40 protein-coding genes and 1 pseudogene are annotated in these 43365 nt (G+C 66.1%); 19 read left to right on the top strand and 22 right to left on the bottom strand.

Going from position 1 to position 43365, the window contains the following annotated elements:
• A partial coding sequence (gloA, locus tag B2J89_RS10370; RefSeq protein ID WP_169169002.1) for a lactoylglutathione lyase occupies nt 1-365 on the bottom strand: 365 nt, incomplete at its 3' end.
• Nucleotides 362-913: a PaaI family thioesterase gene (locus B2J89_RS10365; protein ID WP_169169001.1), complete on the bottom strand. Its 552-nt coding sequence runs from the start codon at nt 911-913 to the stop codon at nt 362-364. The genes gloA and B2J89_RS10365, both read right to left, overlap by 4 nt.
• A gap of 72 nt (nt 914-985) precedes the next feature.
• Here B2J89_RS10365 and B2J89_RS10360 point away from each other — a divergent pair, with 72 nt between their 5' ends.
• From B2J89_RS10360 to B2J89_RS10345, 4 genes are read left to right on the top strand one after another with little or no spacing between them, the layout of a single operon-like run.
• A complete protein-coding gene (locus B2J89_RS10360; protein WP_169169000.1) occupies nt 986-1480 on the top strand; it encodes a MarR family winged helix-turn-helix transcriptional regulator in 495 nt (164 codons plus the stop codon).
• A complete protein-coding gene (locus B2J89_RS10355) occupies nt 1467-2717 on the top strand; it encodes an MFS transporter (protein WP_169168999.1) in 1251 nt (416 codons plus the stop codon). Before B2J89_RS10360 ends, B2J89_RS10355 begins: the two co-directional genes overlap by 14 nt.
• A 52-nt stretch (nt 2718-2769) precedes the next feature.
• Nucleotides 2770-3276 (top strand): MaoC family dehydratase, encoded by a 507-nt coding sequence (locus B2J89_RS10350; protein WP_169168998.1) that lies wholly within the window; start codon nt 2770-2772, stop codon nt 3274-3276.
• Nucleotides 3273-4679 carry an MATE family efflux transporter gene (locus tag B2J89_RS10345; RefSeq protein WP_169168997.1) on the top strand — a complete coding sequence of 469 codons (1407 nt, stop codon included), beginning with the start codon at nt 3273-3275 and terminating at the stop codon, nt 4677-4679. The genes B2J89_RS10350 and B2J89_RS10345 overlap by 4 nt, the downstream gene beginning before the upstream one ends.
• A 79-nt stretch (nt 4680-4758) precedes the next feature.
• Here B2J89_RS10345 and B2J89_RS10340 read toward each other — a convergent pair whose 3' ends face one another.
• From B2J89_RS10340 to B2J89_RS10320, 5 genes are all read right to left on the bottom strand, one after another.
• Complete coding sequence (locus B2J89_RS10340) at nt 4759-5556, bottom strand: SDR family NAD(P)-dependent oxidoreductase (protein WP_169168996.1); 798 nt, start codon at nt 5554-5556, stop codon at nt 4759-4761.
• A 485-nt stretch (nt 5557-6041) separates the two neighbouring features.
• Complete coding sequence (locus B2J89_RS10335) at nt 6042-6290, bottom strand: hypothetical protein (protein ID WP_169168995.1); 249 nt, start codon at nt 6288-6290, stop codon at nt 6042-6044.
• Nucleotides 6291-6442: 152 nt separating this feature from the next.
• Nucleotides 6443-6748, bottom strand: a complete 306-nt coding sequence (locus B2J89_RS10330; protein WP_169168994.1) for a hypothetical protein — start codon at nt 6746-6748, stop codon at nt 6443-6445.
• Nucleotides 6745-7380, bottom strand: coding sequence for a VC1465 family Xer recombination activation factor (locus B2J89_RS10325; RefSeq protein WP_169168993.1), 636 nt, complete (start codon nt 7378-7380; stop codon nt 6745-6747). Before B2J89_RS10325 ends, B2J89_RS10330 begins: the two co-directional genes overlap by 4 nt.
• Before the next feature lie 122 nt (nt 7381-7502).
• Entirely contained in the window at nt 7503-8453 is a 951-nt protein-coding gene (locus B2J89_RS10320; RefSeq protein ID WP_169168992.1) for a DNA-binding protein, read from the bottom strand.
• Between the two features lie 116 nt (nt 8454-8569).
• On the opposite strand from B2J89_RS10320, the gene B2J89_RS10315 reads away from it, so the two are divergent.
• Nucleotides 8570-9640, top strand: coding sequence for a tyrosine-type recombinase/integrase (locus tag B2J89_RS10315; protein ID WP_169168991.1), 1071 nt, complete (start codon nt 8570-8572; stop codon nt 9638-9640).
• 227 nt (nt 9641-9867) lie between these two features.
• Here the strand turns inward: B2J89_RS10315 and bioB are convergent, their stop codons facing one another.
• The 11 genes from bioB to scpA form a co-directional block, all read right to left on the bottom strand.
• Complete coding sequence (gene bioB, locus B2J89_RS10310; protein WP_169168990.1) at nt 9868-10926, bottom strand: biotin synthase BioB; 1059 nt, start codon at nt 10924-10926, stop codon at nt 9868-9870.
• Between the two features lie 513 nt (nt 10927-11439).
• A complete protein-coding gene (locus tag B2J89_RS10305) occupies nt 11440-11907 on the bottom strand; it encodes a VOC family protein (RefSeq protein ID WP_169168989.1) in 468 nt (155 codons plus the stop codon).
• Between the two features lie 114 nt (nt 11908-12021).
• Nucleotides 12022-12771, bottom strand: coding sequence for an enoyl-CoA hydratase (locus B2J89_RS10300; RefSeq protein WP_169168988.1), 750 nt, complete (start codon nt 12769-12771; stop codon nt 12022-12024).
• Entirely contained in the window at nt 12768-13937 is a 1170-nt protein-coding gene (locus tag B2J89_RS10295; protein WP_169168987.1) for a CaiB/BaiF CoA-transferase family protein, read from the bottom strand. Before B2J89_RS10295 ends, B2J89_RS10300 begins: the two co-directional genes overlap by 4 nt.
• Before the next feature lies 1 nt (nt 13938).
• Entirely contained in the window at nt 13939-14910 is a 972-nt protein-coding gene (locus B2J89_RS10290; RefSeq protein ID WP_169169006.1) for a tripartite tricarboxylate transporter substrate binding protein, read from the bottom strand.
• Nucleotides 14911-15025: 115 nt separating this feature from the next.
• Nucleotides 15026-15916 (bottom strand): LysR family transcriptional regulator, encoded by an 891-nt coding sequence (locus B2J89_RS10285; RefSeq protein ID WP_169168986.1) that lies wholly within the window; start codon nt 15914-15916, stop codon nt 15026-15028.
• 110 nt (nt 15917-16026) lie between these two features.
• Nucleotides 16027-18075: an acetyl/propionyl/methylcrotonyl-CoA carboxylase subunit alpha gene (locus B2J89_RS10280; protein ID WP_169168985.1), complete on the bottom strand. Its 2049-nt coding sequence runs from the start codon at nt 18073-18075 to the stop codon at nt 16027-16029.
• Nucleotides 18076-18093: 18 nt separating this feature from the next.
• A complete protein-coding gene (locus tag B2J89_RS22765; protein WP_169168984.1) occupies nt 18094-18306 on the bottom strand; it encodes a GDCCVxC domain-containing (seleno)protein in 213 nt (70 codons plus the stop codon).
• An 8-nt stretch (nt 18307-18314) separates the two neighbouring features.
• A complete protein-coding gene (locus tag B2J89_RS10270; protein ID WP_169168983.1) occupies nt 18315-19847 on the bottom strand; it encodes an acyl-CoA carboxylase subunit beta in 1533 nt (510 codons plus the stop codon).
• A gap of 46 nt (nt 19848-19893) precedes the next feature.
• Nucleotides 19894-20838, bottom strand: coding sequence for a methylmalonyl Co-A mutase-associated GTPase MeaB (meaB, locus tag B2J89_RS10265; protein WP_240964856.1), 945 nt, complete (start codon nt 20836-20838; stop codon nt 19894-19896).
• A gap of 89 nt (nt 20839-20927) precedes the next feature.
• A complete protein-coding gene (gene scpA, locus B2J89_RS10260; protein ID WP_169168982.1) occupies nt 20928-23090 on the bottom strand; it encodes a methylmalonyl-CoA mutase in 2163 nt (720 codons plus the stop codon).
• 128 nt (nt 23091-23218) lie between these two features.
• Between scpA and B2J89_RS10255 the strand changes: the two genes are divergently transcribed.
• Entirely contained in the window at nt 23219-23854 is a 636-nt protein-coding gene (locus B2J89_RS10255) for a GntR family transcriptional regulator (protein WP_169168981.1), read from the top strand.
• A gap of 27 nt (nt 23855-23881) precedes the next feature.
• Here B2J89_RS10255 and B2J89_RS10250 read toward each other — a convergent pair whose 3' ends face one another.
• Nucleotides 23882-24547 carry a c-type cytochrome gene (locus B2J89_RS10250; protein WP_169168980.1) on the bottom strand — a complete coding sequence of 222 codons (666 nt, stop codon included), beginning with the start codon at nt 24545-24547 and terminating at the stop codon, nt 23882-23884.
• Nucleotides 24548-24799: 252 nt separating this feature from the next.
• Here B2J89_RS10250 and B2J89_RS10245 point away from each other — a divergent pair, with 252 nt between their 5' ends.
• Entirely contained in the window at nt 24800-26647 is a 1848-nt protein-coding gene (locus B2J89_RS10245; protein ID WP_169168979.1) for a long-chain fatty acid--CoA ligase, read from the top strand.
• Nucleotides 26648-26655: 8 nt separating this feature from the next.
• Here B2J89_RS10245 and B2J89_RS10240 read toward each other — a convergent pair whose 3' ends face one another.
• Entirely contained in the window at nt 26656-27771 is a 1116-nt protein-coding gene (locus B2J89_RS10240) for a saccharopine dehydrogenase family protein (protein WP_169168978.1), read from the bottom strand.
• 148 nt (nt 27772-27919) lie between these two features.
• Between B2J89_RS10240 and B2J89_RS10235 the strand changes: the two genes are divergently transcribed.
• From B2J89_RS10235 to dusA, 4 genes are all read left to right on the top strand, one after another.
• Nucleotides 27920-28372: an Lrp/AsnC family transcriptional regulator gene (locus B2J89_RS10235; protein ID WP_169168977.1), complete on the top strand. Its 453-nt coding sequence runs from the start codon at nt 27920-27922 to the stop codon at nt 28370-28372.
• 153 nt (nt 28373-28525) lie between these two features.
• Nucleotides 28526-28828, top strand: coding sequence for a type II toxin-antitoxin system HigB family toxin (locus tag B2J89_RS10230; RefSeq protein ID WP_169168976.1), 303 nt, complete (start codon nt 28526-28528; stop codon nt 28826-28828).
• Nucleotides 28829-28851: 23 nt separating this feature from the next.
• Nucleotides 28852-29223 (top strand): type II toxin-antitoxin system HigA family antitoxin, encoded by a 372-nt coding sequence (locus B2J89_RS10225; protein ID WP_169168975.1) that lies wholly within the window; start codon nt 28852-28854, stop codon nt 29221-29223.
• Between the two features lie 117 nt (nt 29224-29340).
• Nucleotides 29341-30366, top strand: coding sequence for a tRNA dihydrouridine(20/20a) synthase DusA (dusA, locus tag B2J89_RS10220; protein ID WP_169168974.1), 1026 nt, complete (start codon nt 29341-29343; stop codon nt 30364-30366).
• A 13-nt stretch (nt 30367-30379) separates the two neighbouring features.
• On the opposite strand, the gene B2J89_RS10215 is transcribed toward dusA, so the two are convergent.
• Nucleotides 30380-33142 (bottom strand): EAL domain-containing protein, encoded by a 2763-nt coding sequence (locus tag B2J89_RS10215; protein ID WP_240964851.1) that lies wholly within the window; start codon nt 33140-33142, stop codon nt 30380-30382.
• Between the two features lie 174 nt (nt 33143-33316).
• Between B2J89_RS10215 and B2J89_RS10210 the strand changes: the two genes are divergently transcribed.
• The 3 genes from B2J89_RS10210 (at nt 33317) to B2J89_RS10200 (ending at nt 36639) form a co-directional block, all read left to right on the top strand.
• Nucleotides 33317-34387 (top strand): GTP pyrophosphokinase family protein, encoded by a 1071-nt coding sequence (locus B2J89_RS10210; RefSeq protein ID WP_169168973.1) that lies wholly within the window; start codon nt 33317-33319, stop codon nt 34385-34387.
• A 214-nt stretch (nt 34388-34601) separates the two neighbouring features.
• Nucleotides 34602-36020: a polyhydroxyalkanoate depolymerase gene (locus B2J89_RS10205; protein WP_169168972.1), complete on the top strand. Its 1419-nt coding sequence runs from the start codon at nt 34602-34604 to the stop codon at nt 36018-36020.
• Nucleotides 36021-36027: 7 nt separating this feature from the next.
• The gene (locus tag B2J89_RS10200; RefSeq protein ID WP_169168971.1) at nt 36028-36639 is read left to right on the top strand and encodes an RnfABCDGE type electron transport complex subunit B; all 612 of its coding nucleotides are present in this window, start codon (nt 36028-36030) and stop codon (nt 36637-36639) included.
• Between the two features lie 72 nt (nt 36640-36711).
• Here B2J89_RS10200 and B2J89_RS10195 read toward each other — a convergent pair whose 3' ends face one another.
• Complete coding sequence (locus B2J89_RS10195) at nt 36712-38226, bottom strand: methyl-accepting chemotaxis protein (RefSeq protein ID WP_169168970.1); 1515 nt, start codon at nt 38224-38226, stop codon at nt 36712-36714.
• Nucleotides 38227-38437: 211 nt separating this feature from the next.
• Between B2J89_RS10195 and dapC the strand changes: the two genes are divergently transcribed.
• The 5 genes and pseudogenes from dapC to B2J89_RS22760 form a co-directional block, all read left to right on the top strand.
• A complete protein-coding gene (dapC, locus tag B2J89_RS10190) occupies nt 38438-39643 on the top strand; it encodes a succinyldiaminopimelate transaminase (RefSeq protein WP_169168969.1) in 1206 nt (401 codons plus the stop codon).
• A gap of 4 nt (nt 39644-39647) precedes the next feature.
• The gene (gene dapD / locus B2J89_RS10185) at nt 39648-40472 is read left to right on the top strand and encodes a 2,3,4,5-tetrahydropyridine-2,6-dicarboxylate N-succinyltransferase (protein WP_169168968.1); all 825 of its coding nucleotides are present in this window, start codon (nt 39648-39650) and stop codon (nt 40470-40472) included.
• Nucleotides 40473-40526: 54 nt separating this feature from the next.
• Nucleotides 40527-41696, top strand: a complete 1170-nt coding sequence (locus tag B2J89_RS10180) for a PilT/PilU family type 4a pilus ATPase (protein WP_169168967.1) — start codon at nt 40527-40529, stop codon at nt 41694-41696.
• 13 nt (nt 41697-41709) lie between these two features.
• On the top strand, nt 41710-42894 hold the full coding sequence (dapE, locus tag B2J89_RS10175; protein WP_169168966.1) for a succinyl-diaminopimelate desuccinylase: 1185 nt from the start codon (nt 41710-41712) through the stop codon (nt 42892-42894).
• A pseudogene (locus B2J89_RS22760) lies at nt 42891-43365 on the top strand (50S ribosomal protein L3 N(5)-glutamine methyltransferase); the annotation flags it as partial. The gene dapE and the pseudogene B2J89_RS22760, both read left to right, overlap by 4 nt.

Below are 43365 nucleotides of genomic sequence, written 5' to 3'. Positions count from 1 at the left end.
ATCTTGTAGCCGTCGGGGTCGGTCACAAAGGCGATCACCGTGCTGCCGCCCTTGACCGGCCCGGCCTCGCGCGTGACGTTGCCGCCGGCGGCCTTGATCTTCTCGCAGGCCGTGTACGCGTCGGGCACGCCCAGGGCGATGTGGCCGTAGGCGTTGCCGTGGTCGTAGCTCTCGGTGCCCCAGTTATAGGTCAGTTCGATCTCGGCCTGGCCGGGGTTGCCACCGTCAAAGCCCAAAAACGCGAGCGAGTACTTGTACTCGGGGTTCTCCGACTGGCGCAGCAGCTGCATGCCCAGCACCTGGGTATAGAAATCGATCGAGCGTTGCAGGTTGCCGACGCGCAGCATGGTGTGAAGGAATTTCATGGCCTCGATTGTGCCGGCAGATCGAAGACCAGGCATGTGGTGGTGGCGTGGGCGTACAGCATGCCGTCGGGGCCGACCAGGCGCGCCTCGGCCGTGGCCAGCTGGCGCCCGCAGTGGGCCACGCGGCCCTCGGCGCGCACGCGCTGCACCTGGGGCGTGAGCGCCTTGACCAGGTTCACACCGAGTTCGGCCGTGGTGTAGCCGCGGCCCGCTGGCATGCAGGTGTGCACGGCGCAACCCAGGGCGGAGTCGAGCAGGGTGGCAAACCAGCTGCCATGCACCGTTCCCATGGGGTTGAGGTGCGCGGCGCCGGGCGTGCCCTGGAAGATGGCGCGGCCGTGTTCCACCTCCACGATCAGAAAGTCCAGTGTCTGGGCAATGGCGGCATAGGGCAGTTCGCCGCGCAGCATCGCCTGCATTTGCTCCAGGCCGCTCATGTGGGCAATCTGCTCGCGCCGGGCAACGCCTGGACCCGGGCCCAGGTCCAGGCGCGCGAGGATTTCGCGCTCCTGCGCGAGCCAATCTTTGAGGTGGTTGTGCTGGGTCATGGGGTTCCTGTGCTGGGGTTGGGGGTTGCATTTAATATTGCATATGCAAGTATTGCAGATACAATCAAATCCATGCAAGCCGATGCTCCCATACCCGCCACCGATCGTTCCGCCTCCCCGCCGATGCCGCAGGGCTGCACCAACTTCAAGCTGCGCCAGCTGATGCGCCGGGTGGCGCAACACTACGACGCCGAGATGGCGCAGTGCGGGCTTAAGACCACGCAGTACTCGCTGCTGTCGCACGTGCTCAAGCTCGGGCCCATCCGGCCCAGCGACCTGGCGGCAGCGATGAAGATGGACGCTTCCACGCTCACGCGCAACCTGCGTCCCCTGGTGGAGGCGGGTTGGGTGGTGCTGGAGGCCGGCGCCGATGCGCGCAGCCGCCTCGTGCACATCACCGATGCGGGCAGCGACAAGCGCGCCGAGGCCCAGCGCTGCTGGAAGGTGGCACAACGGGCGCTGAACGACACCCTGGGTGTGGAACGCGTGGCGGCGCTGCATGCGCTGGCCGATGAGTCCCTGGCGCTGCTGGCGCCCACAGCGGAGCAGGAACATGGCGAAGACTGAGCGTGTGGGCGGGGCCGCGAGGTCCTGGGCCGTCTGGCTTGTGCTGCTGGCGGCGGCCGGCGCGTTTGCGCTCACCATGGGCGTGCGGCAGACCATGGGCTTGTTCCTGTCGGCGTTGAACACCTCGACCGGGCTGGGCGTGGGCAGCATCAGCCTGGCCTTTGCGCTGGGCCAGCTTTGGTGGGGGTTGACGCAGCCTTTTGCCGGCGCGGTGGCCGACCGCATCGGCACTGGGCGCGTGATCCTCCTGGGCGTGGTGCTGGTGGCAGTGGGCACGTTCATCACACCGCTGATGACCACGACGGCGGGCCTCGTCCTTGCCATTGGCATCCTGGCCGCCGGGGGCGCGGGCATGGCAGGGCCGTCGGTGCTCATGGCGGCCAGCGCGCGGCTAGTGCCACCGCACAAGCGCGGCCTGGCCACCGGCATCGTCAATGCGGGCGGCTCCTTCGGCCAGTTTGCAATGGCGCCCATCGCCATCGGCCTGACGGCAGCCGTGGGCTGGGCCAGCGCAATGCAGTGGCTGGGCGTGCTCGTGCTTCTGGCGCTGCCGGCGGTTTTCATACTGCGCGGCAATGCAAATGCGCTGGCGGCTCAGGCTGCAGCCGCCTCGGGGCAGAAGGCGCTGAGCGCCCGACAGGCCATTGCCCATGCGCTGGCCACGCCCAGCTACCGCTATCTGGCGGCGGGTTTTCTGGTGTGCGGCTTCCATGTGGCGTTTCTGGCCACGCACCTGCCGGGGGTGATTGCCGCCTGCGGGCTGGCACCCGAATTCGGCGGGTGGTCGCTGGCGCTGATCGGGCTGTTCAATATCGTCGGCAGCCTGGCCATGGGCTGGGCGGTGGGGCGCTGGCGCATGAAATCCCTGCTGTCGCTGCTGTACGCCACGCGCGCCATCGCCGTGCTGGCGTTTCTGCTCGCGCCCAAGACCGGGCCGGTGGTGCTGGTGTTTGCCGCCGTGATGGGCGTGACCTTCCTGTCCACCGTGCCGCCAACGGTGGGCCTGGTCGCCAAGATGTTTGGCACGGCCAACATGGCCATGCTGTTTGGCATCGTGATGCTGGCCCACCAGGTGGGAGGATTTTTTGGCGCTTACCTGGGCGGCAGCGTGTTCCAAGCCACGGGCAGCTACGACTGGGTCTGGTACATCGACATCGTGCTGGCCTTGGGCGCGGCGTTGGTCAACCTGCCGATCCGCGAAGCCCGCCTGGCGCGCCCCGCGCCTGCCGGGGCCTGAGCAAGGCGCTGCACCCATTTCGTCCTCCGTCCTTGTTGAAAGCGCTATTGCCATGACAGACCCGCTTGCTTCGCCCGCGCCCGCAGCATCCCGCCCACAGCAAAAGCCCGTCTACCTCGACGACCTCACCGTGGGCGACCAGTTCAAAAGTGGCGAACATGCCATGGACGCAGAACAGATCAAGGCCTTTGCCGCGCAGTTCGACCCGCAACCGTTCCACCTGGACGATGCGGCCGCGCGGGCCACGCTGTTTGGCGGCCTGGCCGCCAGCGGCTGGCACACGGCGGCCGTGACCATGCGCCTGCAGGTGACCAGCGGCCTGCCAATTGCGGGCGGCATCATCGGCGCGGGCGGCGAACTGAGCTGGCCCCAGGCCACACGCCCTACCGACGTACTGCATGTGGTGAGCGAGGTGGTGCAGATCCAGCCCTCCCGTTCCAAGCCGGACCGCGGCATGGTCACCGTGCGCAGCGAGACCCGTAACCAGCACGGCGAGGTGTTGCAGATATCCACCGTGCGCATCGTGGTCCCGCGCAAACCCCAGGGCACTGCCGCATGAGCACCGCACTCAACCCGCGCACCCGCATGCTGCTGGAGGCGCCGATTGCACCCACGCTGCTGCGGCTGGCCGCGCCCAATGTGCTCGTCATGCTGGCGCAGGCCGGGGTGGGTCTGATCGAGACCTACTTCGTCGGCAAGCTCGGCACCGATGCGCTGGCGGGCATGGCCCTGGTCTTTCCGGTCGTGATGCTGATGCAGATGACCTCGGCCGGCGCCATGGGCGGCGGCATTGCGTCCGCCATTGCGCGTGCCCTGGGCGCACGGCGGCGCGACGATGCCGATGCGCTGGTGCTGCACGCGCTGGCCATTGCGGCGGTGTTCGCGCTCGTTTTCACGGTGGCCGTGGTGGGGGGAGGGCGCTGGCTCTACACCCGCATGGGCGGCACGGGCGGGGCGCTCGATGCCGCGCTGGTCTATTCCAACTGGGTGTTTGCGGGCGCCTTTCTGGTCTGGCTGTTCAACACGCTCTCCGCCGTGATCCGGGGCACGGGCAATATGGCGGTGCCGGCCTATGTCACGGTGCTGGGTGCGTTCGTGCTGGTGCCGCTGTCGCCCCTGCTGATCTTTGGCTGGGGCCCGTTGCCTGGCCTGGGCATTGCGGGCGGCGCGATCGCGCTGATGGCGTATTACTTCCTTGGCAGCCTGGTGCTGGCGGGCTACCTGTGGTCTCCGCGCAGCCTGCTGCGGCCGTCGTTTGCGCAGATCCGCTTTCGCTGGGCTTTGTTCAAGGACATTCTGCGGGTCGGGCTGGTGGGCATGGTGTCCACGGTGGCCACCAATGTGACCATTGGCGTCACGACGGCCTTGGTGGGCGGCTTTGGCACGGCGGCCATTGCGGGCTATGGCACCGCATCGCGCCTTGAATACCTGCTGGTTCCGCTGGTGTTCGGCCTGGGCGCACCGCTGGTCGCGATGGTCGGCACCTGCATTGGCGCCGCCCAGCGCGAGCGCGCCCTGCGCGCCACCTGGATCGGCGCAGCCATGGCGTTCGCGATGGCGCAAGCCATCGGCCTGGGGGCCGCGGCTTTCCCGAATGCCTGGTTGTCGCTGTTCAACAGCGATCCGGCCATGCTCGAAGCCGGTGGCCAATACCTGCGCACGGTCGGGCCGACGTACGGCTTCTTCGGCCTGGGCCTGGTGCTGTACTTTGCCTCGCAAGGGGCAGGGCGCCTGCTCTGGCCCGTGCTGGGCAACACCGTGCGCCTGGCCGTGGCCGTGACCGGCGGGTGGCTGGCCCTGGGTTGGGGAGGGGGCTTGGCCGGAGTGTTTGCCGCGCAGGCTGTGGCGCTGGTGCTCTACGGGTTGGTCAATGCCTGGGCCATTGCGGGCGGCGCCTGGTTCGGCCCCGTGGGATGGCCGCGCAGCATGGCAGGCTTGCTCAAGCGTGCGCCGCAGCCATGATGGATTTTAAGAGCCAAAAGACGCTCTAGCGCCTATCCACCAAGCGCCAGAAGCTATCAATTCAATAGCTTGCGTTGGCTCAAACGGGTACGGTGTAGTTCAACGCCATGCGCCCGCCATCCACCGTGACGATCTCGCCGGTCACGTAGCTGGCGGCATCGCTGGCCAGCCAGGCCACCACATCGGCAATCTCGGCCGGTTCGCCTAGCCGTTTCATCGGCGTGCGGCTGAGGATCTTGTTTTTGGCGTCGTCGCTGGTCAGCACGGCCTTGGCAGCGAGTTCGGTGGCAATGGTGCCAGGCGCCACCGCATTCACGCGGATGTTCTTGTCGGCCAACGCCAATGCCATGGCGCGGGTGAGCTGGTTGACGCCGCCTTTGCTCACGTTGTAGCTGGCGATAGTAGGGATGGCCAGCACGCCATTGACGGAACTCATGTTGACGATGGCGCCCCCACCGGCCGCCGCCATGGCCCGCGCCACAGCCTGGCCCACAAGGAAGGCTCCCTTGAGATTGACGCGCAGCACGGCGTCAAAGTCCGCCTCGGTGACATCGAGAAAATCGGCCGCGCGGAAGATTCCTGCATTGTTCACCAGCACATCGATGCGCCCATAGGCTGCAAGGGTTTGGACCACCAGCGCATCCACTTGCGCCTTGTCGCCCACATCGCAGCGGACATACAGCGCACCCAGCTCCTGCGCGAGCGCCAGGCCGCGCACGCCGTCCACGTCGGCAATCACTAGCTTCGCGTCTTCAAGCGCAAACCGGCGCACGCAGGCCTCGCCAATGCCTTGCGCACCGCCTGTGATGATGCAAACGCGGCCCCCATGGCCAAAGTGGACGCTGGACGCTTGTGACAGTGCTGAAGGGGTAGTCATGCGCGCATGGTATCGCCAGTGTGGGCAATTTCTTCATTGCAGTGATGTTCGGAAGCTGCGCGCAGCCGGCAGTTCCAGACCCAGGTTGGCTAAAGCACTGCGCCAGCTGGACGCTCGCTCCGGGTCATGACGGCGCAGCCGCAGGCGTTGCTTCACTAGATACGATGTATAGGGCATTATCTTGACTCCGCCAGATAATAATCTTCATTCGCTTTTAAAAAAAGAGCGGCGTCAGGATTTAGTGCTGTCCACATAATCCACGCCCTGCAAAACACCCTGTTTATCAAGGCGCGAATACGATTCGTCGTTTGCAGCGGCAGCGCCTCGCGATGGACCGGGCGCAGGGGCGAGCGCAGCGGTCACCATGGGGGGCATACCCCCCATACCCCCAGCAGGGACGCGGGGACGGCGCAAAGGCCTGCTCTGGGCCAACCAGTAGCGATAGACCGCGTCAGGCGACGGAGGTGGGGGTGGCGTGCGTCGGCTCACGCTGCAGCCTTCAGGGCGACGCCAGCCAGGGCGGCGGACATGCCGAAGGTGGCGAGCCAGCGCTCGACAACGCGGGAATCCTCCGACGGATGGGCTTGTGCCACGCGATGGAGCAAAGCCGCGCCGGTCATGAGCTGCTGCAACAGCTGTGCATTCAGGCGAGCACCCGCAGTGGCCGCGATCGCCGCTTGCCATTCAGCCGCTGCTGCCGCTGTATCGATTCCCGTAGACTCTTGTTTAGCCATGGTCTCAGTTCCTTTTCAACTGGGTTGTGGTCAGGGGTGTCAGGCGGTTCAGACGCCTAGATGCCCCGCTTGGATAGCCCCGAAGGGCCAGGGAGGCCCCCAGCCGGGCCATATGGGCCAGCCAGGGGGGAACGGTGGAAGGGGGTAGGGCATCACCGCTTGCCCCCTTTCTTGAGCGCCTTCGAGGCCGCCCCGGCTTCGCGTTTGAGCCGGGCGTGGCGGGCCAGACGTGCACGCTCGGCCGAATCAGCCCCCTTTTGGTAGATCCGCTCTGCGGCCTTTTCCTCGGCAGCAGAGAGCATGCGCGAGTGCACCACGCCAGCGCCCTCGGTGACGTCGCTCCAGACGCGGGCGGCCAGATCCACCAGCAGCGACGAGGCCTGCGGCAAAGGCACGCCATCGGCCTCAGCGTTGCGGTACGAACGGGAGGCATCCCGCTGGTTGCTCGAGCGGCTCATGCGGCCCTCCGGGTGCTGCAATGGTTAGCGTCCGCTAACGAATAAGCCGTTTTTGCTACTGGTTTGATAGCGTAGAGCCCAGTGTTCGCGCCAAAAACGGTTTGCTGTGTCGGAAAGTGAACTATTAATAAATTAGGCACCGGCGCTTCGCGCCGGTCGCCCAAGGGCTCCCGGCCAGCTGCGCGGCCGGCCGCGGGCGCCACGCTGCGCATGGCGTCCGTGTCCCGCCGCTCAGCCACCAGTGCCATGAGGGCTTGTTCGAACTGGCCAGAGCGCTTAAACATGCTCCCAAAGCAATCAGCACGCCGCACAAGGAGCGACCACCAGGAGCTATCCGTGCCAACGAACGAGCGCCCCTCAGGCGACCAGAGCTTGCCGCCATGAAAACACCACCCAGCCCACGAAGGCCCAGGCAGGTCCATGCGGTTCAAGAGGCGCAGCAGCTTGTAGGCGGCAAACGGGATGTCATGCTTGCCGGACTGCCAGTTATGCAAAGTGCGCTCGGTGACGTGAAGAAGCTGCGCGCAGCCGGGCAGGTCCAGGCCCAGGCTGCGGTACATGGCCCGGAACCTTTGCGCAAGCTGAGCGCGGGTCTCCGGGTCATGGCGGCGCAGCCGCAGGCGTTGCTTCACTAGATACGATGTATATTATGTTAAATAAGAAATTTCATCCATGCACAAGCTGCCCGAATCGAGTGTCGCGATGTGATGCGATGTTCTGAGGCATTGCCCACCCTCTACCTCTTCTGACGTGCTCAGGGGCGACGTTTTACAAGTTTTCGACGTGGCGCAGGTGTTCGGTACAAGCGCCGCGGGGACGGTGCCTCTTTCGCTTTGAGCCCATCGCTCTGGAGCACAGCGAGAAGCCTTTGCCCATGCGCCAGTTCTCGCTGGGCGCTTGCGAGGTCCTGGTGCAACTGCTGAATTTTGTGTTCCTGCTCCAGCGCGTAGGCCTGGTGCGTGGACAGCGCGCTTTCCAGCTGCTGCTGTGCAACTGCCAGCTTGCGGCTTTCGTCCTGGGCCGACAACGTGGATTTGCGGGCTTCTTGCCGCGCGCGGTCTACCTCTTCGAGCCAGCGGCGCTCACTGGTGCGGTAGTGCGCTTCCTGCCGTGTGCGCTCGTCCAGTGCTTGGGCCTGGGCTGTGTCCAGGCGCGCTTGGAGTGCAGCGTATTGTTCTGCCTGCCGGGCTGCAGCCGAGCGTTGGGCAGAAATTTCAGCGTCGCGCAAGGCCAGGGCACGTTCGCCGGCTCTCCAGCGTTCATTGCTTTCGGCCAGTTGCTGTGAACACAGCTGCATGGCCGCCTCCGCGGCGTGCAGACGCTCATTCATCGCCAGTTCGCGCGCGTCCAGCTCTGCGCGGGCTGCCGCCAGCTGCTCGGCCGCTTCAGTGACAGCCGCTTGCTGCGCCTGCCAGGAGGCCGCGGCCCGGGTTTCAGCTTCACTGCAGGCAGCACTCCACAAGGCGGTGGCCGCCTGGGCCACCGCATGCGGCAAAGCACTCTCGACTCCTGCCCTACCGCCGCCCAGGCGCTGGCCGAGGTCCGAAAACCACTGCTCCAGCATCGGACTGACCGTGTTGGGAGAGCCCCGGCCTATGCGCTGGCGGATGCGCTCGATCGTGGGGCGCAGGCCATCGTGCAGCAGCGCATCTGCGGCCTCCGCAACATCTTCGTACTGGATTCCGCGTGAAATGCGGTGCTGCATGGCTTGACCTCTTTTAGAAAACGATAAGAGAGTTTTATCGTGATGTATTTTGCTATTATGTAATATATCTAACATCGTACATAACATTAAATATATTTTCAACGGTATCATGGGCCATGTTCACTCCGCTGCTCCAAAAAGTTCCTGCGTTGCTGCCTTCTGCGCTGAGTGACGTCACGCGCAATGCCGTACATGAGTTGATGCGCGAGGGAGAGTCGCTGAATACGCTGGCCAGCTACCGCGCCGCCCTGCGCTACTGGGCCGCCTGGTATGGGTTGAGATATGGCGTGCAGATCCAGCTGCCGCTGCCCACGGCCTGCGTACTGCAGTTTGTGGTGGACCACGCCCAGCGCGCCACGGCACAAGGCCTGGCATCCGAGCTCCCTGATTCGATTGACGACGCACTGGTCGCGGGCGGCTATAAAGGCAAGCCCGGGCCGATGGCACACAGCACGCTGGTGCACCGGATCGCGGTGATGTCCAAGGCCCACCAGTTGCGCGGCCTGTCCAATCCCTGCCACGACGTGCAGGTGCGTGAGCTGCTGTCGCGCACGCGCAAGGCCTACGCCAAGCGTGGCGCCCTGCCCCGCAAAAAAGCCGCCTTGACCAAAGACCCGCTGCAGGCCTTGCTCGAAACCTGTGACGACACCCTGCGTGGCAAGCGCGACCGCGCTTTGCTTCTTTTCGCCTGGGCCAGCGGTGGCAGGCGCCGCTCCGAGGTCGCCGGCGCCCAAATGGAGCAGTTGCGGCGCATCGGCCCCGCAGAATTTGTCTACACCCTCGCCCACTCCAAAACCAACCAGGCGGGGCGTGACCTGCCCGAAAACAACAAACCGGTTCTGGGGCCAGCCGGGGACGCATTGCAAGACTGGCTGCTCAGCAGCGGCATCGCGCAAGGCCCTATTTTTCGGCGCATCCTGAAAGGCGGGCACCTGGGCGGACCCATGTCGCCGGCCGCGGTGCGCACCATCGTGAAAGCACGTTGCGCTCTGGCGGGCGTGGAAGGTGATTTCTCTGCCCACTCGCTGCGCTCGGGTTTCGTCACCGAGGCAGGCCGGCAGAATGTTTCTTTGGCGGACACCATGGCCCTCACGGGGCACCACAGCATTCCCACGGTAATGGGCTACTTCCGGGCGGAGGCCACCATTTTGAACAAGGGCGCCCGTCTGCTGGACGGCTCAGAGTGAGCGAGCATGCCCTGCCATCGTGTCGCCATGGGAGCGGTGCCTGATGGCGCGGCGGCTGCGCAGGTTTTCCCTCTAGCCTGGAGCTGCTAGACCCACCCGCTTGTGGCGCGGATTTTTCACCTCGAATGGCCTGGCGCCTTACGGCACTCTGCGCGCATGCACTTCAGGTCCTGGCCGCACTGCTCCGGGCGCAAGCCCCGCGGCAGCCAGCCCTGCGCAGCAGGTGCTCAAACGGGCCCGTTTCCTTCGGACGCCACCGTCCGGTGGCTGCTCAACCCCAGTTTGCGCAACAACTGCACGTCGGCTTCGACGTCCGGGTTGCCCGTCACCAGCAGCTTGTCGCCGTAGAAGATGGAATTGGCGCCGGCCATGAAGCACAAGGCCTGCACGGCTTCGCCCAATTGCTGGCGGCCGGCCGACAGGCGCACACGCGCCGTCGGCATGGTGATGCGGGCCACTGCGATCACACGCACGAAGTCCAGCGGGTCCACCGGCTCGCTGTCGGCCAGTGGCGTGCCGGGCACGCGAACGAGGCTGTTGATGGGAACGGATTCCGGATAGGGACTGAGGTTGGCGAGTTGCGCAATCAATCCCGCCCGGTGCACCGGCGCCTCGCCCATGCCCACGATGCCGCCGCAGCACACGCTGATGCCCGCAGCGCGCACATTCTGCAGTGTGTCGAGGCGATCCTGGTAGGCGCGGGTGCTGACCACGTCGGTGTAGTACTCGGGTGCCGTGTCGAGGTTGTGGTTGTAGTAGTCCAGCCCTGCCCCTTTTAAGGCCTGGGCCTGGTGCGGCGCCAGCATGCCCAGCGTGGCACAGGTCTGCAAACCGAGGCCCTTCACGGCCGACACCAGCTCGGACATCTTTTCAATGTCGCGGTCCTTTGGGGCACGCCAGGCGGCGCCCATGCAAAAGCGGGTGGCACCGGCGTCTTTCGCGGCCTGCGCCGCACGCACCACCGCCTCCACGGCCATGAGCTTTTCGGCCTTCACGCCGGTATCGAAATCAGCGGCCTGCGGGCAGTAGCCACAGTTCTCTGGGCACCCCCCGGTCTTCACCGACAGCAAGGTGGCCAGCTCAATTTCGCCCGCGGGCCAGTGCGCACGGTGGACGCTCTGCGCCCGGAACAGCAACTCCATGAACGGCAGGTCCAGCAGTTCCTGCACTGCCTCCACCGACCAGGGGCCTTGCGCGGCGGCCGGCTCGGAGAGAGGGCGAAACAGGCGGACGGGGGACTGCTCTGGCGCAGGAATGCCTTGCGTCATGGCTTCGATCGATGGCATGGGAACCTCTGGTCTGTCAAAACAATGCCTCTATTGTGGGTCGGTTTGCTATCAAGAAAACGGGACGCCAAACCACCCGAGTCAAACGCAGCAAATTTTGAATGCGGATTCTTTCTCTGCAAATGAATGGTGATAGAAAATATTTGACGACCATAGGCAATCTTTAGCGACATTTAATTCCCCACCCGAAATGCTGCAGCATCAGACTCCATCTCACGTCAATATTCCGACTTCCCTGGGTTTATTTGGCGGCACTTAGCGTCTTTTGCCGAAAAATTCATCGAAAACGCAATGGTCGCCACAATTTCAGGGGAAAAGCCGGCATGACACGCTCAATAAATAGTCAGTAGAAGCGCGGCACTCCTGCCGGCAGCACAAAGAGGCCATACAGGTTTGGTAGGTTATGGCTTTGTCGCGGCACGGAACTAGAGGCTGCCACTCGACGGCCTACCGCACGCTGGCCGCATGGGCGGCTGCTTCGCACGTCTGCCAGCGGTGGCCTGCAGGTCTCGCTCAGCCAAGCGCCGCGATCACCTGCGGCGGGGCCTGTACCAGCTCGATCAGTACGCCTTCGCCCGCGATCGGGAAGGCCTCGTTGGCCTTGGGGTGCAAAAAAGTGATGTCATAGCCCGCGGCACCCTTGCGGATGCCGCCCGGCGCAAAGCGCACACCCTGGGCGGTGAGCCATTCCACGGCCTTGGGCAGATCGTCGATCCAAAGGCCCACATGGTTCAGCGGCGTGGCGTGCACGGCGGGCTTTTTTTCGGGGTCGATGGGTTGCATCAGATCCACTTCGACCTTGTACGGGCCCTGGCCGATCGCGCAGATGTCTTCGTCCACGTTCTCGCGCTCGCTCTGGAACGTGCCAGTGATTTCGAGACCCAGCATGTCCACCCACAGCGCCTGCAGGCGCTTCTTGTCAGGGCCGCCGATGGCGATCTGCTGGATGCCCAGCACTTTGAATGGCCGATTTTTCTTCACGATCTATCGCTTTCTTTGCGTTGACGACAGCCCGTATTGTGCTTTTTCTCCGCCAGCGGGGGCCGCGGTTTTGCCATCCCTGTGCCGTGCGAGGCGTCCCCCTGACCCGTTGGGTCAAGTCTTGAGAAATGACGCGACACCCGCCTTGAAGGCCGCGCTGCCATATACCGCTTCGACCAGGTCCTGGTCCGCCAGGCTCTGCTCCACCACGATGCGCCGGACGCTCTCCTTGACGGCTTGCTGCGTGACCCGCGACAAGCCCGCCAGCCGCAGCGCCAGCGCATGCGCCGAGGCCTCCAGCGCTTCTGGCGCGCAGGCACTGTAGACAAAGCCGCAGGCCGTCGCCTCTTGAACGTCCAGGTACTCGGCCAGCATCAGCATCCGCTTGACCCGGGGCGCGCCGAAAGCCGCCATCAGCCGGGCGATATTCCTGGACGACAGCGTGTTCGACAAGGTCTTCGCAATCGGGGCGCCAAAACGCGCGCCGTGGCTGCACACGCGAAAGTCGCACGCGGTGGCGATTGCCAGGCCGCCGCCCACCGCCCAGCCGTCGATGGCGGCAATGGTGGGCACGCGCACCCGCTCGATCGCGTCGATCACCGTCTCCACAAAGGCTTCGTACTGCACGCCTTCGCTTCCCTGGCTGAATTGCGCGAAATGCTCGATGTCGGTGCCCGAGATGAACGAGCGTCCGCCCGCGCCCCGAAAGACCAGGGCCTGGACCGCGGGGTTGGCCGCACACTCGTCCAACCACTGCAGCAGCCGCTCGTACATCGCCTGCGTCATGGCATTCTGGCGCTCGGGCCGCACGATCAGGATCTGGGCAATGCCTTCGGTGACCGACAGGCGCACGGTATCAGTCATGCCTTCAGTGCCTCCAGCTCGGCCAGGATTTCGCCGGTGTGCTCGCCCAGCAGCGGCGGGTGGCGCCGCACCTGCTGGGGCGTGCCCAGCATCTTGACTGGGAAGCCGATGTTCTTCACCTTGCCTTCGATCGGGTGGTCGATCTCCATGCACATGCGCCGGTGCGTTCCATGCTCGCCTTCGAAGGCTTCGGGGTAGGACAGGATGGGGCCCGCGGGAATGCCGGCTTCGAGCATGGTATCCACCCAGTCGGCGCTGTCTTTTTTCGCAAACTCCTGCTCGATTTCCTCGATCAGCGCTTCGCGGTTCTTCAGGCGCAGCGACACCGTTGCATAGCTCGGGTGTTGGAGCAGGTCCGGCCGCTCCAGCAAGGCGCACAGCTTGGCCCAGAGCTTCTGGTTGGTCGCGCCCATGACGAAGTAGCCATCGCGCGCCTTCACGGCCTGGTAGGGCGCGCTCATCTTGTTGCTGGTGCCCAGCGGTGCGGGCGGCACGCCCGTGCCCCAGTACTCGGACATGTCCCACACGGAAAACGCCATCGCCGAGTCAAACAGCGACGCATCAATGTGCTGGCCCTGGCCGGTTTTCTGGGCGCCGATGTAGGCGGACAGCAAACCATAGGTGGCGAACAGCGCGCAGCCAATGTCGGCCACCGGCACGCCGGCCTTGACGGGTTTCTCGCCCTTGTAGCCGGTCACGCTCATCACGCCGGACATGGCCTGCGCCATCAGGTCAAAACCGGGGCGGCTGGCCCAGGGGCCGCTTTGCCCAAAGCCCGAAATGCTGGCATAGACGATTTTCGGGTTGATCTTCTTGATGGTTTCGTAGTCGATGGCCAGGCGCTGAACCACGCCGGGGCGGTAGTTCTCGACGATCACATCGGCGGTCTTGGCCAGCTCGTAGAAGACCTGCTTGCCCTCGTTCGTCTTCAGGTCCACGGTCAGCGAACGCTTGTTACGGTTCATGTTGAGAAAGCCCATGCTGTCCGGGCCCTTCATCTTGAAGCCCATGGCCCCCCGCGTCTGGTCTCCCTCTGGCGGCTCCACCTTGATCACGTCGGCGCCCAGATCGGCCAGCAGCATGCAGGCGAAGGGCCCGGCCATGACCTGGCTGACGTCCAGCACCCGGATACCTTGCAGCGGCAAGGGCATTGGTGTGGCCCCCATCTCAGCTCTCCTCTGTGATCTTGGCGGCACGCACCACACCACCCCACTTCTTGTATTCAGCGGCCATGAACGCGGCAAACTTGTCGACCGAACCGCCTCCGTCTTCGACACCATAGCCGTCAAAGCGCGCAATGACGTCGGGCATGGCGAGCACCTTGTTGATGTCGGCATTGATCTGGCGGGCCACGTCCTTGGACATGTCCTTCGGGCCCACCACGCCATACCAGCTCGAGGCATCAAAGCCCTTGAAGCCCTGCTCATCCATGGTTGGCATGTCTGGAAAGCCCTTGGCGCGATTCACGCGGGTCTGCACTATGCCCGCCATCTTCTTGGCCTTGACTTGGGCGGTCGCGGCCGTCATGGTGTCGAAGCTGAAGTCGATCTGCCCGCCGATCAGGTCCGTTTGCATGGGACCAGACCCCTTGTAGGGAATGTGGATGCTTTGCACCCCGGCCGCCATGTTGAACATCTCGGCCGCCAAATGCTGCACCGAGCCCGTTCCCGAAGAACCAAAGCTGATTTTCCCGGGGTTTTTCTTGCACAGCTCCACCACGTCCTGGATCGACGCGTAATGGTTCTTGGCACTGGTCACCAGAATGTGCGGCGTCGCACCGATCATGGCAATCGGCGCAAAATCCTTGAGCGGATCGTAGGTGATGCTTTTGAAAATATGCGGTGCAATCCCGTGGGTATTCACGTGGGCCATCAGCAACGTGATGCCGTCCGTGAATTTGGTCTTGGCAAAATAATCGGCCGCCAATACACCCGTGGCGCCTGGCTTGTTTTCGACGATGACCGGGCGTCCCCACAATTCGGCGAGTTTCTGGCCCACGATGCGCGCAAACACATCGGTTCCGCCGCCAGGCGCCCAACCCACCAAAATCTTGACAGGGCCTTTGGGTAAATCGGCACCCAGGGCCCAGGGGGAAGCCAGCAGCGCGGCGCTGCCGGCCATAAATTCACGGCGTTTCATTTTTGTCTCCTTTGTGGTGGTTTCTCGCACGACTGTCGCCGACCCCCCGGGGTGCCGCAAGCATGTGGAACACATGCCTGATTTCGTATTCCGCGAAATCAAGAACGATGGGGCTTCAGTTTGCGGCCCCAAGGAGCTCTGCGACCACATTGCGCAGGGTCTGCTCCTGCGCCTGTCCTTCCACAAAGGACAGCACATACGAGCGGTGGTGCCAGTCACCGTCGATTTCTGCCGAGCCCAGCGCCTCTTCGGGGTGGAAGCTGCGCAGGATGTCGGGGGGCATCAGGCCAATGCCCAGGCCATGGCGCACGAGGGCCAGCATGGTGTCAAAACCGCTGACGGTGAAGTTGTTGCGAAACAGCCGGCCCCGGCTTCTGTGCGCCCGTTGCACGGCCGACAGAATGGCCGAGCCTTTGCCCAAACTCACAATGGGCCTGTTCAAAATGTCATCGATGCCGACGGGTTCCGCCGGGAACTGAAAATGCCTGCGGCTGTACACCAGCACCAACCTGTCGTGCTGGTAATCGAATTTTTCCAGATCGAGGAAGCCGCTGGTTTTCTCGTAAATCCCCACATCGATCACTTTGTCCCGCAATAACTGCTGGATGACCTGGCTGTTTTCTTCCAGAATCTTTACCGTGATCTGCGGGTATTTCTCCTGGATGCGGAAGATATCCTGGGCCAGCGACTGGATGACCACCGATTTGGGTGCGCCAATAATGATGCGCCCATCGCGGCCATGTCCCAGGGCCTGCGCATCGCCTTCCAGGCGGCCGATGAGGTTGTCGATCTGCTTGATGTGCGCCAGCAGCTTGTCGCCCGATTCCGTGACTTTGACGCCGTGGGGCAAGCGCTTGAACAGCTTCGTTCCCAACTGCTGCTCCAGGTCCGTCAGGCGCTTGGAAGCCGCCGCCACAGCCAGGATGAGCTTGTCGGCGGCGCGGGAAATACTGCCCTCTTCCGCAATGGCCAGCACCAGCTGGACGGTGGTCGTATCAATTTTCATGTTCACTCGCAGCGTGCATCCGGATTGGCAGGTAAAAAAGCCCGCCTGCGGGTGCGCAGGCGGGCTTTGGGGTGGGCGGGCACATCAAGCGCACGGGCCCGTGCGGCAGATCACACAAACTCCAGAATCACCTGGTCCACGCTCAGCGATTCGCCCTTGCCGGCAGTGATCTTGCCGACCACGCCGTCTTGGGCCGCAAACAGGATGTTCTCCATCTTCATGGCTTCGATGACGGCGAGCTTTTCGCCGGCCTGCACCTTCTGGCCTTCTTGCACCGCCACGTCGACCAGCAGGCCCGGCATCGGCGAGAGCAGGAACTTGGACAGGTCGGGCGGGGCCTTGTAGGGCATGAGCCGGTACAGCTGCGCGCCCAGCGGCGAGAGAACCAGCGCGTCGATCTGCGTGCCGTTGTGCGCAATGCGCAGCGCCAGCGGGTTCTTGGCCGTGCCGCGCTCGACCTGCGCGGTGAAGCCCTTGCCGTTGCACTGGCCCTGCACGCGGATCTGGCCTAGGGTGGCGGTGCTGCTGATTTGATAGCTACGACCGCTTACCAGTACAGCACTGGAGCCCGATTTGTCTTCAAAATCGGTGACCGAGACCGGATGGTGCTGGTTCTGCCCTTCCGCACCCAGCGTGACCACCACAAACTCTTCGCCGACCTTGACGTTGTGGCCCTCCAGCTGCCCGCTGATGCCCGAAGCGCGCGCGCGGTAGCGGCGGTTCATGTAGGCGGCCAGGGCGACGAGGAACAGCGGGTCGTCGTGCGGCACGTCCTCGGCAGCAAAACCGTGGGCGTAATTCTCGGCAATGAAGCCGGTGTTGAAGTCGCCGGAGACGAACTTGGGGTGCGCGAGCAAGGCCGCCTGGAACGGGATGTTGCTGCTGATGCCGCGGATGACGAAGCCGTTGAGCGCGGCGCGCATCTTGGCGATCGCATGGCTGCGGTCGGTGCCGTGCACGATCAGCTTGGCGATCATGGAGTCGTAGTACATCGGGATCTCGCCGCCCTCGTACACGCCGGTGTCCACGCGCACGCCCAGGCGCTTGCCGGTGTCGGCCTGGAACATCGTTTCTTCGGGCGGCTGAAAGCGCACCAGGCGGCCCGTGGAGGGCAGGAAGTTGCGGAACGGGTCTTCGGCGTTGATGCGGCACTCGATGGCCCAGCCATCGCGCTTGACGTCGGCCTGCTTCAGGGGCAGCTCCTCGCCGGCCGCGACGCGGATCATCAGCTCGACCAGGTCCAGGCCCGTGATGCACTCGGTCACCGGGTGCTCGACCTGCAGGCGGGTGTTCATTTCGAGGAAGTAGAACGACTGGTCCTTGCCGACCACGAACTCCACAGTGCCGGCGGACTGGTACTTCACGGCCTTCGCCAGGGCCACGGCCTGCTCGCCCATGGCGCGGCGGGTGTCGTCGCTGATGAAGGGCGATGGCGCCTCTTCGATCACTTTCTGGTGGCGCCGCTGGATCGAGCACTCGCGCTCGTTCAGGTAGATCACGTTGCCGTGGCTGTCGCCGAGCACCTGGATCTCGATGTGGCGCGGCTCCTCGACGAACTTCTCGATGAACACGCGGTCGTCGCCAAAGCTGTTACGCGCTTCGTTGCGGCAGCTGGTGAAGCCGTCGAACGCTTCCTTGTCGTTGTGCGCCACGCGCAGGCCCTTTCCGCCACCACCCGCGCTTGCCTTGATCATCACGGGGTAGCCGATGGAGGCCGCAATTTCGACCGCCTGCTTGGGGCTGTCGATGGCGTCGTTGTAGCCCGAAATGGTGTTGACCTGGGCCTGCTTGGCCAGCTTCTTGGACGCGATCTTGTCGCCCATGGCGGCAATGCTGTAGTGCTTGGGACCGATGAAGGCGATGCCTTCTTCTTCGACACGCCTGGCAAACGCCTCGTTCTCGCTCAGGAAGCCGTAGCCGGGGTGGATGGCCTGCGCACCCGTCTGCTTGCAGGCGGCAATGATCTTGTCGGCCAGCAGGTAGCTCTCGCGGCTGGGCGCAGCGCCGATGTGCACGGCCTCGTCAGCCAACTGCACATGGCGCGCGTCCTTGTCGGCGTCGGAGTAGACGGCGACGGTGGCGATACCCATTCTTTTGGCGGTGGCGATGACGCGGCAGGCGATCTCGCCGCGGTTCGCGATCAGAATTTTCTTGAACATGACAGGAGTTCTTTCATCTCAGCCACAGCAATGGCTGCCGGCTTGAACGGGGGGGCATTTGACAGAGCCGTAGCTGCAAAAAACACAGCAATCACCGGGTTGGGGTTTCAAGACGACATGGCAATGCGTGCATTCATAGAAGAACTGGCAAGCATCGGTCGGCATCGTCTCCTCCTTGGCGTGGCCACATTGAGGGCAGGTGATGACGCTTTGCAGCACGGGCGTTTTCATGGTCGACCTTACAAGGGAATGTTTCCGTGCTTGCGCCATGGATTTTCCAGCTTCTTGTCACGCAGCATGACCAGCGAGCGGCAGATGCGCTTGCGCGTCTCGTGCGGCAGGATCACATCGTCGATGAAGCCGCGCGCGCCGGCCACGAAGGGGTTGGCGAAGCGCTCCTTGTATTCGGCCTCGCGGGCCGCGAGCTTGACCGGGTCGTTCTTGTCCTCGCGGAAGATGATTTCCACCGCGCCCTTGGCGCCCATCACGGCGATTTCGGCGTTCGGCCAGGCCAGGTTGACGTCGCCGCGCAGGTGCTTGGAGCTCATCACGTCGTAGGCGCCGCCATAGGCCTTGCGCGTGATGACGGTGATCTTGGGCACGGTGCACTCGGCATACGCGTACAGCAGCTTGGCGCCGTGGCGGATGATGCCGCCGTACTCCTGGCTGGTGCCGGGCATGAAGCCGGGCACGTCGACGAAGGTGACGACAGGGATGTTGAAGGCATCGCAAAAGCGCACGAAACGCGCGGCCTTGATGCTGCTCTTGATGTCGAGGCAGCCGGCCAGCACCAGCGGCTGGTTGGCGACGATGCCCACGGTCTGGCCTTCCATGCGCGCCAGGCCGATGACGATGTTCTTCGCGTAATCGGGCTGCAGCTCGAAGAAGTCGCCGTCGTCCACGGTCTTGAGGATCAGCTCCTTCATGTCGTAGGGCTGGTTGGCGCTGGCCGGCACCAGGGTGTCCAGGCTCAGGTCGGCGCGGTCGGCCGGATCGCCGCTGGGGCGCACGGGCGGCTTTTCGCGATTGTTCAGCGGCAGGTAGTTGTAGAGGCGGCGCAGCATCATCAGCGCCTCGACGTCGTTGTCGAACGCCAGGTCGGCCACGCCGCTCTTGGTGGTGTGGGTGATCGCGCCGCCCAGCTCCTCGGCTGTCACCTCTTCGTGCGTCACGGTTTTGACCACGTCGGGGCCGGTGACGAACATGTAGCTGCTGTCCTTGACCATGAAGATGAAGTCGGTCATGGCGGGCGAATACACGGCGCCGCCGGCGCACGGCCCCATGATCAGGCTGATCTGCGGCACCACGCCGCTGGCCATCACGTTGCGCTGGAACACGTCGGCATAGCCGCCCAGGGACGCCACGCCTTCCTGGATGCGCGCGCCGCCCGAGTCGTTGAGGCCGATCACCGGCGCGCCCACTTTCATCGCCTGGTCCATGACCTTGCAGATCTTCTCGGCGTGCGTTTCGGACAGGGCGCCGCCGAACACCGTGAAGTCCTGGCTGAAGACGAACACCAGGCGGCCGTTGATCATGCCGTAGCCCGTGACCACGCCGTCGCCGGGGATCTTGTTGTCTTCCATGCCGAAGTCGGTGCAGCGGTGCTCGACGAACATGTCCCACTCTTCAAAGGTGCCGTCGTCGAGCAGCAGCTCGATGCGCTCGCGTGCCGTGAGCTTGCCTTTGGCGTGCTGGGCGTCAATGCGCTTTTGTCCGCCGCCCAGGCGCGCCAGCGCGCGTTTCTTCTCCAGTTGCTCGAGGATGCTTTGCATGGTCGGTCCTTGTTGAATTCACTCTGTTTTTTATAGCTTTCAGCGCTTATCCAGTATGGGCTGAGAGCAGATTTCTTGCTGCAGTGGAGGCCGCCACACGCCCCGCCGACACCTCGGCCAGCAGCTGTGGCAGCAGTGCCTGCACCTTGGGGTCGTGGTGAAAAGCCTGCTTGAGCCCGGCCTCGATGCGCTGCCACATCCAGGCCAGGTTTTGGCGCTGGCGGCGCTGCTCGCGGCGGCCGTTGGCCGTTTGCAGCGCGTTGAACTCGGTCACCGCCGCCCAGAACCCGTCAATGCCGGCGCCCTCCAGCGCACTGATCTGCAGCACCTGGGGCTGCCAGAAATGGGCGTCGTGGCGTTCGTTGCCCGCGCTGCCATGCAGGCCCAAGAGGCGCAGCGACGAGGTGATCTGCGCCTGCGCGCGCGTGGCGGCGTTCTTGTCGAGGTCGGCCTTGTTGATGGCCACCAGGTCGGCGATCTCCATCACGCCCTTCTTGATGGCCTGCAGCTCGTCGCCCGCGTTGGGCAACTGCAGCAGCACGAACATGTCGGTCATGCCCCACACCGTCGTCTCGGACTGGCCCACGCCCACGGTCTCGACGATGACCACGTCGTAGCCCGCGGCTTCGCAGACCAGCATGGCCTCGCGGGTCTTTTCGGCCACGCCGCCGAGCGTGCCGCTCGAGGGGCTCGGGCGGATGTAGGCCGCTTCGTGCACCGAGAGATGCTCCATGCGCGTCTTGTCGCCCAGGATGGAGCCGCCCGAGACGCTGCTTGACGGATCGATCGCCAGCACCGCCACGCGGTGGCCCTGTCCGATCAGGTACAGGCCGAGCGTTTCGATGAAGGTGGATTTGCCGACGCCCGGCACGCCGCTGATGCCCAAGCGCAGGGCCTTGCCGGTGTGCGGCAGCAGCTGCGTGAGCAGCGCGTCGCCCTGCGCGCGGTGGTCGGCGCGCGTCGACTCGAGCAGCGTGATGGCCTTGGCCATGGCGCGGCGCTGTTGCGCCGGGTTGGCGTGCAGCAGCGCGTGCTGCAGCGCGTCCACAGGCGAAGGCGCTGCCGTGTGCACCGCCGCGCTCACGCCGCCAGGGCCTTGCGGATCTGTTCCAGCACGTCCTTGGCGCTGGCTGGAATCGGCGTGCCGGGGCCGTAAATGCCCTTGACGCCCGCGTCGTACAGGTGCGCGTAGTCCTGCGCCGGGATCACGCCGCCGACGAACACGATGATGTCGTCGGCGCCCTGGTCCTTGAGCGACTGGATGATCGCGGGCACCAGTGTCTTGTGGCCGGCAGCCAGCGTGCTCACGCCCACGGCGTGCACGTCGTTCTCGATGGCCTGGCGCGCGCACTCTTCGGGCGTCTGGAACAGCGGGCCCATGTCCACGTCGAAGCCCAGGTCGGCAAAGGCCGTGGCCACCACCTTGGCGCCGCGGTCGTGACCGTCCTGGCCCAACTTGGCGATCATCACGCGCGGGCGGCGGCCCTCGTGCTCGGCGAAGGCGTTGATCTCTTGCTTGAGCTTGTCCCAGCCTTCGGCCGAGTCGTAGGCGGCTGCGTACACACCGGTCACCTTTTGCGTATCGGCGCGGTGGCGCCCAAAGACTTTTTCGAGCGCATCGGACACCTCGCCCACCGTGGCGCGCAGGCGCACGGCGTTGATGGCCAGCTCCAACAGGTTGCCTTCGCCGCTCTCTGCTGCAGAAGTGAGAGCATCCAGCGCTTGCTGCATCTGGGTTTGGTTGCGTTTTGCCCGGATATTCTGCAGGCGCTCAATCTGCCCGTCGCGCACTTTGACGTTGTCGATCTGCAGGATGTCGACCGCGTCTTCCTTGGCCAGTTTGTACTTGTTGACGCCGACGATCACGTCCTTGCCGCTGTCGATGCGCGCCTGCTTCTCGGCGGCGGCGGCCTCGATCTTGAGCTTGGCCCAGCCGCTGTCCACGGCAGCGGTCATGCCGCCCATGGCTTCGACCTCTTCGATGATCTTCCAGGCAGCATCGGCCATGTCCTGGGTCAGCTTTTCCATCATGTAGCTGCCGGCCCAGGGGTCGACCACGTTGGTGATGTGCGTTTCTTCCTGGATGATGAGCTGCGTGTTGCGCGCGATGCGCGAGCTGAACTCGGTGGGCAGCGCGATGGCTTCGTCGAGCGCGTTGGTGTGCAGGCTCTGCGTGCCGCCAAACACAGCCGCCATGGCCTCGATGGTGGTGCGCACGATGTTGTTGTACGGGTCCTGCTCGGTCAGGCTCCAGCCGCTGGTCTGGCAGTGCGTGCGCAGCATCAGGCTCTTGGGGTTCTTGGCGCCGGTCTCCTTCATGATGCGGCACCACAGCAGACGGGCCGCGCGCATCTTGGCCACTTCCAGGTAGAAGTTCATGCCGATGGCCCAGAAGAACGACAAGCGGCCGGCGAACTCGTCCACGTCCAGGCCCGAGGTGATGGCCGTTTTCACGTATTCCTTGCCGTCGGCCAGCGTGAAGGCCAGTTCGAGCGCCTGGTTGGCGCCTGCTTCCTGCATGTGGTAACCCGAGATCGAGATCGAGTTGAACTTGGGCATGTTCCGGGCCGTGTAGCCGATGATGTCGCCAATGATGCGCATCGAGGGCTTGGGCGGGTAGATGTAGGTGTTGCGCACCATGAACTCTTTCAGAATGTCGTTCTGAATAGTTCCGGAGAGCTTGTCCTGGCTCACGCCCTGCTCTTCCGCCGCCACCACGTAGCCCGCCAGCACCGGCAGCACGGCGCCGTTCATGGTCATGGAGACGCTCACCTTGTCCAGCGGAATCTGGTCGAACAGGATCTTCATGTCCTCGACCGAGTCGATCGCCACGCCGGCCTTGCCCACGTCGCCCGTGACGCGCGGGTGGTCGGAGTCGTAGCCGCGGTGCGTCGCCAGGTCGAACGCCACCGACACGCCCTGCCCGCCGGCGGCCAGCGCCTTGCGGTAGAACGCATTCGATTCCTCGGCCGTCGAAAACCCCGCGTACTGGCGGATGGTCCACGGGCGCACCGCGTACATGGTGGCCTGCGGGCCGCGCACGTAGGGCTCGAAACCGGGCAGCGTGTCGGCGTAGGGTAAATCCGCCGTGTCGGCCGCCGTGTACAAGGGCTTGACGACGATGCCGTCGGGCGTGTTCCAGTTCAGGGCCTGCACATCACCGCCAGGGGCGGACTTGGCGGCGGCGCGCTGCCAGTCTTCGAGGGTCGATGGTTTGAAGTTCGGTTCGGTAGGGCTGGTCATGGCGGTGTCGCAGGGTTCGCAATCGGGGACGTGCCGGCGCGTAAAGCTTCGCCTGCAAGCACGATGGGCCGGAGTCTAACCCATCTGTAATTATTAATTTATAGTTTTTTTCGGGTACATTTCGGCCCATGTCTGCCCTTACCCTCACCCCCCGCGCGCTCTATGAAGAGGTGGCGGAGCAGCTGCGCCAGCGCATCTTCCGCCGCGAGCTGGAGCCTGGCAGCTGGATCGATGAACTCAAGATCGCCGAGGAATTCGGCATCAGCCGCACACCCCTGCGCGAAGCCCTGAAGGTGCTCGCCGCCGAAGGCCTGGTCACGATGAAAGTGCGCCGCGGCGCCTATGTCACCGAGATGTCGGAGAAAGACCTGCGCGACGTCTACCACCTGCTCAGTCTGCTCGAGAGCGACGCGGCCGGCGTGGTGGCGTCTACGGCCACCCCGGCGCAACGCCAGCAACTGCAAGACCTGCACACCGAGCTGGAGGCTGCCGCCGGCGAACGCGAGCGCTTCTTTGCCGTGAACGAGCGCTTTCACATGCTGCTGCTGGAACTGGCCGACAACCGCTGGCGCAGCCAGATGGTGGCCGACCTGCGCAAGGTCATGAAGCTCAACCGCCACAACTCGCTGCTCAAGCAGGGGCGCATCGAAGACTCGCTGCAGGAGCACCGCGCCATCCTGGCGGCCCTGCTGGCGCGCGACGCAGCGGCCACCGTGACCGCGATGCAGGCGCACTTCGCGCACGGGCTCGAGGCAGCGGCCTGAACGTCCTGCGGCCCTGCGCCGAGCGGCTTAAGGCATCGACGCCACGAACGCGACCACCGCGTCGATGTCGGCATCGCTCATCAGGCGCGTGTTGGACGCCATGATGGAATCCGCCCGCACGCCCGTGCCGTCGCGGTAACGCCTGAGCGTGGTGCTTAGGTAGCCACTCTGCTGCCCGGCGATGCGGGCGATGGTTGCGTTGCCCCGCCCGTCGGCGCCGTGGCAGCGAAAGCAGGTCTGCTGGAAATACGCCTGGCCCTTGGCGGCCAGCGCGGCGCTGGTCGTCGGCTTGTGCAGCACCGGCTGGGCGGTATAGAACAGCACCATGCCGACCTTCTCGTCGCTGTCCATCGCCTTGATCAAGCCCTCCATGAACGCGTTGCGGCGCCGGCCATCGGCGAACTGGCGCAGCTGCTCGAGCAGGTAAGCCGGGTTCTGGCCCGCCAGGTTGGGGATATCGGGCTTGGCACTGTTGCCGCCTTCGCCATGGCAGTTGGCACAGACGGCGGCGACCTTGCGTCCGACCTTGAACAGCGCGTCGGACAGGCGCGGGTCGGCTTCGGCTTCGCGCAGGCGCGCACTGAGGTCTACCGCGGCGGTGGCCCGCGCCTTGGCCGGCTGGGCCTGGACCGGCAGGGACAGGGGTACGGCGAGCAGTGCGCCCCACAAAACGGCATGGATGCGCTTTGCCATGGCAAAAACCATTTCATAAAAATGGGAATTTTAGGTGACCCCCTGGCCGGGAGCGCGCTGGCGCCTTTGCGCCTGGTCAAAGGAACGCCACGCCACGTCCCCGGCGACCTGCCCCGCGGCAGCGCCGTCGCGCAAAGGCAGATGCGGGCGGCCGCGGCATGGGGCCGGTCCGGGCGTGGACAGCGCTGGGTATGATTCCAAGGGTTTCCCCCAAGATCTGCCCCTGGCGCTCCGTTCGCCCTGACCGACCTGATGACCATTGCCTTTGCCGACATCGCCAGCGTCCAGACGCTGCCCCAACTGCTCGCCTACCGCGCAGCCCGCACCCCCGACGGTGAGGCCTACCGCGCGTTCGACGCCGCCGCGCAGGCCTGGGTCGGCCTGAGCTGGGCGCAGGCCGCGCAGCGCGTGGCGCAGTGGACCCGCGCGTTCGCGGCCATGCAGTTGCCCGCTGGCGCACGCGTGGCCATCTTGCTGCCCAATGGCCTGGAGGCCCTGTGCGCCGACCAGGCCACGCTGGCCGCCGCCTGCGTGCCGGTGCCGCTGCACGCCATCGACAATCCCGGCAGCATTGCCTACATCCTGGCCGACAGCGAGGCCTCCATGCTCTTCGTGGACCAGGCTGCACAGTGGGAGGCGATCCGCGCGACCGGCGTGCCGCTTCCGGCCCTGCGCGCCGTGGTGGTGGTGGCGGATGCGCACACGCCCCTGGAGTCCGCAGAAGCATCCGCCGATGCACCGGCGCTGGGTTCGCTCGCACAGTGGCTGGCGGGCGCCTCGGCGGGCAGTGCGCCGGCGGCGCCACCGGGGCCGGAGGACCTTGCGGCCATCGTCTACACCTCGGGCACGACGGGCAAGCCCAAGGGCGTGATGCTGACGCACGCCAATGTGCTCAGCGACGTGAAAGCCGTGCTCGAGCGCATTGCGCCCACCCCCGACGACGTGTTTCTGTCGTTCCTGCCGCTTTCGCACACCTTTGAGCGCACGGGAGGCTACTACCTGCCGATGGCGGCGGGCAGCTGCGTGGCCTATGCGCGGTCGGTGGGGCAACTGGCCGAGGATCTGCAGACCGTGCGCCCCACCGTGCTGGTGTCCGTGCCCCGCATCTATGAGCGCATGCACGCCAAGCTGCTGGAAACGCTGTCGCCCTCGCCGTGGAAGATGCAGCTGTTCGAGGCCGCGCAGGACCAGGGCTGGCGCCGCTTTTGCGCGGCGCAGGGCCTGCCGGTGCCCGCGCGCAGCCGCGCCGGCGGCTGGATGGCCGCCCTGCCCTGGCCGCTGCTGCATGCGCTGGTGGCCCAACCCGTTCTGGCCCGGTTCGGCGGCCGGGTGCGCGTGGCCGTGAGCGGCGGCGCACCGCTGTCGCCCACCATTGCGCACTGTTTTCTGGGCCTGGGCCTGCCGCTGGTGCAGGGCTATGGCATGACCGAAACATCGCCGGTGGTGTCGGTCAATGGCCTGGACGACAACGACCCGACCACCGTGGGCCGCGCGCTGCCTGGCGTGGAGGTGCGCATCGGCAACCACCGCGAACTGCAGGTACGTGGCCCCGTCGTGATGCGCGGCTACTGGAGGCGTCCCGAGGACACAGCGCGCGTCCTGGGTGCCGACGGCTGGCTCGGCACGGGCGACCAGGCCGAGATCGTGCAAGGCCGCATCCGCATCCTGGGCCGCATCAAGGAAATCATCGTCACCTCCACCGGCGAGAAGGTGCCCCCGGGCGACCTGGAGTTGGCGCTGCTGGCCGACCCGCTGCTCGAGCAGGCGTTCGTCGTCGGTGAGAACCGGCCGTTCATCGCCTGCGTGGCCGTGCTGGCGCGCGACGAATGGCAACGCCTGGCCGTCGACCTGGGGCTCGACGCGCACGACCCGGCGAGCCTGAACAGCCCCGCCGTACAGCGGGCCGTGCTCGCGCGCATCGAAAAGAACACGTCCGGTTTTCCGCGCTACGCCGTGCCGCGCGCGGTGCACCTCACGCTCACGCCGTGGACGGTGGAAAACACCTTCATGACGCCGACGCTCAAACTCAAGCGCACCAACCTGGCCGCGCATTTCGCGGACGCCATCGAGGCCATGTACACCAGGCCGGGCGGGCGCTGAGCGCGCCCTCAGGCGGGCTGGGCCGCCTCTGCCGCGCCCTGCGCCTGGGGCGCATACGCCGTGCCAAAGCGGTTGCCCAGAAAGTCCGCCAGCGCCACCTGCTCCTGGCCGATGAATCCCGCCTGCGGCAGGCGGCCGTGCACCACCAGGTCCAGGGCCGCGCAAATGCCGGCCGCCGTGGTGCGCTGGATGGCACTGAGGGCCATGCCGTCGACCTGGGTGCCGACGATGTGGGCCGAATAGGCATGCTCCACCAGGCGCCCGCCGCTGAGGCCCGAAGCGCTGGCAAACACCACGACCACGTCCTGCTCGGTGGTGGGGATGGCGGCTTCCAAAATGTCCTTGAGCAGGTCGCGCCGTTCGCGCAGGCGCAGGTCGTTGAGCAGCAGCCGGAGGATCGCGCAGTGGCCAGGGTAGCGGATTGACTTGTAGTCGACCTGGCGCGCCCGGCCGGCCAGCGTCTCGGTCAGCGTGCCCAGCCCGCCCGAGGTGTTGAAGGCCTCGTACTCGACCCCGTCGAGGGCAAAGGTTTCCAGGCCGCCGAGTGCCGGCACGAAGGTCGGCGCGCCGCCCACGATCGCCTCGCAGGGGTTGCAGTATTCGTTGATCAGGCCCTCGGTGCTCCACGTCAGGTTGTAGCGCAGGGCGCCCTGCGGGTAGCGCGGCAGCGCGCCCACGCGCATTCGCAGATCGTGCAGCGCGTCGAAGCGGCGCGCGAGGTCGTGGCCGACGATGCCGATGAAGCCCGGCGCCAGGCCGCACTGCGGCATCAGCACACTGCGCGCCGTGCGGCCGAGCGCGCGGATGGCCTGCGTGCTGGCCACGTCCTCGGTCAGGTCGAAATAGTGCACTCCCGCGTGCGCGCACAGCGTGGCCACGCCCACCGCGCGGTGGAAGGGCAGCGCGTTGAGCACGGCAAAGCAGCCCTGGATGGCGGCCTGCACGCTGGCGTCGTCGTGCACCACGGCCGTGGCCAGACCGAGGGGGCGCAGCGCTGCCAGGCTGGCGGCGTCGCGGTCGGCCACCAGAAGGTCATAGTCGCCCGTGCGCTGCAGCAGCAGGGCCATCGCGTGGCCGATGCGGCCGGCGCCCAGAATCGCAATGGTGGGTCGGGTGGTGGTCATGGCGGTCTCCTTCGGTCGTCCTGGCGGAGCCCGGCAACAAGCCGGTGCGTGCTCCTATGCTAGGCGGCTGTGCTGTCAATGTGTAGCGGACAAAACGTCGATTCCACGGGATATATTCGCCATTTCGACGAAACCAAGGGTCCTTGCCATGGAACCACCCCTCGACCGCACCGACCAGCAACTGCTGAGCCTGTTGCAGGCCAACGCGCGCGAGAGCACCGCCACGCTGGCCCGGCGACTGGGCTTGGCGCGCACCACCGTCGTCGCGCGCATTGCGCGGCTGGAGCGCGAGGGCGTGGTCGCTGGCTACGGCGTGCGCCTGGGCCGGCGCATGGACAGCGCCACCGTGCGCGCCTGGTGCAGCCTCAGCGTGCTGCCCCAAACGGCGCCGACCGTGCTGCGCGCCCTGGCCGAGATGCCCGAGGTCGAGGAAGTCTCGGCCGTGAGCGGGCAGTTCGACTACCTGGTCTTCTTGCGCTGCGCGACGCACGAACAGCTTGATGCCCTGCTCGACCGCATTGGCCAGGTCGACGGTGTGCACCAGACCCAGACCAGCATCGTGCTCAGCCGCAAGATCGACCGGCGCAGCCTGTCGGGCTGAAAACCACCTATTTTGATAGCTGTCAGCGCAATACCAGAAAGCGCTGGAGGCCAATATGACCGTTTATGAACGCACGCGGTGCAGCAGCCCTGTCCTGGTGGGAAGCAGACGCCCCATTGCCCTGATCCCAATTTGGGACTAAACTCTTCCTCCATGCGAGTGATTGCCGTCTCCGCGCTGCGCGACTGCTGGGCGCAGCACCCCGATGCCGAGCAACCGCTCAAGGCCTGGTATGCCGAAGCGACCAAGGCCCTGTGGGAACAGCCCGCCCACATCAAGGCCCAGTACCGCAACGCCAGCTTTGTGGGCAACAACCGCGTGGTCTTCAACATCAAGGGCAACGACTACCGGCTGGTGGTGGCCATTGCATACCGGCTGCAGGTGGCCTACATCAAGTTTGTCGGCACGCACAGGGAATACGACGCCATAGACGCCGTCACCGTCGAAATGGGCTGACAGCCCTTAGAGAGGTACAGACCATGGAAATCCGCCCTATCCACACCGAAGCAGACTACAAGGCCACGCTCAAGGAAGTGTCGGCATTGGTGGATCTCGACCCCGCCAGTGGCACACCCGAAGGCGATCGGCTCGACGTGCTGTCCACCCTGGTGCAAGCCTGGGAGACGCGCCACCTGCCCATCGAAGCGCCCGACCCCATCGAGGCCATCAAATTCCGCATGGAGCAGGAAGGCCTGGAAGCCAAGGACCTGGAGCCCTACATCGGCCAGCGCAACCGCGTGTACGAAGTGCTCAACCGCAAGCGCGCGCTCTCGGTGGGCATGATTCGCAGGCTGCACCAGGGTCTGGGCATTCCCGCCGAGGTGCTGATTGCCGAACCACGGCAGGCCTGAGTCCCCTGACAACTCATTTTTGATAGCTGCCAGCGCAATGCCATCAAGCGCTGGAGGCCGATGGGGCTAAAAACCCAGGCCGCCTGTCGCTTTGGGGTGCAGTGGGATAATCGCCCCATGTCCGACGCCGCTTCCGCGCCCACCTCCCTCCCGATCCCCCCGCACAGCCCCTGGCGCATGTCCGTTGCGCCGATGATGGACTGGACCGACAAGCACTGCCGCTACCTGCACCGGCTGCTGAGCCGCCGCACCCTGCTCTACACCGAGATGGTGAACAGCGGCGCCATCGTCTATGGCGACGCCGCACGGCACCTGCGCTTCAACGCCGAAGAGCACCCGGTGGCCCTGCAGCTTGGGGGCAGCGAGCCGGCCGATCTGGCGCGCAGCGCGAAGCTGGGCGAACAGTGGGGCTACAGCGAAATCAACCTCAACTGCGGCTGCCCCAGCGAGCGCGTGCAGCGCGGCGCGTTTGGCGCCTGCCTGATGAATGAGCCACAGCTGGTGGCCGACTGCGTCAAGGCGATGGCCGACGCGGTGGCGGTGCCCGTCACCGTCAAGCACCGCATCGGCATCGACAAGAGCGAAAGCTACGGCTTTGTGCGCGATTTCATCGGCACCGTGGCCGAGGCGGGCTGCAACACCTTCATCGTGCACGCGCGCAACGCCTGGCTCAAGGGCCTGTCGCCCAAGGAGAACCGCGAAATTCCGCCGCTGCGCTACGGTGTGGTGGCGCAGCTGAAACAAGACTTTCCGCACCTGACCATCGCCATCAACGGCGGCCTGTCCACCGACGCCGCCGTGCTCGGGCAGCTGGCCCAGGTCGATGGCGTGATGGTGGGCCGCGAGGCCTACCACAACCCGTGGTGGCTGGCGCGCTGGGACGAGGTGTTCTACGGCGATGCGCCGAGCCAGCTGACGCGCGAGGGCATCGAGGCCACCATGGTCGATTACATGGCACGCGAGGCCGCGGCCCACGGCACCCCCTGGGCGACCATCGCGCGCCACATGCTCGGACTGCGCCATGGCCTGCCGGGCGCGCGCCGTTGGCGCCAGGTCTGGAGCGACCACCGCCTCAAGGCCCTGCCGCCGCACGAGGTCATGGCGCTGGCCCACGCCGGGCCGCCCCCTTCGCTGGCGGCGTGAACAGCGCTCCGGGTCAGTCGCTGGCGCCGAGCCGGCGCTGCAGCCACGGCTGCAGCGGGCCCGGGCGCTCGAACCAATAGCCCTGGAGGAATTCGCAGCCGTTGGCGGTCAGGAAGTCGGCCTGCGCACGCGTCTCCACCCCTTCGGCCACCACGCGCAGCTTCAGGTGGCGGGCCACCGACAAAATGCTCTGCACGATGGCCGTGCCGTTCGGGTCGTCCGGCGTGTCCTGCACAAAGCCCTTGTCGATCTTGAGCTCGAACAGCGGCAGCTTCTTCAGGTAGGCCAGGCTGGAGTAGCCGGTGCCAAAGTCGTCGATGGAAAAGCGGATGCCCAGTTGCACCAGTTCGGCCATGCGCGCGCTGGTGTCCTGCCAGTTGTCGATGAACAGGCTTTCGGTCACTTCCAGGATCAGCTGCGAGGCCGGTGCACCGGTGCGCGCGATCATGCCGCGGACGCGCTCGACAAAGTCGTCCTGGCGGAACTGGCGCGTGCTCACGTTGACCGACAGCAGCAAGGTGCTGCCCACCGCGTGCAGCTGTGCTAGCGCCTCGCAGGCCTGCAGCAGCACCCAGTCGCCCAAACGCAGGATGAGGCCCGATTCCTCCGCCACGGCGATGAAACGGTCGGGCGGCACGCTGCCGCGCTGTGGATGGTTCCAGCGCAGCAACAGCTCGCCGCCGACGACGCGGCCGCTGGCATCGACCTGGGACTGCACATGCACCACCAGCTCATTGCGCGCCATCGCGCTCTTGAGGTCCTGCTCGAGTGCAAGGCTTTCCTGCGCATTCAGCAGCATGGCGGGCTCGTAAAAGGCAATGCGGTTGCGGCCATGCGCCTTGGCCCGGTACATGGCGGTGTCGGCCTCGCGCAGCAGGTCCTCGACCCCTGCACAGTTCCTTGGAAACAGCGTGATGCCGATGCTGGCGCTGCTGTCGTAGACGTGGCCGTTGACGCGGTGCGGTGCTTCCAGCACGGCGCGCACCCGCTCGGCCATCTGCTGCGCGGCGGCCGTGCCGGCCGCCAGGTCTGGCGCCAACCGCGACACCAGCACCACGAACTCATCGCCCCCCAGGCGCGCCACCGTGGCATCGGCGCCCTGCAGACGCTGCAGGCGCTGGGCCACCTGCACCAGCAGCACATCGCCCACCGAATGCCCACGGGCGTCGTTGATCTGCTTGAAATTGTCCAGGTCCACGAACAGCAGCGCCCCAACCTCGCCCGAGGCCTGGTGCGCCGCCAGCGCAGCGTGCGTGCGGTCGAGCAGCAGGCGACGGTTGGGCAAGCCCGTCAGCGCGTCGTAGTAGGCCAGCCGGTGGGTGTGGGCCTGGGCCTGCTTGCGCTCGGTGATATCGCGCGACAGCGCAATGAAACGCGGCGCCAGCGAGCCCGTTCCGCCCTCCTTGCGCGCCACTGAAAGCTCGAACCAGTGGGACTCCCCGGCCAGCTCCAGTTCGTATTCCTGCCCGCGCGAGAGCCCGTGGGCATGGGCCTGCTGCAGCGCCGCCATGCAGCTTGCCGCCGCGCCGGGCGTGAGGATCTCCGTGAACCGCTTGCCCAGCAGGGCCTCGGGCGGTGCCACCAGCAGGTCCGTGCGTGCCGAGCGGACATGGTGGATGACCCCTTGCAGGTCCACCTCGAACAATAGATCGGGGACGGCGCTCAGGGTGCTTTCCAGGTCGTCGCGCGTGCTGCGCAGCTCCTGGGTCATGCCGCGCGCCAGTGCCAGCGCGCGCTCACGCCCGGTCGCCAGCAGCCAGGCGAGCCAGCCCAGCACCAGGCTGCCACCTACGCCCATGGTGGCGAACCACGCGTCCGCGGGCGGGTGGTAGTGCTCGAAACCGGCCAACGGGTGCATGCGCAGCGTCCAGTGGCGGCCCCCGAGCGCTATGCGGCGCGTGGCCTGCAGGTCGCTATCCGCGTCCGAGACGGCCGTTGCGGTGCTGTAGAGCAGCGCCTGCGGCGCCGCGGTGTCGCCGTCGTAGATCTCCAGGCCGATGTCGGTGTCCAGCTCCCGGGCCAATCCCTGCAGCACGCTGCGCATCCGAAACTGCGCCGCCACCCAGCCCACCAGGCTGTCGCGCCGCCCCTGCAGCGAGTCCGGTGGCTCCTGTTTGCCATAGAGAGGCAGGTACATGACGAGCGCTGGGGCCCGCCCGCGGCCTTCGTTCTGCACCAGGTCGAGCTTGCCCGTCAGGGCCAGTTGGCCGCTGTCGCGCGCCAGTTCCAGCGCCGCGCGGGACCCGGGCACCGTGGCCGCGTCAAACCCCAGCGCCTTCAGGTTGTCGCCCGCAAAGGGCTCGATGTGCGTGATCGCCGCATAGTGGGCGCGCGGCCCCTGCGGCCAGATGCTGTAGGCCGCAAACCCCTTTTTTCGCATGGCTTCGGCGTGCAACGGCACGTCGGTGCTCTTCACCCACAGCAACAGCGAGACCCCCTGCAGGCCGGGCCTTTTCTCCTCCAACTGGAGGGCGTCGATGTAGGCGCGGAATTCATCGCGCTCGATGCTTTCCGAGCCGTCGAAATACCCCTTGACCCCGCGCAGCACCAGCTCATAGGCATCCATGCGGTCCTTGAGGTTGTAGGCGATGCGATCGGCCGCCATCTCGAAGGCATGCCTTTGCTTCTCGGCTTCCTGCGTTTCACGCGCATGCGAGTACAGGTAGACGAGCCCCAGCATCACCAGCACCAGCAGCGGCGCAAACAGCATCGGCAGATGCCAGCGCAGGACGCTGCCCTGTGCGCGCTCGCGGGAAGGCAATGGCGGTAGATGCATCAAGGTGGACAAAATCCTGGTGGCGGGTCGGGTCGGCTTTCGGAGCGAAATGCCGGCGCAAGAACGCGCCCATTATCTGTGCACATTCTTGACCCAAGTCAAGACAGCGCTCTGGCACGCTGCGCGCGCAAGGCGCCGCCCTCGTGCGCGCGGTTTGCGCGAAAATCGCACGCCATGCCTTCTCTTGATTTCGACCTGGAAAAATCGCGCTTTCACGCGTTCTATGGGCAGAACCTGCCGTTGCTGAAAAACGCGCTGGAATCGTTTATCGCATTGCTGACGGACCTGGTGGCGCCGTCGGCCGCCATGGACGTGACCAAGATCGAAGGCCGCATCAAGGACGCCGACGAATGCGTGCGCAAGTTCTCGCGCAAGTACCGTGCGGCGCTCGAAGACAGCGGCACGCCCTACGAGATCCGGCCCTACATTACCGACCTGATCGGCCTGCGCGTGGTCTGCCTGTATGAGGACGAGCTCGAGAAGGTGGCGTACGCCGTGAAATCGCAGTTCGAAGTGATCGAGGTCACCGACAAGGTCAGCGCTGTTGAGGGCACCGAAAGTGCCTTTGGCTACAAGGGCCTGCACCTGGACCTGCGCCTGGACGCGGCGCACCGGGCGCTGCCCAGCCACGCGCTGCTGGCGCCGTTCGCGTTCGAGTTGCAGATCCGCACCATCATCCAGGACTCCTGGAGCGTGCTGGACCACAAAATCAAGTACAAGAAAGCAATTCCCGGCCCGCTCAAGCGCCGCATCAACGTGCTGGCGGCGCTGTTCGAGCTGGCCGACCGCGAATTCCGGCATATCCGCGACGCCACCGAGGCAGAACTGCGCCTGGCCCCCGACGAAACCGTGGCGCAGGACAGCCCCCATGCGACAAGCACTCCGCCCGGAGGCCAGGATTCCGCCCCCGGCAGCGGGCTCAATGCCTTCACCTTCCTGAAGATCGCCACCCACTTCTTCAAGGACTTCGAATTCGAGCCGCACAAGGTCGACATGTTCGTCGACGACATCCACACCTGGTCGCCCGACATCACGCGCGCGCGCTTCAACAGCCTGCTGCGCCAGACCATCGGCATCGTCAAGCGCTACAAGCAACACCACGAAGAGCAGCACCCTTCGTCCCAGCTCAACCCCTACACCGTGATCCGCCACTGCCTGTACCTCGGCAACAAGGAGGTCTACGCGCGCGCGCTGCGCAAAGCCTCGCGTGACGCGTTCGACGCCTGGCTGGCCACGGCCGACTGAAGAGTCGTCGGCGCATTTATCTCATGAAAATGGGCTTTTTCCCAATCCACACAAGCGCTGACCGCTATGGATTTTGATGGAGCCTCGTTAGGCACGCAGGGGCGCCATGGACCGCTTGACCGTGTCGCAGAGGTGACTCCGTCTGGGTGATTTCACGCCACCCCGGCTCAACCAAACACTGTTATATTGCACTGCAACAATCCCAAATTCCGCCATGCTCTACGCCCTTTATGAAACCCAGCGCTCCTTCATGGAGCCCTTTGCCGACTTTGCGCTGGCCACGGCCAAGTTCTACAGCAGCCCCACGGCCCTGCTCGGCAAAAGCCCGATGGCGCAGCGCATTGCAGCGGGCTACGAGCTGGCCTACCGCCTGGCCAAGGACTACGAAAAGCCGGCCTTCGGCATCCCTACGGTGGAAGTCGACGGTGTCGGCGTGGCCATCCACGAGCGCGTGGAAGTGGACAAGCCTTTTTGCGAGCTACGCCGCTTCAAGCGCTTCTCGGACGACCCGGCCACCCTGACCAAGCTCAAGGGCCAGCCCGTGGTGCTGGTGGTGGCGCCGCTGTCGGGCCACTACGCCACGCTGCTGCGCGACACGGTGCGCACCATGCTCAAGGACCACAAGGTCTACATCACCGACTGGAAGAACGCGCGCCTGGTCCCGCTGTCCGAGGGTGCCTTCCACCTCGACGACTACGTCAACTACGTGCAGGAATTCATCCGCCACCTGCAGGGCGCCTATGGCAACTGCCACGTGGTCAGCGTGTGCCAGCCCACGGTGCCGGTGATGGCTGCGGTGTCGCTGATGGCCAGCCGCGGCGAGCCCACGCCGCTGTCCATGACCATGATGGGTGGCCCGATCGACGCGCGCCGCTCGCCCACCGAGGTGAACGACCTGGCCGTCAACCGCAGCTACGAGTGGTTTGAAAACAATGTGATCTATCCCGTGCCCCGCAAGTTTGCGGGCGCGGGCCGGCGCGTCTACCCCGGCTTTCTGCAGTACTCGGGTTTCGTGGCCATGAACCCCGATCGCCACGCCACCAGCCACTACGACTATTTCAAGAACCTGGTCAAGGGCGACGATGCCAGCGCCGAAGCGCACCGCCGCTTCTACGACGAATACAACGCCGTGCTCGACATGGATGCGGACTATTACCTGGAAACCATCCACACGGTGTTCCAGGAGTACAAGCTCGTCAACGGCACCTGGGACGTGCGCTCGCCCGACGGCGAGTTCGAGCGCGTGCGCCCCCAGGACATCCGCACCACCGCACTGTTCACGGTCGAGGGAGAACTCGACGACATCTCAGGCTCGGGCCAGACCCACGCGGCCCATGGCCTGTGCACGGGGCTGGACAGCACCCAGATGCGCCACCTCGAGGCCAAGGGCGCAGGCCACTACGGCATCTTCAGCGGCCGGCGCTGGCGCGAGGTGGTGTACCCCCAGGTCCGCCAGTTCATCCTCGACCACGCCACCCCACGGCAGCCCGCGGCAAGCAGCACCGCTCCCACCGGCGCGGCCGAGCCGGCGCCGGCCCAGGCAGAGACGGTGCAAACCCCTTTGCTGGCCGGCGTAACCGCCGCGCCGCCCGCGCTGCCGCAGCGCGGGCCCCGCATGGCGCGCAAGGGCTGAAAACGCGGTGCCAGCCGAGCCTTCCGCCCTGTCGGCCCTGGCCGCCCGCCTCGATGCGGCTTTGCCGCAGACGCAGTGCACGCGCTGCGGTTACCCCGATTGCGCCGGCTATGCCCAGGCCATCGCACGCGCAGAAGCCGGCATCGACCAATGCCCCCCCGGTGGCGCCGGGGGCATAGCCCGGCTGGCGGCCCTCACGGGCCAGGCGCTGCGGCCGCTCAATCCTGCGCATGGCAGCGAAGGCCCGCGCACCCTGGCCGTGATCGATGAGGACTGGTGCATCGGCTGCACGCTGTGCATCAAGGCCTGCCCCACCGATGCCATCGTCGGCGCCAACAAGCTCATGCACACCGTGATCGCCGCGCACTGCACGGGCTGCGAACTGTGCATTCCGGTGTGCCCTGTCGACTGCATTGCGCTCGACAACGCCAGCGGCGAGGCGACCGGCTGGGCCGCATGGTCGCCAGCGCAGGCCACGCATGCACGCCAGCGCTATGCACTGCGCCGGCAGCGGCTGGCCGGCGAGGGGCAGGCCCCTGACACGCCACCCGCGGTGGACGACAAGAAAGCCGCAATCGCAGCAGCGCTGGCGCGCGCGCGCGCACAGCGCGCGCACTGAACCCCTTCCCGCGCCGGGCTTCGCTTCCCTTCCCAAGAAGCCTCCCATGCACGAACGGGGGCGCCGCGGCGCTCAGCCGCCCGCAGCCAGCGTCTTGTACACACCGCAGCCCAGGTAGCACTGGTCCAGCTGCAGCACGTACGACATCTTGGTCTGTACCGTGTCGCTCGCGGGGTTGTGGATGTCGTATTCCACCCAGCCCGGCGCCCGTTCGGCCTGCGCGATGATGTCCTGCACCAGTTGCTCTCCTGCGATGCCCGGAATGTCCTGCACGCGCGTGCCGACCTTGGCCGGGTTGCCACCGAACGCGCGGTAGGTGCCGTCGCGGTCGAGTGCGAACACGTACATGTCGCGGTCGTGCCAAGGCTGGGCGGGGTCTGTCAGCGTGCGCAGGAACTGCCCGGGCGGCGTTCTGCCGTGCATCGCGGCGGCGCGCTCGACCAGCGCCACGGCTTCGTCGGCGGTGCCCTGCTGCAGCCGAAAACTGGACACTGCCCGGGACAGGGTCGAGGCCCGGTTCTCCAGCGCCACGGCCTGCCCCACCGCGTGCTCGACCATCCGCGCGTTGTGCTGCGTGATCTGGTCGAGCTGGCGCACGGCCGTGGTGATCTCCTGCAGGCCGTTGCTCTGCTCCGCACCGGACGTCGAAATTTCAGACATGTTGGCCGCCACGCTGCGGATCCCGCCCGCCATCGCGGCGATGCCCTCGCCGGCCGAGCGGATCAGCGCGGCACTGGCCTCCACCTGCGCCACCGAGGTGCCGATGAGTGTGCGGATCTCGCGCGCTGCCTCGGCCGAGCGGCCCGCCAGCGTGCGCACCTCCGCCGCCACCACCGCAAAGCCGCGGCCCTGTTCGCCCGCGCGCGCGGCCTCCACCGCAGCATTGAGCGCCAGGATGTTGGTCTGGAAGGCAATGGCGTCGATCACGCCAATGATCTCGCCCATGCGGCGCGCCCCCTGCTGGATGGCCTCGACCGACTGCACGGCATGCGCCATGGCCTGCACGCCCTCGTCGGCGGCCTGTCGCACCTGGCTGGCGCGCTGGTCGGCGGCGCGGGCGGTCTGGGCATTGGTGTGCACGGTGGCCGACAGCTGCTCGACGCTGGCCGCCGTTTGCTCCAGGTTGGCCGCTTGCTGCTCGGTGCGCTCCGCCAGCGCCCGGTTGTCCACTGCCAGGCTCTGCCCGGCATGCGCCACCAGCGCGGCATTGCTGCGGATGTCAGCCACCATGGCAGACAGTGTGAGCACCATGCGGTCGAGCAGCCGGGCCACTGCCGACAGCTCGTCGCGGCCCCGCACCGGCACGCGGGCACAGAGGTCGCCCTCCGTCGTCTGTTCCATGGCCGCGGCCAGATCGCCCAGATCGCCTGCGAGGCTCGCATACAAGGCGGCCACCGCGTACAGCCCGGCCACCGCGCAGCCCGCCAGCACGCCCCAAATCACCACATTCGAGGCGCCCAGGCCGGGCAAGGCCGCCACCGCCACCAGGGCCGCGCTCCACGCCGCTGCCAGCGTCAAGAGTTTGGCGGGCAGGCGCAGGCGGCGCATGCACCACACACCGGGTCGCAGGAAGGCTACATCAAACATGGGGCGCGTCTCCGTTTCATTGTTCTGGGGAATGCAGGCGCTCCCAGGGGCACCTCGACGGGCCCATGGTCGTTACATTTTCTTGCACTAAACTGACGGGCAGACAGACACACGGCGTCCAGCCACAACGGCGCCAGGGCTGGGTTTCGGGGCGGGAAGAAGCGCGCACGCTGCACTGGGCGCCCGGGCGCATCCCCGATAATGGCGCCCCATGAACCCCCTGCTCTCCCACCTGCAGCCCTACCCTTTTGAGCGGCTGCGACAGCTTTTCGTGGGCGTCAACCCGCCCGCCCATCTGAGCGCCATCAGCCTGGGCATGGGCGAGCCGCGCCACGCGACGCCGGCTTTCATCCAGGAAGCGCTGACCGCAGGCCTGGGCGGCCTCGCCAGCTACCCGGCCACGGCGGGCGAGCCGCGCCTGCGCGAAGCCTTCACCGGCTGGCTCGGCCGCCGCTACGGCCTGGCGCTCGATCCGGCCACGCAGGTGCTGCCCGTGAACGGTTCGCGCGAGGCGCTGTTTGCCTTTGCACAGACCGTGCTCGACCCCACGCAGGGCACGCCCGTGGTGGTCTGCCCGAACCCGTTCTACCAAATCTACGAAGGTGCGGCCCTGCTCGCGGGCGCCACGCCGTACTTCGCGCCCAGCGATCCCGAGCGCAACTTCGCGGTGGACTGGGACAGCGTGCCCGACTCCGTGTGGCAGCGCACGCAGCTGCTGTTTGTCTGTTCGCCGGGCAACCCCACCGGTGCCGTAATGCCCCTGGCCGAGTGGGAAAAGCTTTTTGCCCTGTCGGACCGCCACGGTTTCGTGATCGCCTCCGACGAGTGCTACAGCGAAATCTACTTCCGCGACGAGCCGCCGCTGGGCGGCCTCGAAGCCGCCGCCCGGCTGGGCCGCAGCGATTTCAAGAACCTGGTGTCGTTCACCAGCCTGTCCAAGCGCAGCAACGTGCCCGGCCTGCGCAGCGGCTTTGTCGCGGGCGACGCTGCGCTGATGAAGGCCTTCTTGCTCTACCGCACCTACCACGGCAGCGCCATGGGTCCGGCCGTGCAGGCCGCCAGCGTGGCGGCCTGGGGCGATGAGGCGCATGTGGCCGACAACCGCGCGCAGTACCGGCGCAAGTTCGCCGAAGTCACGCCCATCCTGGCACGCGTGATGGACGTGCGCCTGCCCGACGCAGGTTTCTACCTGTGGGGGCAGGTGCCGCAGCAGCTCGGCCTCAGCGACACCGAGTTCGCGCGCGGGTTGCTGGCTCAATACAATGTCACCGTGCTGCCCGGCAGCTATCTGGCGCGCGAGGTGGCCGGCGCCAACCCGGGTGCGCAGCGCGTGCGCATGGCCCTGGTGGCCGAAACCGAAGAATGCGTGCAGGCCGCGCAGCGCATTGCCCAATTCATCCAAACCCGTTCCACCTGATCACATGACCCACCACCTGCAAAGCACCATCGACGCCGCATGGGACAAGCGCGCCAGCCTCACGCCCAGCACCGCTCCCCAGGACGTGCTGGAGGCCGTTGAACACGTCATCGCCGAGCTCAACAGCGGCAAGCTGCGCGTGGCCACGCGCGAGGGCGTGGGCCAGTGGACGGTGCACCAGTGGGTCAAGAAGGCCGTGCTGCTGTCGTTCCGCCTCAAGGACAACGCCGTCATCAAGGCCGGCGAACTGGGCTTCTACGACAAGGTGCAGACCAAGTTCGCCCACCTCTCGGCCGAGGAAATGGCCGCCACCGGCGTGCGCGTGGTGCCGCCGGCCGTCGCGCGGCGCGGCAGCTACATCGCCAAGGGCGCCATCCTGATGCCGTCCTACGTCAACATCGGCGCCTATGTCGACGAGGGCACCATGGTCGACACCTGGGCCACCGTGGGCTCGTGCGCGCAGGTGGGCAAGAACGTGCACCTCTCGGGCGGCGTGGGCCTGGGCGGCGTGCTCGAACCCTTGCAGGCCAACCCGACCATCATCGAGGACAACTGCTTCATCGGCGCGCGCTCCGAGATCGTCGAGGGCGTGATCGTCGAAGAGAACTCCGTCATCAGCATGGGCGTGTACATCGGCCAGAGCACGCCCATCTACGACCGTGCCACGGGCGAGATCAGCTACGGCCGCGTGCCCTCGGGCTCGGTGGTCATCAGCGGCAGCCTGCCCAAGGACGGCGGCCGCTACAGCCTGTATGCCGCCATCATCGTCAAGCGCGTCGATGCGCAAACCCGCGCCAAGACCAGCCTCAACGACCTGCTGCGCGACTGACGCGCGGGTCCATCCGGCGCCGGAACGCACCCACCACCACGAGAGGGAGAACCCATGAGCACGATGGAGCGCATCCTGCGCCTGATGGCCGAGAAAAAGGCCTCGGACGTGTACCTGTCGGCCAACGCGCCCGCGCTGATCAAGATCAACGGCGAGTGCGTGCCGATCAACAACCAGATCCTGCCGCCCGACGCGCCCCGCAACCTGCTCTCCGAGATCGTGCCCCCCGACCGCCTCGAAGAGCTGCAGGAGACGGGCGAGCTCAACATGGGCGTGCCTCTCACCGGCGTGGGGCGTTTTCGCGTCAGCGCCATGCGCCAGCGCGGCAGCTATGCCGTGGTGGTCCGTTTCGTCACGCAGGACATTCCCGACCTCGACAAGCTGAACCTGCCGACCGTGCTGGCCGACCTGATCATGGAAAAGCGCGGCCTGATCCTGGTCGTCGGCGCCACCGGGTCGGGCAAGAGCACGACGCTGGCGGCCATGATCGACCGGCGCAACAGCCTGCAGACTGGCCACGTGCTCACCATCGAAGACCCAGTCGAATACCAGTTCCGCAACAAGAAATCGATCGTCAACCAGCGCGAAATCGGCAGCGACACGCAGTCGCTGCAGGTGGCGCTGAAGAACGCGCTGCGCCAGGCGCCCGACGTGATCCTGATCGGCGAAATCCGCGACCGCGAAACCATGTCGGCCGCCATCGCCTATGCCCAGTCGGGCCACCTGTGCCTGGCCACGCTGCACGCCAACAACAGCTACCAGGCGCTCAACCGCATCCTCAGCTTCTACCCCGTGGAAGTGCGCGCCACCATGCTGGGCGACCTGGCCTCGGCGCTCAAGGCCATCGTGTCGCAGCGCCTGGTGCGCACCGCCACGGGCGAGCGCGTGCCCGCCGCCGAGGTCATGCTCAACACCAAGCTGGTGGCGGACCTGATCGAGAAGGGCGACTTCTCGGGCGTCAAGGAGGCCATGGAGAAATCCATGGCCGAAGGCTCGCAGACGTTCGAGGAAGACCTGGCGCGCCTGGTCTTGAGCCAGCGCATCGACCGCAAGGAAGGGCTGGCCTACGCCGACTCGCCCACCAACCTGATGTGGCGCCTGCAGAACGACTTCTCGCTGGCCGCCAAGGCCGCCCAGGCCCACAAGGCGGCGCAGGACGCGCAAACTCACGACGAAGAGCCGTCGTTCACCGAAATCGTGCTCGACGTGAAGCCGAGCGCCTGATCCCCCCTGTCCCATGCCCCGCACCCTGACCCTGGCCGAACAGCTCATCTCCCGCCCCTCCGTCACCCCCGAGGACGGCGGCTGCCTGCCCCTGCTGGCCGAGCGCCTGCAACCGCTGGGCTTCGCCTGCGAAACCATGGACAGCGGACCGGCCGAGTTCCGGGTCCAGAACTTGTGGGCAAAACGGCCTTCAGCGCACAGCCAGTCAGCGCAGGCTGCTATCAAAACAGTGGTCTTTGCGGGCCACACCGACGTCGTGCCCACCGGGCCGCTCGCGCAGTGGAGCAGCGACCCGTTCACGCCCACGCACCGCGACGGCAAGCTCTATGGCCGCGGTGCCAGCGACATGAAGACCTCCATCGCCGCCTTCGTCGTGGCCCTGGAAGAGTTCCTCGCCGCCACGCCCGCGCCGCTGCTGGACATCGCCCTGCTGCTGACCAGCGACGAAGAGGGCCCGTCGGTCGACGGCACCAAGGTCGTGGTCGAGGCGCTGAAGGCGCGCGGCGAACGGCTGGACTACTGCATCGTCGGCGAGCCCACGGCCGTGCAGCGCACCGGCGACATGATCAAGAACGGCCGCCGCGGCACGCTCAGCGGCAAGCTCACGGTGCGCGGCGTCCAGGGCCACATCGCCTACCCGCAGCTGGCACGCAACCCCATCCACGAAGCCCTGCCGGCGCTGGCCGAGCTGGCCGCCACCGAGTGGGACCAGGGCAATGCCTTCTTTCCGCCCACCAGCTGGCAGATCAGCAACGTCCACGGCGGCACGGGCGCGAGCAACATCATTCCCGGCGAGGTCGTGGTCGACTTCAACTTCCGCTTCTGCACCGAGTCCAGCGCCGAGGGGCTCAAACAGCGCGTGCATGCCGTGCTCGACCGCCACGGGCTCGAATACGCACTGCGCTGGACGCTGGGCGGCCAGCCCTTCCTGACCCCACCGGGCGAGCTGGTCGCCGCCGTGCAGCAGGCGATTGCGGCCGAGACCGGCCTTGCCACCGAGCTGTCCACCACCGGCGGCACCAGCGACGGCCGCTTCATCGCCGCCATCTGCCCGCAGGTGATCGAATGCGGCCCGCCCAACGCGAGCATCCACAAGATCGACGAGCACATCACCGTGGCCGACATCGAGCCGCTCAAGAACATCTACCGGCGCACGCTCGAAAACCTGCACGCGCAGGCCTTGGCGGCGGTAGTATGAACGCACCCACCCCCGTGCCCAGCGCCCTGCCCGCGCTGCGCGGCGACACCATCGGCGCCCTCATCGCCAGCGGCGCGCAGCGGCTGCAGGCCGCGGGCGTGGCCTTTGGCCACGGCACCACCAACGCCCACGACGAAGCCGCCTGGCTGGTGCTCTGGCGCCTCGGACTGCCGCTCGACACGCCGCTGGGCGATGCACCTGATTCCAAGCAAAATCAGCCTGTAACTCCCGCCCAGAAAGCGTTGGTAGCTACACTTTTTGATGAACGCATCGGCACACGCAAGCCCGCGGCCTACCTCACGCGCGAGGCCTGGCTGCAGGGCGTACCGTTCTATGTGGACGAGCGCGCCATCGTGCCGCGCAGCTTCATTGCCGAATTGATCGCCGATGGCGGCTTTGACGAATGGCTGGGCGAACACACGCACCAGGTGCTCGACCTGTGCACCGGCAACGGCAGCCTGGCCGTGCTGG

The organism is Acidovorax sp. SRB_24 (genome assembly GCF_012931925.1).
This window is presented reverse-complemented; position numbering and strand designations above follow the sequence as displayed.

Bases quoted from the DNA above. Each gene is read 5' to 3' on its own strand.
- B2J89_RS10240 (WP_169168978.1), bottom strand. From the start codon at position 27,771: ATGACCACCACCCGACCCACCATTGCGATTCTGGGCGCCGGCCGCATC.
- dusA (WP_169168974.1), top strand. From the start codon at position 29,341: ATGTCCGACGCCGCTTCCGCGCCCACCTCCCTCCCGATCCCCCCGCAC.
- scpA (WP_169168982.1), bottom strand. From the start codon at position 23,090: ATGACCAGCCCTACCGAACCGAACTTCAAACCATCGACCCTCGAAGAC.
- dapC (WP_169168969.1), top strand. From the start codon at position 38,438: ATGAACCCCCTGCTCTCCCACCTGCAGCCCTACCCTTTTGAGCGGCTG.
- B2J89_RS10290 (WP_169169006.1), bottom strand. From the start codon at position 14,910: ATGAAACGCCGTGAATTTATGGCCGGCAGCGCCGCGCTGCTGGCTTCC.
- B2J89_RS10335 (WP_169168995.1), bottom strand. From the start codon at position 6,290: ATGGCTAAACAAGAGTCTACGGGAATCGATACAGCGGCAGCAGCGGCT.
- B2J89_RS10195 (WP_169168970.1), bottom strand. From the start codon at position 38,226: ATGTTTGATGTAGCCTTCCTGCGACCCGGTGTGTGGTGCATGCGCCGC.
- meaB (WP_240964856.1), bottom strand. From the start codon at position 20,838: ATGGCCAAGGCCATCACGCTGCTCGAGTCGACGCGCGCCGACCACCGC.
- B2J89_RS10330 (WP_169168994.1), bottom strand. From the start codon at position 6,748: ATGAGCCGCTCGAGCAACCAGCGGGATGCCTCCCGTTCGTACCGCAAC.
- B2J89_RS10315 (WP_169168991.1), top strand. From the start codon at position 8,570: ATGTTCACTCCGCTGCTCCAAAAAGTTCCTGCGTTGCTGCCTTCTGCG.
- bioB (WP_169168990.1), bottom strand. From the start codon at position 10,926: ATGCCATCGATCGAAGCCATGACGCAAGGCATTCCTGCGCCAGAGCAG.
- B2J89_RS10355 (WP_169168999.1), top strand. From the start codon at position 1,467: ATGGCGAAGACTGAGCGTGTGGGCGGGGCCGCGAGGTCCTGGGCCGTC.
- B2J89_RS10180 (WP_169168967.1), top strand. From the start codon at position 40,527: ATGAGCACGATGGAGCGCATCCTGCGCCTGATGGCCGAGAAAAAGGCC.
- B2J89_RS10255 (WP_169168981.1), top strand. From the start codon at position 23,219: ATGTCTGCCCTTACCCTCACCCCCCGCGCGCTCTATGAAGAGGTGGCG.
- B2J89_RS10300 (WP_169168988.1), bottom strand. From the start codon at position 12,771: ATGACTGATACCGTGCGCCTGTCGGTCACCGAAGGCATTGCCCAGATC.
- B2J89_RS10230 (WP_169168976.1), top strand. From the start codon at position 28,526: ATGCGAGTGATTGCCGTCTCCGCGCTGCGCGACTGCTGGGCGCAGCAC.
- B2J89_RS10360 (WP_169169000.1), top strand. From the start codon at position 986: ATGCAAGCCGATGCTCCCATACCCGCCACCGATCGTTCCGCCTCCCCG.
- B2J89_RS10340 (WP_169168996.1), bottom strand. From the start codon at position 5,556: ATGACTACCCCTTCAGCACTGTCACAAGCGTCCAGCGTCCACTTTGGC.
- B2J89_RS10205 (WP_169168972.1), top strand. From the start codon at position 34,602: ATGCTCTACGCCCTTTATGAAACCCAGCGCTCCTTCATGGAGCCCTTT.
- B2J89_RS10245 (WP_169168979.1), top strand. From the start codon at position 24,800: ATGACCATTGCCTTTGCCGACATCGCCAGCGTCCAGACGCTGCCCCAA.
- B2J89_RS10320 (WP_169168992.1), bottom strand. From the start codon at position 8,453: ATGCAGCACCGCATTTCACGCGGAATCCAGTACGAAGATGTTGCGGAG.
- B2J89_RS10345 (WP_169168997.1), top strand. From the start codon at position 3,273: ATGAGCACCGCACTCAACCCGCGCACCCGCATGCTGCTGGAGGCGCCG.
- B2J89_RS10250 (WP_169168980.1), bottom strand. From the start codon at position 24,547: ATGGCAAAGCGCATCCATGCCGTTTTGTGGGGCGCACTGCTCGCCGTA.
- B2J89_RS10270 (WP_169168983.1), bottom strand. From the start codon at position 19,847: ATGCAAAGCATCCTCGAGCAACTGGAGAAGAAACGCGCGCTGGCGCGC.
- dapD (WP_169168968.1), top strand. From the start codon at position 39,648: ATGACCCACCACCTGCAAAGCACCATCGACGCCGCATGGGACAAGCGC.
- B2J89_RS10225 (WP_169168975.1), top strand. From the start codon at position 28,852: ATGGAAATCCGCCCTATCCACACCGAAGCAGACTACAAGGCCACGCTC.
- B2J89_RS10295 (WP_169168987.1), bottom strand. From the start codon at position 13,937: ATGGGGGCCACACCAATGCCCTTGCCGCTGCAAGGTATCCGGGTGCTG.
- B2J89_RS10210 (WP_169168973.1), top strand. From the start codon at position 33,317: ATGCCTTCTCTTGATTTCGACCTGGAAAAATCGCGCTTTCACGCGTTC.
- B2J89_RS10365 (WP_169169001.1), bottom strand. From the start codon at position 913: ATGACCCAGCACAACCACCTCAAAGATTGGCTCGCGCAGGAGCGCGAA.
- dapE (WP_169168966.1), top strand. From the start codon at position 41,710: ATGCCCCGCACCCTGACCCTGGCCGAACAGCTCATCTCCCGCCCCTCC.
- B2J89_RS10280 (WP_169168985.1), bottom strand. From the start codon at position 18,075: ATGTTCAAGAAAATTCTGATCGCGAACCGCGGCGAGATCGCCTGCCGC.
- B2J89_RS10215 (WP_240964851.1), bottom strand. From the start codon at position 33,142: ATGCATCTACCGCCATTGCCTTCCCGCGAGCGCGCACAGGGCAGCGTC.
- B2J89_RS10235 (WP_169168977.1), top strand. From the start codon at position 27,920: ATGGAACCACCCCTCGACCGCACCGACCAGCAACTGCTGAGCCTGTTG.
- B2J89_RS10350 (WP_169168998.1), top strand. From the start codon at position 2,770: ATGACAGACCCGCTTGCTTCGCCCGCGCCCGCAGCATCCCGCCCACAG.
- B2J89_RS22765 (WP_169168984.1), bottom strand. From the start codon at position 18,306: ATGAAAACGCCCGTGCTGCAAAGCGTCATCACCTGCCCTCAATGTGGC.
- B2J89_RS10285 (WP_169168986.1), bottom strand. From the start codon at position 15,916: ATGAAAATTGATACGACCACCGTCCAGCTGGTGCTGGCCATTGCGGAA.